Below are 47,979 nucleotides of genomic sequence, written 5' to 3'. Positions count from 1 at the left end.
GCGCAAAACGCACGAAACTGTTCGCGATGTCTTCGCACACCTGTTCGCGATGTCCCCAGTCCATACAGGGGGGAGATTGGACGGCACCCCGGCCTTCGCCAATCTCGGAAGACTCTTCTTGCGGCGTAGAACCGAACGAAACAGCCATGACGTCTACCTCGGCAGCGCTACGCGGCTCAAACCGCGGTCGGGCTGTTCGCCGAAATCGTTATGTCGAGGGTCACGTGCCCGGCGCCGGGGCCGAAGCGGCAGAAGGCTTCGGCGAGCGTGGCGAACACCGCGCCGGCGTCGCCGCGCAGCCTGGTGCAGAAATTCTTCGAGCGCTCGAAGACGCCGGAGTTTTTCAGGAAGTCGATGCAGCCATAGATCTCGTCCATGTGGTCGCCGGTGCCCATCACATAGAGCGAGAATTGCGCCGCCACCGGCTGGTCGGTCGAGAGCGTCGCCTCGACGGCGCGGAGCGCCGCGAGTTTGCGTTCGTCGAGCGGGATCGCCGGGCCGGCGATCTCATCGGAGCGGCAGATCGGGTCGTCCGGCTCGCCGGGGCAGCCGCGCGAGACGGCGGCCGACAGCACGCAGTGCTTGCCGCTCCTCGCCGCCGCGACGAACAGGTCGCGCATGGCGGGAAAAAGCACTTCGGGCGGCCCGACCAGCAGCGTCGAGATATCGTCGGTCTCGATCCTCAATCTGTCGCGGTAAGGATCGAGCGCGCCCAACGCGCCGAGGATCACGCCGACGAAATCGTCGGTCATGGGATAAAGGGAAATCTGTGCGCCGGAAAACATGGCCCGCCTCGCTCCGCTGGTATTATCCAGATCAGCTTTAGGGTCCGGAGGCTTGCCGCCGCCATCTCAGCCCCGACCATACGGAGCACCCCTGTGGATGGCCGCGTTAAAGCACTGTTCGAGCGAATGGGAAAGCGGTTTTTTTGCGCGGCCAATTGGGCCAAGAATCCCATCTCCCTAAGGGAGATGCCGGGTTATAAGATTTTCGCAGATTTCTTATAACCGCGGTATCGCAACCGCAGTATCGTTCAAATTGTACGAATCCCGCTTGATTGTTTTTCGTACGTAAAGTACGATCCTCCCCTTCCTTTGAGGGGATTTGCTTGAACACCACCAACCATGCCGCTTTCGCCGACCTCTCCCGCCCTTTGCTGTCGCCACTGCCGCTCGCCGAGCGCGAACGCCTCGCCGGCGCCTGGCGTATGGCCAGCCAGGACATCGCCGACGACATCCGTTTCATCCGGCAATATCTGAAGGTGATCGCCGAGAAGGACGAGCGGCTTTCGACCGGCACGCTGGTGCATGGCCGCGCCTATGTCGAAGCCTGCGCCGCCTGGGTGCCGGAGACTGTGGCGCGGTATCTGCGCAATCTCAGGCTGATCAGCGAATGCGAGAGCGCGATGATCGTAGCGGGGGTAAGGTTTGCCCGGTCGAGCGATGCATGGTGAGGTCACAGCCTGCCGGAGGTGACTTTGCAAGCTGGCGCGACGGAGCGCGGCTCGGGCGGGTTGTCGAACCGCATCGCTCCCTCAGCCTACAACCCTTGGGCCGCCTGTCGAAAAATGCATCGTTTCATACAATTGGCAATTGGTGGACGCGGATGAGCGGCGGGTGGTTAAATTCGTCTCAGGCGAAGGAGGGTAAAGCCGCGTACCAGGGAGGAACTCGTTTGATGGACCAGCGTATCGACATCGGCATGCAGCCCGACGACCAGCCTTACGAAGTCACGTCATTCGCCAGAAAGCATGGCCTGGCGATCCCCGTCGCGGACGCGGTGCTTTTCGCCAGGGGACCGTCGCCGTCGCGGACCGCCTGCGATACGGCGGCGCTGGCCCTCATTTGCGCGGTCGCGCAATACGCCGGAAAGCAAGGGAGGCGGTAGCCTCCCTTACCAGCTGAACTGCAGCCCCACATTGCCGCCGACCTGGCTGCCGGCGAAGGCGATGCCGAGCGTGCCGGTCAGCCGGCCGCCATGGTCGAAGCCCTCGCTCAGCACCGCGGCGCCCGTGATGCCGAAGGCATTGGCATAGCCGGCATTGCCCCAGTTGACGCGCACACCGAAATGCTCGCCCTGGACGAGATCGGGCGCGGCGAGCGCGGCCGAGATCGAGGCGTTCTCAAAGGCGCGCGTGATGCGGTTGTCGATGTCATCGACCTGGGCGGCCAACGCCGTCTTGCCGGTGACCGTTGTCTTCCCGCCATTGCCGTCGTCGACCTTCTTCTTGGTCACGCCAGTCTGGGCATTGATGCAGGTGTCCGTGCCCGGGCTATAGTAGTAATTGGCCCCATAGGTGGAACAGACCTTGAGATATGCGATCGCCGCCTGGGATGGCGCCGCAAGGAGCGTTGCCGCGCCGAGGATCGCCGGCGCAAGAAGATATCTGAACATTGATTGCCCCCCGGTCGCGCTTACCAGGTGAACTGCAGGCCGGCATTGCCGCCGACCGCCTTGCCGGAGAAGGCGACGCCCGCGGCGCCGGCCAGCCGACCGTTGCCGCCAGGCATGAAGCCCTCGCCGAGAACCGCCGCGCCAGTGACACCCATGGCGTTGGACTGGCCGGCATTGCCCCAGTTGACGCGCACGCCGAAATGCTCGCCCTGCACCAGGTCCGGTCCGGCCAGCGCCGAGGCCACCGACGCACCCTCGAAGGCGCGCTGGACGCGGCGGTCGATGTCGTCGACCTTGCTCGCCAACGCCGTCTTGCCGACCACGCCGCCCGCCGTCGCGCTGCGCGTCTCGCCCGTGTCGGCATTGATACAGGTGGTGGTGCCGGGACTGTAATAGTATTGCGCGCCATACGCCGTGCACACCCTGACGTACTCGACCGGCCCCTCCGCCTGGCAGGGCGCGGAGAGACCGCCCGCCGCGGCTAGAAACGCAAATGAAATGACACGGTTGACACCCCGCATGCCTGATCCCCGAAGTTGGATGTTGAGAGAAAGCCTCGCATGAAAAAGGCGCATGCGGGCGCGCGGAGTCAACTGCGCTTTCCGCTCAATGCCTGACTTTTACTGGGAGCATTTCATCTTTTTAACACATGTTGCAGCCAAGCTGCAGCAAACAGTTCAACCTGATCAGTAATTCCCCGATGATTTGGAGCCGTGACGTCGAGTCTTATTAACATTCTCTAATATCAAGCGATGCCAGGCGATCTGCTCGGCAGGCTCGCCGACATGGCCCGCGCAACTGGCGCAGGCCGCGGCTTTGCAGGTCGCCGTCGCGCCGCCGGTCGGTCAACTACGCGGCAGACGGTCTCACGACCGCCCGTAATCCCTTAGGACGCGATCAGCCCTTGGCTTTCGACTTGGGTGGCGCCTTGGGCGCCTTGGCAGGCTTCGCGGCCTTCGGCTTCTCGACCTTGGCGGCAGCGGCCTTCTTGGCGGCTTTCTTCGGCCTGCCCGCCTCATCGATCTCGGCCGTCGCCTGGTCCCAGTGCTCCATATGCGCGCCATCAGGCCGGCCGGCCTGCTCCCAAATCTCGTGCGCGCGCTGGCGAATGCGTTCGTGCCTGTCGTCCGTCACTTTGTCGCCTCCTAAGGTTTGGAACTGTTCCCCAGCCAAACATTAGCTGAATTTTCGCGTGCCGTCTTGGGTGTAGACGCGGCGCGCAAACGCATCTTGAAGCAATATCCGGTGATGGCTCACTTCTCGTCGGACAGCACCGCGATGCCGAGATACGCGGCCTTCTTGATGATCAGTCCGGCCAGGTCGGCGTCGGAACGATCGGTTCCGGTGCGCTCGCGCAGCAGCGTGACCGCCTGCTTGATCGACAGCAGCCCATCGCCGCGTTCGGCCAGCAGCTTGTCGACTTGGCGGGCAATGTCAGGTGATTCGACGTGTGGATGATGCATGGCAACGACTCCTTCCGCCTTCGTTGCCTCCCAAACCGCTGTTTATCTTAGGCCTTATGCCCGGATGCGAGAAGAGCCCGATCCTTCCCCGATGCTTCGGGAGAGGATCGGGCTCTTTCAGGACTAGATTTACTGGCAGGACTAAATCTACTGGATCACCTGAACAACGCGGCGCGTGCCGGGATCGATCAGCACGGTGCGGTCGTTGACGATCGCATAGCGATACTGCACGTCCGGAACCTGCTGCAGCTCGACGGTGTCAGGCACGGTGGAACCGATGCCGAGCTCGAGGCCGAGCACATTGACCGAGGCGACCGGATGCTTGTGGACATATTCCCTGACCACGGTCTGCTGCTCCGGCGTGACGATCACCTCGTCCGCGGCCGCGATGCCGATGCCGGCCATCAGAGCCAGGCCGGCGACAGCTGGAATGAGGGTGGTTTTCATCGTTTCTCTCCTGTTGCGTTGGTGAGCTCCGCCCGGCCTCCGCGGGGCGGAAACACGGGCAGGTCGAACATGGGAGCTCCCGGGGCAAACGCCACCGGCAAGGTGTTGTTCCGTCAGCGACGACTAATTGATTTGGCGGAACCTTCGCATCGGCTCCGCATTGGAAGGCATTGAAACTGCCCAAGTCTTTGAAATCAAAAGGATGCCGCAGTCATGCAAGAAGGCCCCATCAGAAGCGACATCGAACTTCGGGCCCCCGTGGCCATTGCCGTGGGCGCCGGCTTCAAGCGCGAGATCGCCACGCTCACCGGGATGCAGAACTTCCTCAAGGAATGGCCGCAGGCCACGCGGGGCGATAGCTACGCCAAGGCATTCCGCGCCTGCGAGGCGGCGCGGACCGGAGAGATCGATCTCGACAAGGCGCGACAGGCGTTCCTGGTCTTCGCACGGAAGGCTGGGATCGAGTGGACCGGCGCCGATCCGGTCGCGGTGCTGCGCGAAGCAAAGATCAGGCGAAGCCGGATACGCGAAAGCCGGGCACAGAACCGACACGTGCCTGGATAGGTCCGGCCTCGGCGCGTTCAGACTGACGCCACACGCATCGGCCTTGCTGCAAGTTTTAGGAACCGCCTGGTGGTTCTGGAGCGAGCCGGACGCCGCGTGGCGTCCGTTTGCCTGCAGACCGCCGCCTTGCCGGCTGACGGTCGACTGGATCGATCGGGGATTTGGCTGGAGGCCGCTGTCAGCTCGGTGCCGATTCGCCCGGCGCCTCGGTAACGAAGGACGCGGCGATCAGATCGTCCGCGTCTATGCGTAGGGAGCCCTCGCCGCCCCCCATGATGGCAGCGACCTTCTGGAAGGTCTTCATCTCATGCTCGGTGATCCGGGCGTCCCGCATCCTGGCTTTGAGATCGGCGACCCGCATCCCGAGCGAACGGGATGTTCCGATTTCTCGTTTCGACATGTCGGTTAGCTCCTCCCCCAACCCGTGCCTGTTTCGCCGCCGCCCGAATCCTCATCCTGCGCATGCTTGTGTTCTCTGTGAGGCAAATGCGAACACAGGGGCGGCAACGCGTGCCTGGGGCGAAAGGTTCCGTTAGCCTCGGGTAACGAATTAATACTGGTTAACGGCCCGCCGCCACCGCGGCAGGCTGTCATTCAGCGGCGAATGGATCCTACTCGATGATCTTGACGATCTTGCGCGTGCCGGGATCGACGACGACCGTCTGGTTGTCGACGACAACGTAACGGTACTTGACGTTCGGCACTTCGTGCAGCTCGACGGTGTCGGGAAGGACGCTGCCGATGCTGAGCTTGACGCCGGGAACCTCGACCGAGGCCAGCGGCTGCTTGTGCACATATTCGCGGATGACCGTTTCCTGCTCGGGCTGGATAACGACGTCCTGAGCGGCAGCGGCGCCGATGCCGGTCAGAAGCAGCAGGCCCGCGGCAGCGGTTGTGAGATGCATTTTCATCGATGTTCTCCTTGATTGGATAGTTTGCCTCTCACGCTGCGCCTGCGATTTCACAGCTGTTAGGCATTGTGCGTAACGCCGGCCGACAGGCCTTGTTCCTGCAAAAAATTCGCCGATACCATTTTCGGGGGAACGTCACAGGCGTGTTCGAAGAACGTCACCGGCGCGCGGCGCGACAATTTCGGAACAATGCTTTTCGGACCGGGTTTTCCCAGTGAAGGGACCGAATTTTCCGAGGAGAAATCCCATGAAACATCTGCTTATCACGAGCATGATCGCGGTTGGCGTCGGTTGCGGCGCCGCCATGGCCCAGACCGAGTCCGCACAGCCGAGCGGCGGCGACAATTGCGCGGCCGGCACGGCCGATTGCCAGAAGGGCGGCAAGGCCGGCGGGCAGGCTCAGGGCGAGATGAAATCGAAGACGGAGATGAACGCCCAAGGCAAGGCCGGCGCCAACACCGAGGAGCAGGCCCAGGGCAAAGCCAAGATGAAGACCGATGAGCAGGCTCAGGGTCAGGCCGGCGCCAACACCGACCAGAATGCCCAGGACAACACGCAGCTGAAGAAGAAGCAGCAGGCGCAGGGCAAGGCCGGTACCGAGCAGAATGCTCAGGGCAACACCAAGATGCAGACCGAGCAGAACGCTCAGGGCAAGACCGGCACCAGCACCGGGCAGAATGCCCAGAACAAGACCAAGACCCAGACCGACCAGCAAGCTCAGGGCAAGGCCGGCACCACCAACGAGCAGAACGCTCAGGGCGGCAATACAAAGATGCAGACCGAGCAGAATGCGCAGGGCAAGACCGGCACTACCAACGAGCAGAACGCCCAGGGCAACACGAATGTCGAGACCGATCAGGGTAAGACGGCCTCGATCAACAACGTGACGGTGGAGCAGAAGACGCAGGTCACGCAGATCATCCACGAGACCAAGGTCGAGCCGGTTCGCGACGTCAACTTCGACATCTCTGTCGGCATTGAGGTTCCGCGGCACAAGGTGCGCCTGCACCGCCTGCCGGCGCGTATCGTCAAGATCGTGCCTGCCTACGAATCCTACGAGTATTTCGTACTGGCCGACGGACGCATCGTCATCGTCGACCCCGACACTTACAAGATCGTGCTGATCCTGACCTGATCCAGACAGCAGGACAGACAACGGCCCGCCATGCGGCGGGCCTTTTTTTCGTACAGAAACAACCAAACACACGGGCAATAGCCTGCGTGTGTTCATTAGGCACGCGTTGAATGTCGAGCCTCGGGAACGATTTGGCGCAATTCCCAGTTGTCACACCGGAAGTCCTGCGTCCCTGGTCCCTATCGGACCGGACAAAAGGGCGATGGGCCCGCCGGCAAATCGTTCAAGCTTGCGGTCCACCAGGAAAAGGTGCATGGGTCGAGATGGGTAGAGATATGGGCGAGATCGTCGATGACCGAATGTGGCCGCGGCGCTCGGATGGGCAGATGTATTTTCCGCAGTTTCTTGTGGGAATGGTGGCAACGCTTCTGGTGATCCTGGGTTGGACTTACGCCTCCACGGGATCTGTCTGGATGTCGATCGGCTGGACGTTCCTAGCGGCCGTGGTTCTGCAGGCCGGCTATTTCGTGGCCGTGCTCTGGCTCGTGCATGGCGAGACCCGCGTGACCGACGAACGCAAGGCGGACGCAAGCTCGGCACCGGCCAAGATACCCGGCCCATTCGAGCGCGACGGCATCGTCCACGCTCTCATCTTGTGGCTGTTCCCGAAACTGCTGCCTTAATCGCTTTGAGCGGCGTTTGCGGTCGGGCCGCGGACCGATCGTCTTTTCCTTTTCGAGAGGCCGACGCGCTGCAATAGCCCGCTCCGCATTCTCCGCTCGAACGCGGACACCGGGCTACGCCTCGGTGCTAAAGTTCCGAGGCGCCATCAATCAATTTGTATCGTCGCCGGCGGGCGCCTCTCACGACGTTAACGCGGCGCAATGCAAACGGCCGGCTTGCAGCTGTCGGAACCGTGGTCCGAGCCGGCTGCAATCCTGTGGTTCGCCGAGCTAACGCGCGGTGGCCGGAGAAGCCGAGCGCACCGTCTCCGAAGACGAGAAGACGACGAAGCCAAAGACCAGCACCGCAGCGGCGACGATCAGCGAGCCGATCGCCACGACCGGCTCGATCTCCGGATGGCCTGCCGCCAGCATCCAGTAGAGCGCCGGCAGCATGATCACGATGCCGACCGTATAGAGGCCATAATGGATCATGGCGATGCGGCGCTCGGCCTTGGCCGGGTTGAGCGCATAGTAGCCGCCGAAGATGGCGCTGGTGACCCAGCCAAGAAGGTTGATGTGGGCATGCGCCGGAAAGGCGCCGTGATCGCCCGAAATCGCCATCTGCAGCCCGGCGGCGACGCCCAGGATAAGAAAGACGATGGCCGTCTTGAAGAAAAGCTCCGATACCCGTGGCATTTTTTTGTCCTCCCAATGCCTCTGTAGACCCGACTCCGCGAAGTCTACATCCTGCAAGCCATATTAGCCATGGCGCACCTAAGTCGGTGCGGGCTTAGGGCGAAAGCCGTGAAGCGCCGGCGACCTTGCAAAAAAATGGCCCGCCTCTTTCGAGGCGAGCCAAAAAGGGGGCCGGGCTTGAGGTCGGCCCCCATCCAGGTTGCCACCTGAATTTCAAACGGAGCTAATGTAACAGAACCCGGAATTTATTCCACCGCAATAGCGGACTGACACGGTAAGGATTTCCGACCTTGGACAGCGCAAGCCTTTGCCGATCGGCCATCGGAACCAAGACACCGCCGGACAGGACGTCGCCCCTTTCCAGCCGGTGGGTGAAAGCATGGGCTTCAGCGTCCCATCGTTCGGCCAGAACCGATGGTGGAGCACGGCAAGGCGATGCGCCTTGCACGCCCGCAGCATTTGAGCAATGCTTGGCGACGGGAGTGGTTTCCGTAAAATCGGAAGCACGATTACATGTTCATTGACTACTACGAACTTCTGGAAATAAGCCCGAACGCCAATTCTGAGACCATCGAGCGGATTTTCCGCTACTTTGCCATGCGCTACCATCCCGACAATCGGGAAACAGGCAATCAATCGCGCTTCAGTGAGATCGTGGAAGCCCACAATACGTTGCGGGACCCAGTCAAACGGGCTCAGTACGACATCCTTTACCGGGAGCATCTTGGCCTTCGTCACGAACTCACGGAAAGCGCCCGCGACGGCGGCGGCATGGCGAGGGATAGCGTCATCCAGGCCAATCTGCTGTCGCTCCTCTATGTGAGGCGGCGGCGGGACGTCAACAATCCGGGCATCGGCGACGACGAGCTCGAGCGCCTGTCGGGCTGCCCTCGCGAGCACCTGGAATTCCACCTGTGGTACCTCAAGGCGAAGGGCTTCATCGGCAGGACCGAGAACGGGACATTCGCGATCACAGTGGAAGGCATCGATCACGCCGGGACCAAGCAGGGCCGTGATCGCCCCGACGCCACCCGCCTGCTCGATCACGCGGATTAAATTAGGCCGACCATCAAAAGCCCGCCGACTGGCGCCTGAACCAGTGGCGGGCTCGATGAAGGAACAGCTACATCCCTGAGGAATCGACTGTCGTCTTCTCAACTCCCCATATCTGGGCTCGGTTCGCCGGGGGCGGCGGAGTCTAAGCCATGCACCATGGCGGGCAAGACGAGGAGTACGCGATTACATTGGCGTCGCGTATTGCAGAATACAAGGCGACCGAGGTCTGACGTGCCAGCGTTTTTGGCCCAACTTGCCAGCATCCGACGGAGACGATCGTGGAGGCGCCCACCTTCAGAATTCGCGGCGATGACGGCGATCCTCCACGATGCGCGCCAGCACTTCGGTGGGATCGCGATCGATCGGCAGCGCCAGCATATTTTCGATGTCGAGGAATGGAGGACAAAAAAAGCCGCCGGGCGAGGCCCGGCGGCTTTTCGTTCACCCTCTGGTCGGTTCGGCCGGCCTTATGGGGTTGTTGTCGGCGCCGTGGCAGCGGCTTGCGCGTCGATCTTGCCCGCCAGCGTGTCCTTGGCCCAGGCGGTGACGTCGGCGTCCACCGGCTTGTTGGCCATGTCGGCAAGCGCCGTATCCAACGACGCATCGGTGGGAGGCGGCGTATTGCCAGCCGCGGTCGTGGCAGCGGTGAGCGCATCCTGCGCGGCGGTCAGCGCGACATTCGCGTCATCGAGCTGCTGCTGGGTCGGCGTCGGCGCGCCGGGAGCAGTCAGCGCGGCAAGCGCAGCCGTGGCGTCATCCACAGCCTTCTGGGCCGCGTCAACCGCGGCCTGCGCGTTCTGGGCCGCCGCCGCTTGCGTCACATAAGCCTGGATGCCGGCGAACTTCTTGCTCTTGGAATTCATGTAGGCGTTGATGTTGCGCTGCAGCGAGTTCAACCTGCCGAGCTTGGCGTGAAGGTTCTTCTCCTTCGGCGTGGCGGCGGTCGTCGTATTGTCGGTCGAGCTGTCGTCCGACGCGCTGTCGGTGCCCTTGTTGTGGCCCGGAGCGGAAGCCGACTTGCCGTGCGAGGCACCGCCGTTGCCGTTGCCGCCGGCATTGCCACCACCGTTTCCGTTGCCGCCGCCATGGCCGTTGCCGCCGCCATGGCCGTTGCCGCCGGCAAGCGCGGGGGCCGCCGCGAGCGCCAGAATGGCAAGAGATGCCAGAAGTGTCTTTCGCAATGTCATTTTGCTTCTCCGCAGATGAATCGTCGATGGCCCAACCGCTAGGCAGCCTCTTATGAGAATTTCCTAATGGCGTCGGATAAACTTTAAGCAATTGCGGTCGCGAAATGAGAGCTTGGCCGCCGCTGCCCGGCAACTTTCACGAAATATCGTATTAACACATTGAAATTTAACGAAAATACAAAGGACCGAGCGCGCTTGGGCCGTTTGGAACAATGAGGGCCCTTGTCCAGTCGGACCATGGTCCCAAGGACGTCCTGGCGGGGCGAAATCGTGCAAACCGGGAACCTCCGCCCAGCGCCAGAACCAGGCTCGTCGACCAGAAATGCGCCCGACGCGACGCGCTTTAAGGCTTTGTTTTGCTGCATGTCATTGTCCCAGAACCGCTGCACACTTCTGGGCGACATGCATTAAATGGAAGGATCCGAGGCTTGCGTGCCGCCTGCATCCCGATCCGTGGGTACCGCGGCGTCCGGCTCCTGGCCTTCACCTGAACCGGTCGAGGAAAGGACCGTCAGATCCATCCGAGCGATCCGGGACGCGGCTTTTCCTTGCGCGTTCGGCTCGCTGTCATCCGTCTCGGAAACCGAGGCCTTTGCAAGGTGGCCAACGCTTTCGGCACTCTTGCCCGGCAAGGCTTCCGGCGACGCGGAAGGTTTGCTCGGATTATGCACCAAGCCGGTGCCGTGCTGGCTTCCAACAACAGAGGTCATGGCTGCGCTCCCGATATGGATGACAGCAAATCTCTAGCATTCCGGGCTGGCGCCAACCTTACGCGATTAAGAGATCGCTAATGTTGCGGGTTGATACCGGGGCGGCGATCGACCTTCTAGCCGCCGACCAGCGGCACGGTCACCGAGGTGGTGTAGCTGATCGGATAATCGCTGAAATAAGGAAAGCTGATGACGAAGGCGTAGCTGGCGTTGACGTGCGCCATGCGGAATCCACCGCTCGCCGGGTCGGTGGTGATGGTGACGTTCACGTTCTGCAAGCCCAGCGCCTGCAGCTTCTGCGTCGCGACCGCCTGGATGTCGGCCTGCGTCAGCGTGTTGTTGAGCTGCAGGGAGCGCGCGGAGGCTTCGAGCGCGTAGCGCACGCTGGAGATGTTGTTCATCGACCAGCCGAAGGCGAAGATGCCGAACAGCAGCATGATGAGGAAGGGTGCAATCAGCGCGAATTCGAGACCGGCGCCGCCCGAGATGTCGCCGGCAAATGCCTGACGTCTTTGTTTAGCGGACACGGACCACCTGCAGATGGCCGATCGAGGTGTCGCGCGGGAAGACGCCGAAGGTGAAAGGTGGCTTCCAGGTGCCCGACGCCTGGATCTGGACGAAGACCGAGGGCACTTTCGGCCCGCTGCAGATGGTGGTCGAGGTGACCACGGTCGTTCCACACTTATAGGCGCGGCTCACCGTGACCGCCGCATCGTCCGGCTTCTGTTCCCAGCTCGTCAACACCGCGCCCTGGATGGCGCTGTCGTCTGTGCCGCCTGCCATGACAAGATTGGCGGCCGTCTTCACCCCAGCCCGCATCGCCAGCGAGCTGGTGACATAGGACCAGCCGTCCGCGACGCCGAGAAGAGCGGCGCACAGCACAGGCATCACCAGCGCGAGTTCCACCGCGGCGATGCCGGAGCGGTCCTTGCCAAAACGGATTACCGGTAGCCCCATGGCCGCTACTCGACGACCGCGACCGACTGCGCCGCCGGAATGTCCTTCATCCCAAGGCTGGAGCAGTCCTGGTTGATGGTCGAATTGCCCGACCACTGGATGGTGTCGGCAACAACCTGCGTACAGCCGTTCACGCCCGAGAAATTGCCAAGATAATTGACCTGCTGCCTGGGGAAGTAGATGGCACCCGTCAAGAGCGAGTTCGCGGTGCCGTTGAAGGTGCTCTGCGCTGCCGTTCCAGTCCTGTCGCCGTAGAACAGCACGCCGGAATAGGTGCCCGAGGTCGGCGCGCTCAGCGTGACCGTGGCGTTGCCGTTGATGCTGACTGTGCTGCTGCCGGACATGAAGATGGTGACGCCGGAGCAAGGTGTGGCGCAGGTCACGACCGCGCCGGCATTGATCTTCAAATTGCCCTGCACGACATAAGGGCCAGAAGAAAGTGCGATATTGCCGTTGAGATTCATGCCGCTGCAGTATGTGCCGGCCTGAAGCGTTTGCGTTGTTTTGTTGCCGTTGACGTTCCTGCACGGACTGGTGGCGGCCGGCGCCGGCAGGCTGGCGAAAGGATCGGACGCGGGCAGCGCCTGGGTGATCGGGGCCTTGCAGACCATCGTCGGCGGATTGTTCAGCACGACGCCGCCGACTGTGATCAGGCAGTCGGTCTGGACAGCCGCCGAGCCCTGGATCTTGATTGCGTCGGAGGCGTTCGAATTCGCCATGTCAACGCAGCCGATCTTCTTCGCGTTGGTGCTGCCGGAGAAGAGCAACGCCTGCGAAGCCGTGAGACTGAGAGCTATGTCGCAAGCTTTGGAGGCGTCGGTGATCAGCGCCACCGCCCTCGCCCGCTCCGGCACCTTTGTCTGGGTGAAGATGGAGGTGAATATCCGGTCGAGATCCTGGTTGAGGATGACCTCCACCGCCTTCTTGGCCGTGTTCGGTCCCGACGCCGGCGGGGTGTTGACGACGATGGTGCCGTCGCCCAGCCCGTTCGAGGCGGCCGATGTCGTTGCCGCGGCGGTGATGGTGGCCGTGTCGGAGCCTGCGATCTTCTCCAGCGCGCCGGCATAGGCAGAGGCATCCGCCGCAGCCTGCAGCCTCAGACTGGAATAGTACCAATAGGACGTCTCGACGCCGAGGCCGGCGCCGCCGACGACGATCGGCAGGGTCAGCGCGAAGATGGTCGCGACATTGCCGCCCTTGCCTTCGCAAAAGCGTCGAGAGACCAGTCGAGAAAAAAGATGTCTGATGAACCGACCTGAAAAGGCCATGGCCAAGCGCACCCAAGCTATCCCAGCCACGACGTCATCATTGCCATATGAACGAATGCCTAATTATTTCGCTCGACTTGCGATGGTAGGACCGCATCGGGCCGCCACCCCCACCTTGCGCCGCGCACCCTAAGACTTAAGGCCTAAAAACTCTCAGACTTAAGATGTAACTATCAGTAAAACCATATATTTTAGCATTTTCTGCATTTTATCTTTTTTGGAAATCGCCCGTAGAGACGGCGTGCCTATCACTCTCGCATATACGACGAGGGCGGACTTCCATGTTTGCACGTTTCTGGGCTTCGAGGCGCGGCAACTTCGCGGTCGCGACCGCGGTGGCCATGGTGCCGCTGATGCTTGCCCTGGCAGGGTCCATCAACCTGATCGGCACCAGCGACGACGCCGCGCAGTTGCAGAATTCGCTGGACGCGGCCGGCCTTGCAATCGGTACGAAATACCAGGCGGGCATGTCGGCGAGCGACGTGCAGCAATTCGGCCAGACCTTCTTCGCGGCCAATATGAGCACCGCCGACGCGCAGGAATATTCGGGCAGCGTCGCCGCCTTCCAGGCCGGGGCCAGCGGCGATCCGAGCGCCTACTTCATTTCGGTGTCGTCGAGCATCAGCCGACCGGCCTTCGTCCCCGGCATGCCGGCATGGCCGGCGACGCGCTCCGCCTCGGTCAAGATCAAGCCCGGCGCGCAGGCCTGCGTGCTCGCGCTCGACCAGCATGCCGACGGCGCGGTCAGCCTGCAGGGTTCCACCAATGTGGCGATGAACGGCTGCGTGATCGCGGCCAATTCGGACGCCGCCGATGCCGTCAGCCGGGGTGGCTCGGCGATCGTCAGCGCCGGCTGCGTCTCGACAGTCGGCGGCACGCAAGGGTTGACGCCGCCCAGCGCCACCCTTTCCTGCGGCGCGCCGCTGGAGAACCAGTATGCCTCGTTCGATCCGCTGGCCGACGTCGTTCCGCCCGCCTACACGCTCTGCCTGCCCGTGCCGAACGGCAAGACGATAACGCTTTCGCCGGGCACCTACTGCGACAAGACGCTGTCGGGAAAGATTACCCTCAATCCGGGCACCTACATCATGCGCAACGTCACCATAAAGCCGGGCGGCAACGGCAGCCTGAGCGGCCAGGGCGTGACGATCTTCCTGATGGAGAACTCGCAGCTCACCATCAACGCCAATGAGCAGGTGAACCTGTCGCCGCCGACCAGCGGCCCTTACACCGGCATCACAATCTACCAGGCGCCCGGCAACACACAGGCGCTGACGCTGAACGGCGGATCCGGCTCGGTGGTGAGCGGTTTCATCTACGCCCCGGACGCCGCCATCGCTTATGCCGGAAATTCGGATATGAACGCCCAGGGCAGTTGCCTGCGGCTGGTCGGCGACACTGTCGCGATGACGGGGAACTCCGCCGTAAAATCGGATTGCACGGCCGAGCTCGGGAACCGCGCGATGTATGCGGGACGGATTATCACCCTGGCGAAATGAGCGCCCAATCTCGTCATCCCTTTGAACGCAATTCCAGACGGAAGGTTACGGCGAAGGCGCCGAGCCTAAACCGCTCACACTTTTCCTGGAATTGCTTCTAGGGGAAGATCACAACTCGCCTATGATATCCGCGCCCGGCTGCTCGTCGAAGAGCACCGCGCAGCCGCGCTCGAGCGCGACCTGCGTCAAGGCGTTGGCCGCATCCGCATCCGACGAGACGAAATCGCCGGTCAGGACGCGAAATTCCTCGACGGCCTTCGACATCGGCACCACACGTCCGGCCAAACGGCCGCTCGCGCATGCGTCGATGACGCACAAAAGATCGATGAGTTCGAAATTATGCATGGCGGCCTCCGCCTGCGCCATCCCTTCGCTCAATCAACGGTATGAGGCGCGGACTGGTTCCCTCGCCTGCGTTCGTCGGGCGGCCTGACGGGCGCGAGCTTGAGATCGAAGCGAGCAGGCAGGCATGGCTCGACACAGGCCTTGCGCACCGATCCGATGGCCATCGTGTCGATTGGAAGAAGGACCACCATCTGGGCATGGCGTTGTGGCCAGAGCGGCCTGCCGAAGAGGAGGAAGATGCCGCCGATCAATCCCGCCAAAAGCAGCGCGGCAAACAGGTTCGCGATCACGTTGCCGGGTTGCACGGCCGCAACTCCAAGAGAGTTTCCAGAGCGAAAGGAGTGCCCGCCATATCGCAGGGATGGCGGGCACCCGTCGTCAACCGCCGATGAAGGGACTTTGTCCGGCGGCTTGCTAGCCAATGAAATGGAGCCTTTGTTGTTTCCTGGAATTCGGCGCCTCGGGCCTCTGCGTTCGGCGGGTGAGACTTCGGTCCGAACATGGCCCGGGACCGTTGCCCGAGGGCCTGGCATATCCGCCTTCCACGACGACGCGCCAAGCGCCCGGCCGAGCTCGCGGTCACCCCCGATTACATTAGCAATAACTCATAATAAGGCTTATAAAGAACATCGCGGTCGCCGATGATCGCAACGTCAGGCGCCGCTTCACGCATGGGAGGGATACCATGGCCGAAGTTGCAATGAACGTAACGAAACTCGAATCCAAATCGCACAACAATCCCGACGAGGTCCGCGCGCCCGCCAAGACGCGTGTCGAGATCGTCCGGCTGCCGGGCTACACGCTCGGGCGGATGAACATGCAGCCGGGCTGGAAATGGTCCGAATGCGTCAAGCCGGTGGTCAAGACCGACAGCTGCCAGGTCTCGCATGTCGGCTATGTCGTGTCCGGATCGATCACCGTGCGCATGACCGATGGCACGCAAAAGACCCTCGAGGCCGGCACTTCCTATACCATTCCGCCGGGCCATGACGCGTGGGTGGAAGGCAACCAGCCGTTCCAGTGCATCGAGGTGCTGAGCGCCGAAGAATACGCCAAGCCGGCATAGCGCAGACAGTCGCAATTTACGTCCAGAAGCGAAGGAGGATCGCCTCGCGAGGCGATCCTCCTCAGCCTGCGGTGGCGTCTCCCGTGCCAAGGTCACGCACACAACCGGCGTTCTATCTATGGCTGCGCCCCCAGCTGTGGAAACCTGCACGGCCAAGCGTGGCGGCTTGACAGAGAGCTTCTTTTGTTCTCTTTATGTTCCGTTAATTCCCCTTACAAAAGACGCAGCTAATGCTGCAATGCCACACAAATGGCCATGGGAGCGCGCGATGGCCGCCACGAACACCGCCGCGGCCGCCACCATCCTGCATGCCGATCTCGATGCCTTCTACGCCTCCGTCGAGCAGTTGCTCGATCCGTCATTGCGCGGCAAGCCGATCGCCGTCGGCGGCGGCGTGGTGCTGGCGGCTTCCTATGAGGCCAAGGTCTTCGGCGTGCGCGGCGGCATGCCCGGCCGCAAGGCGCGCGAACTCTGCCCGCAGCTCATTTTCGTCGGCGGTCATTTTTCCGAGTACCAGCGCCTCGGCGATGCGGCGATCAAGGTGCTCGACGATTTCACGCCGGTGGTCGAACGCATCTCGATCGACGAGGCCTTTGCCGATGTCGCCGGCTGCACGCATCTGTTTGGCCCTCCGCAAGAGATCGCGCGAAAAATCCGCGCGCGGGTGAAGGCCGAGCTCGGCCTGCCGATCTCGATCGGCGTGGCGCGGACAAAGCACCTCGCCAAGATAGCCTCGCAGGTCGCCAAGCCAGACGGATTGGTGGTGGTCGAGCCCGGCACCGAGCTCGCCTTCCTGCATGATTTGCCCGTCACGCTGATGTGGGGCGTCGGCCCCGCGACCAAGGCCAGGCTCGCGGAAATCGGCGTCGAGACGATCGGGCAATTGGCGCGCACCCATAGCGGCGCGCTGGAGCGGCTGATCGGCCATGCCGCCGGCCAGAAGCTTGCCGCGCTTGCCTGGAACCGCGACCCGCGCAAGCTCGAGACGCATCGGCGCGCGCATTCGGCCGGCGCGCAATCGGCGCTGGGCAGGAAACCCGCGTTGCCGCGCGTCTTCGTGCCGACGCTGCTGCATCTGGCCGACCGCGTCGCCAGCCGGTTGCGCGCCAAGGACCGGCCCGGGCGCACGGTCACGGTGCGCGTGCGCTTCGCCGACATGCGCGCGGTGAGCCGCTCGATCACGCTAGACCAGCCGATCCAGGTGACCGCGATGCTGGCCGAGATCGCCGAGGAACTGGTGCGCGGCGTGCTCGCCGCCCATCCGGGCGAGCGCGACATCTCGCTGCTCGCCATCTCCGTCTCGCATCTGGATGAGAATGCCGAGCTGCAGCTCGAACTGCCGCTCGGCCTGGCGGATGAGAAGCGCAAACCCGGCAGCCGAAAAGGTCTCGCGCGCTTCGGCGCCGACCGGGCGGTGGACAAGATCCGCCAGCGCTTCGGCAAGGAGGCGGTCGGCTACGGCACGGTGGCGCTGGAAGGCCCGCGCTCGGTGCCGGACGGGTTCAGGGAACTGGCGGAGAAGGAGTTGTAGATGGGGGTGCGCCCACCTCTCCCCACTCCAGCCGCATCGTCACACTCATCGTCGCCCCATCATCGAGCACCGTCAGCCCCTGGCCATGATGCGCATCGACCGGGTGCGACACCGGCTCGAAGCAGAAGAAGCCGGCATCATGCGACGGGGAATAGAGGATGAACACGTCCAGCTCCGGCGAAGCTGCCAGCTCAAGCGCAATCCCCTGCGCCGGCTGGACGATGGTAGCGCGACGATCCCAGCCGACAAAGGCGTTGTTTACCCAACCCGCCGGCAAAAGCGAGAGCCGCGAGAAATCCCACCACGGATGCTCAGCAAGCGGCGCGACGCCTGTTGGCAGATAACGCTCATCCTCCAGCCAAACCCACGCTGCCTTCGCCTTCAGTGTGGTCTTGGCGCCGCGCGGAAACCAGGGATGGAAACCGAGGCCATAGGGCAAGCGCATGCCGGCCCGATTTTCCACAGTCAGCCGCGCCTCCAGCGTGCCGTCGCGTAGCGCATAGGTGGCTGTGGCCACGTAGCGGTAAGGACCGATCGCGCCGTCATCGAGCATCAGTTCCGCCTCGGTGTCGGTCTGGCGCACAAGCCGCCAGGGCTTCTGGAAACCGTCGCCGTGGATCGGAAAGGCTTCGCCAGGCACATTCGGCCCGATGGCATGGAAGCGGCCGTCGAAAGTGAAGCCGCCGCCGGAGATGCGGTTCGACCATGGCACGAGGAGCTGACAACCGGATGTGCCGGTGCCGTCCCCTGCCCTCAAAAGCGGAACTCGTGCGCTGCCGACAAGCGCATCATAACGGGCGATCGCGCCACCCTTGTCGGGCGCGAGCACGAGCCGCGCGCGGTCATCGAGAAGCTCAACCATGCCAGCCCTCACCAGCCACCGTCGACGGCGATGTTCTGGCCGCTGATCATGTCGGAGACAGGCGAGACGAGGAACAGCACGAGATCGGCGACGTTGCCCGGCTCGATGCGCTTCTTCAGGCTCTGGTTCGCAAGGATCCAGTCATTGTACTCCTTCAGCCGATCGCCGAAAACGCGCTCTTCCGCCTCCGAGACCACCGCGCCCGGCGATACGGCGTTCACCCTGATGCCATGCGGCCCAAGCTCGCGCGCCAGCGATTTGGTGAGGCCGAGCATGGCGCCCTTCGACGCGACATAGGGCACGTAGCCGTCCCACCGGCCGTTGAGCGTGATCGAGCAGAAGTTGACGATCTTGCCGTAGCCCTTGGCCTTCATGCCTGGAGCGCAGGCTCGCGCCAGCGCGAAGGCGGCCGAAGAGTTGACGCGGATCTGGTCCTCATACTCGGCGAGCGAGAATTCCTCGAACGGCCGGTTGATGATCAGCGCCGCGTTGTTGATCAGGATGTCGATGCCGCCTTCCTTCGCCGCCAGCGCGGCAGCCGCCGCCTCCGCCTCGGCCAGCCGGTTGAGATCGCAGCCTATGAAGGCAATGTCGCCCGCGGCCTCGCCGGCCAACCCGGCGACTATCTCCACCGCGCCCGTGGCATCAGGGCGATCGAGCAACAGCACGCGCGCGCCGGCCCGCGCCAGTGTCACCGCCTGGGCCCGGCCGAGCGAGCCCAGCCCACCCGTCAGAAGCACCTTACGACCAGCAAGCACCTTCATTGCCGAGTTCCCTAGAGCACGCCATGCACTTCGTCGATCGAGGTATCCTCGATGCGCTTGTCCAGCACCACCTCGCCGCGCGCCATCGCCACGATGCGGTCGCAGCAGTCGAAGACGTGGTGCATGTTGTGGCTGATGAAGACGCCTGTCACCCCCTGCTCCTTCAGGCCGCGCACAAAGCCGATCACCTTGTTCGTCTCCTTGACCGAGAGATGGTTGGTCGGCTCGTCGAGGATCATCACCTTCGACTTGAAATGCATGGCGCGCGCGATGGCGACGCCCTGCCGCTGGCCGCCGGACAGCTCGCCGACCAGCGCGTCGGGAGAGCGCAGATGCAGGTCGACATTGGCGATGGCGCGGATGCTTTCCTCGGCCATCTTCTTCTGGTCCAGGATGCCGACACCGAGCATCGAGAACCGGGTCGGCTCGCGGCCGATGAACAGGTTCCTGGCGATCGACATGGTTGGGACCATGGAGTTGTACTGGTAGATGGTCTCGATGCCGAGATCCATCGCGTCGCGCGGCGTGGCGATGCTGACCGCCCTGCCCTCGACCCGGATTTCGCCCTGGTCGGCGCGATGGACGCCGGACAGGATGTTGATCAGCGTGGACTTGCCGGCGCCGTTGTCGCCGACCAGGCCGAGCGCCTCGCCGCGCTTGAAGTCGAGCGAGACGCCCTTCAGCGCATGCACGCCGGAATACCATTTGTGCAGGTCGCGCACCGAGATGATCGCGTCGCCCACGGCTCAGCCCTCCATCTTGATGGCCTTGGCGCGCTTGCGCATCCAGGCATTGGCGACGACGGCGAAGATGGTGAGGAAGCCGATGGCGAACTTGAACCAATTGGCGTCGACGTGGCTGAGCACAAGCCCGTTGTCGATGACGCGGATCAGCGTCGTGCCGATGATGCCGCCCATCACCGTGCCGATGCCGCCGGTGAGCGAGGCGCCGCCGATGACCGCGGCGGCGACCGCCTGCAGTTCCAGCCCCTCGCCGATCGAGGGCAGCGGCGAGCCCAGCCGCAGCACCTGCAGCATGCCGGCGAAGCCGGACAGCACGGAGCACAGCATGAAGCAGACGATCTTGACCCTGGCGGTCGGGATGCCCATCGAGGCGGCGGCCGGCAGGAAGCCGCCGGTGGCCTTGATCCAGTTGCCGAAATTGGTGCGCGACAGCATCAGCGAAGTCAGCACCGCGACCGCCACGAACCACAGGAAGGACATGCGGAACATGTTGCCCGGTCCGACGAAGGAGGTGAACAGCCAGTTGGGCAGGTCGGCGGGCAGGAGCGGCGGGAAACCGCCCGAGACCACGACCGTGAGTGAGCGCGCCATGAACAGCATGCCGAGCGTGGTGATGAAGCTGGGGATGGCGAAGCGGATGGTGATGTAGCCGTTGATGAAGCCGATCGCCGCCGCGGCCAGCAGTCCGGCGAGCAGCGCCAGCGGGAACGGCCAGCCATGCACCATCAGCACCGCCATCGACATCGGCATCAGCGCGAACACCGACCCGACCGAGAGGTCGAACTCACCGCTGATCATCAGGATGGTGACGCCGATGGCGACGAGGCCCGCCTCCGGCAGGATGCCGAGGATGCCGCGCAGATTGTCGGCGTTCAGGAACACGCCGTGCGAGCGCACCTGGAACAGGACGATGAGCAGCACCAGAAGGATCAGCCCGGCCAGCTCCGGTTTTTCGAGATAGGTCTTGAACAGGCGCTTCAACGAAAGGCTCCGGGGTTCGGGATTAAGACGCATCGGCGACGGCTGGCGTCGCCGATGCGGGTCTCGCTGTTTGGAGAGCTTATCTCAGTCCTTGGGCGGACAGCGCCATGATGCTGTCGGCCTCCTTCGGCCGCACGATGCCCTGGCCGGTGTCGATGTCCGAAGGAGCAAGGCCGATCTTCTTGTTGAGATAGGCCTCCATCACCGGCATGAAGCCCTGCATGTAGGGCTGCTGGTCGACCAGCGCCTGGACATAGCCCTTCTGCATCTGCTGCAGCACTTCCGGAACGAGGTCGAAGCCGCCGAGCAGCACCTTGCCGGGCGCCACGCCGCGATCGGCCAGCACGCGCGCCACGCCGGCGCACCAGAAGCCGGTGTCGAAATAGGCCGTGGTGTCGGGATGGGCGTTCAGATAGGCGCCGACGCGGTCGGAAGTGATGGCGAGATCAGTGCCGCTGTCGATGCGCTCCCAGGACACGTCGCGGTCTTTATGCGCGGCCTTGTACTCATCGAGGAACTGCATGATGCCGGCGCCACGGCTTTCCGACCAGTTCTGGCCGGGCGCCGAAATGCCGACCAGCACCTTGATCGGGCCGTCCTTCGGGAAGCTCTCGGAAATCGCCTTGGCGAGCGAATAGCCGGCCGGCTTGAAACCCTGGCCGACGAAGGCCTGCCGGGCATTGCCCTTGGCGCCCTCGGTGTCGTCGACATTGACGGCGATCACCAGCACGCCCGCGTCGCGCGCCTCCTTGATGACGTCGTCCAAGGCGTGGTCGTCGACGATGGAGGTCAAAAGCGCATCGGGCTTGGCGGCAAGTGCCGCGCGCATGTTCGCGACCTGCTGCTCGACCGAGCCCTCGGTCTGGGTGAAGACCATGTTGCAGTTCGCCTCGACCTTGGCGCAGGCATCGTCGAAGCCTTTCTTTACCGCCTGCCAGAACGTGTTCGAGGCCGACGAATGGTGGGTGAAGACGATGTTGAGCCCGTCGGCGCGGGCCACGGTTTGGCCGCCGATCAGGGCGACGCCGAGCAATAGCATTGCGGTGAGTTTCTTCATGTCTGTTCCTCCCTTTGGATTTTTCAGATGCTTGTCCCGTCGCTGACGCGACGATGGACGGTGTAGGCGCGGCCAAGGTCCGGATTGAGCGCCATCCCCAGCCCCGGCCCGGGCGGCACGGTGATCATGCCGTCCTTCACTTCCGGCAGCGCGGTGACCAGATCGCGGTACCAGGTGCGGTAGAAAGCGCGCACGCTTTCCTGGACGAGCGCGTTGGGCGCGTTGAGCGAAAGATGCGTCGAGGCGGCAAGCACGACCGGACCGGTGCAGTCATGCGGGGCGACCGGCAGCCGCCAGGCCTCGGCCATCGAGGCGATCTTGCGCGCTTCCGACAGGCCGCCGCACCAGGAGATGTCGAGCATGACGATGCCGGCCGCTCCCGTCTGCAACAGGTCGCGAAAAGCCCAGCGGCTGCCCAGCGTCTCCGAGGCCGAGATCGGCGCCGGGCTGGCGGCGGCGTAGCGCTTGAGGTCGCCGAGGCTGTCCATGCGGATCGGGTCCTCATGCCAGTAGGTGGCGTAGGGTTTCAGCGCCTGCGCGATCTTCATCGCCGGCAGGAGCTGCCACATGGAGTGGAACTCGACCATGATGTCGATCTTGTCGCCGACGGCTTTGCGAATCTTTTCAAAAGGTTCAAGCGCGGCCTTCAGGTCGGCGGCCGAAATGTCGTTGCCGCGCGTCTTTTCGGCGGCGTGGTCGAACGGCCAGATCTTCATGGCGGTGATGCCGTCTTCCAGCAGTTCCCCAGCGAGGTCGCCGGCTCGCGTGAGGAAGGCGTTCAGGTCGTCATAGTCGCGCCCGGCGCCGATGCCGTAATTGGCCGTCGTCTGGCCCTTGGCGTCCTTGATGTATTCGGTGCCGGCGCAGGTGTTGTAGGTGCGGATCGAGCGGCGGCTGAAGCCGCCGAGCAATTGCGCGACCGGCTGGCCGGTGGCCTTGCCGAAAATGTCCCATAGCGCGATGTCGAAGGCCGAGTTGCCGCGCACCTCGGCGCCGCTGGAACGGAAGCCGAGATAGCCGACGAGGTCGGCGGCCAGGAGATCGATCTGCAGCGGGTCGCGGCCGATCACCCTTGGCGCGACATATTCGTGCAGATATTCCTCGACGGTGCGCGACAGGAAGAAGGTCTCGCCAAGGCCGGTGATGCCCTCGTCGGTATGAACCTCCACCCAGAGCAAATTGGGCCGCTCCTCGATGCGGACGGTTTCGATGGCGCGGATCTTCATCAGGCGATCCCCGCGTCGAGCAGCGCCTTGACGCTCTTGTCGAAATGCTCGGCCATGTGCTCGGCCGCCAGCCGCGGATCGCCCTTGAGGATGGCGTCGGCGATGTCCTCATGACCCTTGATCATCTTGAGCTGGGCCTCGTCGGAGGAGCGGGTCCGCCAGCCGATCACCCATGTGCGGCGCGTGACGCCGCTGAAGGCGGTGACGATCAGCGAAAAGACCGGATTGTGCGAGGCCGCCGCGATCGCCTCGTGGAAGGCGATGTCATGCTCCATGACGGCTTCCGGGTTCGTGAAATTCTCGCGCATCAGCCGTGCCGACCGGGCAATCGCCTCGGCCTCCTGGTCGGTACGGCGCAATGCGGCAAGCGCAACCGTGCGCATCTCGATGGTGCGCCTGACGTCATAGACCTGCTGGACGCTGATCTGCTGGGTGGTGATGCCGTGCTCGATGACCATCGACATGGCGCCGGTATCGAGCTTGGCGACGGTGGCGCGGCGCCCGGCGCTCATGTCGATCAGCCGCATCGCCGACAGCGAGCGGAAGGCCTCGCGCACGACGGTGCGGGAGACGTTGAGCTGGCGCGTCATGGCGGCTTCGCTTGGCAGCGGATCGCCCGGCGCCAGCCCTTCCGAACGGATGTGCTGGGTGATCGCCTGGATCGCCGTGCTGACCAGTCCGGGATTCGGTTCGCCCGGTGGATCTGTCTGCTCCTGCATGCCGCTCCCTCAAAACCTGTATGACAGGTTGTTATTCAATTGCTCATATTTCATGCAAAAGATATATGTCAAGCCGATTTCTGGTACTCTGCCCTGGAGAAGCCTCATGCGCGAAACGGAAGCCGGCCTGATCTTCGACGCGCGCGACGTGGTCGGCGAGAGCCTGGTGTGGGATGACCGCCGCGGCAGGCTGGTCTGGGTCGATATCATCGGCCGCCGGATCTATAGGCTGGACCCGTCGACCGGAGCGCATGAGAACTGGCCGACGGACGACCTCGTCACCTCGGTCGGCCTGCGCGCCGATGGCGGCGCCGTCGTCGGATTGCGCAAGATGATTACGCTCTGGGATTTCGGCGGGCCGTTCCGGACACTCGCGACGATCGAGGCCGACCGGCCGAGCACAAGGCTGAACGAAGGCGTGGTGGCGCCGGACGGCTCGTTCTGGGTCGGCACGATGGCCAACAATATCGGACCGGACGACACTCCCTTGGCCATCGCAAGCGACGAGGGCCGGCTTTACCGGGTCGGCCCAGGCGGCGATGTGAGGCGCCTCAGCGAGGACCGCTTCGGCATCACCAACACGATGGCGTGGCTGCCGGACGGACGCTTCGTCACCGCCGACACGATGAAGAACGCGCTCTACAGCTATGAGTGGGACGAGAAGGCGGACCGGCTCGGCGAACGACTGCCCTTCTTCACCGGTTTCGAGCGCGGCCTGCCGGACGGCTCCTGTCTCGACGCCGAGGGTTACGTCTGGAACTGCCGGGTGGTGGGCGGGAGTTGCCTCGCCCGTATCGCGCCCGACGGCAGGCTGGATCGGATCGTCGAGCTGCCCTGCAGCTGGCCGACGAGCTGCGCCTTCGGCGGCGAAGGTCTCGACACGCTGTTCGTGACCTCCGCGCGTTTCACGATGACCACGGAGCATCTTGCCGCCAATCCCTCCGAAGGCGGCCTGTTCGCGCTGAGGCCCGGCGTGCGCGGCGTGCCGGCCAACCGCTTCGGATAGTCTCCCATCGGCCGGCAAGTGGCCCGATTTCCAATCTGTGAAGTTACGCGTTCCCCCACTTGCAAGAATGTCGGCGCTGGGTTGGATTGACCAAAGTCAAGCTCGAGGACGCCGTAGGCAGAGGGGGCCGCGATGGAGCCGATTGCGGCCGGATCAGCACCGGACGCGGGTGACGGCAAGGCCGAGCGCTACGATCTCGGCCTCTGCCTGTCGGGCGGCGGCTATCGCGCCATGCTGTTTCACGCGGGCGCGCTCTGCCGTCTCAATGAAGCGGGCCTGCTCCAGAAACTCGACATGGTAAGCTCGGTCTCGGGCGGCTCGATCGCCGCCGGGCTGCTGGCGGTGCTTTGGCCGCGCTTCACCTTCGCCAACGGCGTCGCCACCAATTTCGATATCTATCTCGACAGGACACTGGAGTTCTCGCAGGTCTTCCTCGACGCGCCGTCGATCTTCAAGGGCCTGTTCAACCCGTTTTCCAGCGCCGCGCGCGAAGTCGCCGCCTGCTACGAGAAATATCTATTCGCCGGATCGAGGCCGATGCTGAAGAGCCTGCCGGAAAAACCCTGGTTCGTGTTCTGCTCCAGCAATCTCGGCACCGGCTCGCTGTTTAGGCTGTCGCGGCGCTACATCGCCGATTACCGCATCGGCGTCGCCTACCAGGCCGACCTGCCGGTGGCTCTCGCGGTTGCCGCCTCCTCGGCCTTCCCGCCTTTCCTGTCGCCGCTGCGGCTCGACCTCACGCCCTTCGCGTGGAAGAACGACAAGCTCGACCCGAGCGTCGGCGCGCCGGTGCCGCCTTCCCGCGCCCTGCTCACCGATGGCGGCGTCTACGACAATCACGGCATCGAGCCGGCGCTGAAGCGCTGCCGCTGGCTGCTGGTGAGCGATGCCGGCGCGCCCTGGCAGGCTTCGAACGCCGGCTACTGGAACTGGTTCTCGCAGTTGAAACGCGTCGCCGACACCACCGACAACCAGGTGCGCTCGCTGCGGCGCCGAGATCTGGTGGCGCGCTTCCAGGCAGCCAAGGACGCCGACGATCGCGGCCTGGCCAATGACGCGACGCGCCCCGACTATGCGGCGGCGCGCGGCGTCTTCTGGTCGATCGCCAGCAAGCCGGACGCGACCGAGCCGAATTTCGTGCAGACCGCCGCCACCGCGCCTGCCGATATCGGCACCTCGCTGCATTTCCTGGGCAGCGAAGAGACCGTCGATCTCGTGAACTGGGGCTATTGCGCCGCCGACCAGGCGCTGCGCGGCTGGTACGAGCCGGCGGTGGCAGCCGGCAAGGGCGTGCCCTTGAAGCCGGGCGACGTGAAGCCCGACCGCTACGCGCGCGCGTCGAAGACGGTGATGAGCACTTTTAGGGTGTGAGCCGGCGCGCGAGCTGCGAATCCCCGAAAATATCGATTGCCGGGCGCCGCGAGGCGCGCGAAGCATTCATGTCAACCATGAGGCAGCCCATGCGAACCGCATCCTGTGCCTGCGGGCAACTGAAGATCTCCTGTGACGGCGAGCCGCGGCTGGTCGCGCTGTGCCATTGCTTCGAGTGCCAGAGGCGGACCGGCAGCACTTACGGCATTGCCGCATTCTTCGCGCGCTCGGCGGTCACGGCCGAAGGGACCGCCAGCACCTACAGGCGCCTGTCCGACGGCGGCCATGCGGTCACGTTCCATTTCTGCCCGGAGTGCGGCTCCAGCGTCTTCTGGGAGCCGGAGCGCAAGCCGGACGCGATCGCGGTGGCGGTGGGCTGCTTCGCGGATCCGGCGTTTCCGGAGCCGACGCGCATTGCATGGGAGGAGAGAAGGCATGCGTGGGTAGGCAGGGAGGCGACGACGGAACCGCCAATCTCCCCCCTTGTGGGGGAGATGTCCGGCAGGACAGAGGGGGGCGCGAAGGAATGAGACCTTTGAGCGTCGTCATTCTAGGGCGGAGCAAAGAGTTGCGCCCTTCGGCAACGGTCACGGTATGATCCTCGGTCAAGCCGGTCAATCCCAAGGATGACGAAGCGGCCGGGGCATCGAGAAACCACGTGCTGATACGCCGGCGGGACAGCGCCCCCCTCTGCCCTGCCGGGCATCTCCCCCACAAGGGGGGAGATTAGGCGCTTCGCCGCTTTCGCCAATCACCAACGCCTTGGCGCAACCCAATCCGGTTCGTGCCCCGCACTGCTTCGTGCTAACAGAGCGCTTTCAGCAAGGAATGGATCAGGACATGGCGGCTGAAAAAGTAGCTCTGGTGACGGCGGGCGGCAGCGGCATGGGGGCTGCGGCGGCCAGGCGCCTGGCGGCGGACGGCTTCAAGGTCGGCGTGCTCTCCTCCTCCGGCAAGGGCGAGGCGCTGGGCAAGGAGTTCGGCGGCTTCGGCGTCACCGGCTCCAACCAGTCGAACGAAGACCTGAAGCGCCTTGCCGACGGCGCGCTGGAACGCTGGGGCCGCATCGACGTGCTGGTCAACAGCGCCGGCCACGGACCCCGCGCGCAGATCATCGAGATCAGCGACGAGGACTGGCACAAGGGCATCGACACTTATTTCCTCAACGCCGTGCGCCCGACCCGGCTGGTGACGCCGGTGATGCAGAAGCAGAAGGGTGGCGTCATCATCAACATCTCGACCGCCTGGGCGTTCGAGCCGAGCGCGATGTTCCCGACCTCGGCCGTGGCGCGCGCCGGGCTTGCCGCCTACACCAAGATCTTCGCCGACACCTATGCCGCGGACAACATCCGCATGAACAATGTGCTGCCCGGCTGGATCGACAGCCTGCCGACGACGAACGAGCGTCGCGACAGCGTGCCGATGAAGCGCTACGGCACGTCGGAAGAGATCGCCGCGACGATCTCGTTCCTGGCCTCGGAGGGGGCCGCCTACATCACCGGCCAGAACATCCGCGTCGACGGCGGCATCACAAGGGCAGTGTGAAAGGAGCGGTGTGAAGCAAAGAGGACGCGGCCTCAGATCATCCGGGCCTGCGGGAATTGAGCACCCACAAGAAGGCTATCGACGCCACCAGGACAATCGAATTGCCGACCACGATGTTCCAGAATCGAGTCGGATCGTCCGCGAGGGCGACCCAATGCAACTTGCCGCGGACTTCGCCAGTCTTGATGCCGCAGGCAATGTTGTAGATCGCGATGGCGGCGAGCGCGGCCATCAGGACAAACAGGTCGTTGTTCTTGTTGCGATCCATGGAAGCGGATTTTAACAGCGCTTGGTGAAATTTTGCTTACCTTGGGTAAGGCGGCGGCCGTTGCACCGGCCGCCGATGCCCTCAATTTTACTGGTTGATCTCCGGCTCGACGAGCTTGGCCAGGTTGCGCAGCGATTCCTGCCAGCCGAGATAGCAGGCCTCGGCGGGGATGGCGTCCGGGATGCCGGCCTGGGTGATGTTGATCTCGGTGCCGACCAACACTTTCTTCAAGGTCACCGTCACCTCGATCTGACCCGGCAGGTTGGGATCGTCGAAGCGGTCGGTGTAGCGCAGGCGCTCGCCCGGAACCAGTTCGACGAATTCGCCGCCGAAAGAGTGGCTGTCGCCGGTGGTGAAGTTGCGGAAGGACATCTTGTAGGCGCCGCCGACCTTGCCCTCGAACTCATGCACCGTGCAGGTGAAGCCATTCGGCGGCAGCCACTTGGCCAGCGCATCGGCCTCGATGAATGCGCGGTAGACTTTTTCCGGCTTGGTCGCCAGGACGCGATGCAGGTGGATGGTGCTCGGCATATCTCGATATCCTCTCTGGTTTCGTTGATCGATGCCCCAAGGACGGGCAGGCTACGGCCGATCCGACAGAGGCTGTCAAATTTTCTGGCCCGCGGCTACCGTGCCGCCTTCCAATGGAGGCAGGGACATGAGCGCTACGATCAGGCTTGGCATCGTCGGCGGCGCGGGCTTGCTGGGTGGCGCCGTCGCAAGCGCCGCGCTTCAGGCCGGCATCGTTCGCAAGGCAGGATCGTTTTGCAGGCGCGTTCTGGACCGACGCCGCACTCAGCCCCTTGGCGTTCGAAGAGTCGATCGCGATGGGCGAGGCGTGAGCGGACCCTCCAATCATAAAGGTCTAGACTAGATCGGCCACCACCTGTGGCTCCGCTGCGACAAATGCATCCATTCGCGGCTGTCTGCACAATCTTTTGGCAGAAAATCTTGCAAAATTAAGTAAAATTAAGAATAACTCACGCCATGATTGTATTAGATACAACTTATTCTATCTTCACAAAATATCGATAAAAATACTGGCAATTTTCTCTGTACTAATTGCTTGTTTTCGGGAACCATAGTCCACGTTGCAAATTGGTTCGAATTGGTCGTTTGAACCTGCAATGAACCTCCGGGCGGGGCAGCGCGGAAGGATTGTCCGATGAGCTTCGTCGTCAACGCGGTAGGCGTTCCTCTTTATTATAGCGGGGCTTCCAATCATTGGTTTTCGGCAACGTCCGGACCGACATTCAACGGCAGCAGCGGCAACGACTCCATCTGGGCCGCCAGCGGTGTCAACGTCACCATGTATGGCGGCGCCGGCGACGACATCTATTACCTCTATTCGGCGGGGAACAAGGTTTACGAGTACTCCGGACAAGGGATCGACACGATCAACACATGGATGAGCTACACGCTGCCGACCAATGTCGAGAACCTCGTCGTCACCAACGCCCATAACTATGCCTTCGGCAATGCGCTGGACAATATCATCACCGCCACGGGGGGCGGCCAGACGCTGGACGGCGGCGCGGGCAACGATGTCCTGATCGATGGCGGCGGCGGCGCCGATACTTTCATCATCGCAAAGGGTAATGGCAGCGACTCGATCGTCAATTTTGCCTCGAACGATACCGTGCGCCTCGATGGCTACGGGTTCACGTCGTTCGCTGCCATCCACGACAGCATGATCCAGGCGGGACCCAATGTGATGCTGAACCTCGGATCGGGAGAGATCCTCGAATTCAAGAACACCACGATCGACAAATTCCAGCCTAACCAGTTCGAGCTGCCGATCGACAAGTCGGGCATGACGCTGTCCTTCAGCGACGAATTCAACACCCTCAATCTTCATAATGCCCAGGGCGGCACCTGGGACACCAATTTCTGGTGGGGCGCGCCGAACGGCAGCACGCTCACCCGCAATGGCGAGCTGCAGTGGTACATCGACGCCAATTACGGCCCGACCAGCTCGGTGCATCCGTTCAGCGTGCAGAACGGGGTCCTCACCATCACCGCAGCGCAGGCGCCGGCCGACATCAAGCCGCTGATCAACAATTACGAATACACATCCGGCATCCTGACCACGCATGACACCTTCTCGCAGACCTACGGCTATTTCGAAATGAAGGCCGACCTGCCGGAAAACGCCGGCGCCTGGCCGGCCTTCTGGCTGCTGCCGGAAGACGGCTCCTGGCCGCCAGAACTCGACGTGATGGAAATGTATGGCCAGAAGCCGAATTCGCTGCTGATGACCGCGCATACCAACGAGACCGGCCAGCACACGACGGTGGGATCGACGGTGAACGTCATGGACACCGCCGGCTTCCATACCTATGGCCTGCTGTGGACGCCGGACAAGCTGGTGTGGACCTATGACGGGATGCAGGTGGCCGAAGCGGCGACGCCGTCCGACATGAACAAGCCGATGTACATGCTCGTCGACCTCGCGGTGGGTGGCCAGGCCGGCGTGCCGCCGGACCATCTCGTCACGCCGGCCCAGATGAAGATCGACTATATCCACGCCTATACGCTGGATGAGCTGCAGCAGAGCCATTTGAACGTTACGGGCGAGCACGCAGCCTAGGCGGTCGAGGCGATGTCGAGGGAGCGCGCCCCGGATGCGATCGGACAGGCCGGCCCGCGGCCGGTGCTTTTGCGCCGGGTGTTCCTGCGCGCCATCGCCGATGTCGGCCTGTTCTCGCTGCTGATCAACCTGTTGCTGCTGGTCATCCCGCTCTATCTGCTCCAGGTCTATGACCGGGTGCTGCCCTCCTCCAGCGTCGAGACGCTCGTCTATTTGTCTGTCATCGCGGTCGCCGCGCTTGGCTTCCTCGGTTTCCTCGATGCCATCCGTGCCGTCTACACGCAGCGCGTCGCAGCTACGGTCAATGAGAGGTTGGGCGCGACGGCTTTCGCCGCGTCGCTCGGCGCCAGAAGCGCGCTGTCGCCACTCAACGACCTCGCCTCGGTCTGCGCCTTCATCCGCTCGCGCGGTGTCTCGGTGCTGTTCGACCTGCCCTTCGCGCCGATCTTCCTGGCGCTGCTCTATCTCATCCATCCGGTGCTGTTCTGGGTGACGCTCGGCGGCGCGGTGCTGCTCGTCGTGCTGGTCGCGGCCAACCAGCTTGCCATCGGCAGGAACGACGCGCTTTCGGCGGAGCGTTCGGCCCTGGCCAGCAAGGCCGAGCAGGCCTTTGCCCGCAACGCCGAGACGCTGCGCGCCATGGGCATGGTGGAAAACGCCGCGCGCGCATGGGGCCGACATGTGGCGGCGGCGCTTGCCCTGCACGACCGTTCGGCCAGCGCCAACGCCGTCTTCAGCGGCGCATCGAGAGCGCTCCGCATGATGCTGCAGCTGGCGATCCTCGGCGCCGGCGCCTGGCTGGTGCTCAAGGGCGAGATGACGGCCGGCATGATCTTCGCCTCGTCGCTGGTGTCGTCGCGCGCGCTGCAACCGCTCGACCAGTTGATCGGTTCCTGGCGGCAGATCGTCGAGGCGAGGCGCGCATGGTCCCGGCTGGGAGAAGCGCTCGCGGCGCAGCCCGCACAGGCCAGCAAGCTCATCCTGCCCGACCCGAACGGCGCGATTGCCGCGCAGGATCTTTTCTTCATCGCGCCGAATGCGACGTTCGGCGCCGAGCCCATCCTGAAGCGGCTGAGCTTCGCGATTCAGCCCGGCGAAGCGGTGGCGATCGTCGGCCCGAGCGGCGCCGGCAAGTCCACGCTGGCGCGGCTGCTTGCCGGGGCCGCCCAGCCGAGCGGCGGCACGGTCAGGATCGACGGCGCGGAGCTCAGGACCTTGGACGAAAACCAGCTTGGACGGCATATCGGCTATCTGGCGCAGGAGGTGGAGCTTTTCCCGGGCTCCATCGCCGACAACATCGCCCGTTTCGACGCGGACGCGGACGACGCGGCAATCGTCGAGGCGGCAAAACGCGCCGAGGCGCATGAGCTGATCCTTTCGCTGCGCGACGGCTATCAGACGGTGATCGCCGGGACGCTGTCGGGCGGCGAGCGGCAGCGGGTGGGGCTGGCGCGCGCCTTCTACGGCAATCCGCGCATCCTGGTTCTGGACGAGCCGAGCACGCATCTCGACGGCGCCGGAGAGACAGCACTGGAAGCGGTGCTCGCGGCGGCTCGCGCCGCGGGCGTCACCACGATCGTGATCACGCATCGCCCTGCGATCGCCGCCGCCTGCGACCGCGTGATGGTTTTGCGCGGCGGCGTCATCGAGGCGTTCGGGCCGAGCGCCGAGGTGCTGCGCCAGTCAACTGTAGACAGGGGCAAGGGCACGCAGCGGAGCACAGTGGTGACCGGATCGTTCGCGCCGACCATCCGCGCCTCGCAGACCATCCGCCATGGATCCTAGACGATGACGCAGAGCCTCACATTCGAAGGCCGCCCGCGCACCGATTTCCGGCGCACGGCCTTCGCCGGCTACGCGGCGATCGCGCTGATGGTCGGCGGCTTCGGCTATTGGGCAGCGAGCGCGCGGCTGGCCGGCGCGGTGATCACGCAAGGCACGATCGCGGCGACCGGCGGCAACATCCTGATCCAGCACCGGGAGGGCGGCATCATCAGGCAGTTGCTGGTGCATGAAGGCGACCGCGTGCGCGAAGGCCAGGAGCTCATCCTGCTCGACCGGACCGCCGCGGAGGCCGACCTCAACCGGCTGACAAGGAAGTGGATCGCGCTCAAGGCCAGCGCGGCGCGGCTGGAGGCCGAGCGCGACGGCCTCGCCACGCTGGCGCCGATCGCCGAGCCAGCGCCGGCGCCGTTCCAGCAGGAATTCGAAAACCTCATCCGCGAACAGCGGAAGGAATTCGACGCCAGGCTTGCGCGGTTCCACTCGGAACAGTCGATCCTGGCCCAGCGCGTCGCCATGCATCATGAGTCGGTGAAGGGCTTGAACGCGCAGAAGGCTGCAATCGAACAGCAGGCCGAGGTGGTAAAAAAGGAACTCGGCATCAAGACCGACCTTCTCGACAAGGGCCTCACCAACCGCACCGAATATTCGCAGCTGCTGCGCTCGGAGGCCGACCTGGTCGGCCAGGCCGGTGCGCTGGAGGCGGATCTCGCCTCGGCCAACACGCAGATCGTCGAGGCCGAGGCGCAGACCGAGCGCGCCACGACGCAGCGCGTCGAGGAGGCGCTGACCAAGCTCGACGATGTGCGCACCAATCTCGCCGACATCGAGGAGCAGATGCGCGCCGCGCAAGCGGTGCTGCAGCGCACGACGATCACCGCGCCGGCGGCGGGCATCGTCGTGTCGTCGACCTACAACTCGCAAGGCAGCGTGGCGGCGCCCGGCGAGAAGATCATGGAGATCCTGCCCACGTCATCCGGCCTTGTGGTGGATGCCAGGCTGCGGCCGAAGGACATCGACCAGGTGCATATCGGCCAACAGGCGAAGCTCAGGCTCTCGGCGCTCAACGCCCGCCTGACGCCGGAAGTCCCGGCCACGGTGAGCGATATCTCCGCCGACCGGCTGATCGACGAGGCCACCCACGAACCCTATTTCCGCGCCAGGCTGAAGATCACTGAGGCCCTGCCCGCGGGCGTGAAGAGAGAACAGCTCTATCCCGGCACCCCAGTCGACACCTTCATCAGCACCGGCGACCGGACCTTCTTCGAGTATCTGGTGCGCCCTATGATGGACTCGTTCGCAAGGGCGTTCAGGGAAAGGTAGGCGGCTTTTTGCAGGTTCGCACGCGGCTTCGCAGCGCTATGCTCAGCTTGCCGCGGTAAGCTGGATTTCAACACGTATTTCGGGCAACGCGAAGCTCGCTCCGACCGTGGCACGGGCCGGTGGCTCGGCGCCGTCGAGCCACTCGACCCAGGCCTTGTTCATCGCGTCGAAATCCTCGACATCCTTCAACCAGATCTGCGCGGACAGCAGCCGCGATCGATCCGCGCCGACGCTGGTCAGAAGCGCATCGGCCTTTCTCAGTATCTGCCTGGTCTGGCCGATCGTGTCGGCTTCCTTGTCATCGGCAGTCAGGCCCGAAAGATAGATCGTTCCGTTGTGGACGACGATCCGGCTGAGCTTCTCGTTCTTCTGGTATCTTTCAATCTTCGCCATCGTGGGCCTGCGTTTGAAGAGGGATCATGCGTGCGCGGCGGCGGCGCGTGTTGCGCTGGCCTGGAAGAAGCGCTGCGGACGGAACGTCTCCATCTCGTCATGGATCTTGCCGCGTACGACCTCGTCGGCGACCACCCTGCCCAGTTGCGGACCGATGGTGACGCCGCTGTGCGTCACGGCCATGTAGTGGCCGGCGACGTCCGGCATCGCGCCGGCGCAGGTGTAGCCGTCCTCCGGGAAGGGTCGCACGGTGGTGCGGATGGCTTCCACACCCGCGGCGCGAAGTGAAGGCAGGACTTTGCCTGCTGCCTCCAGCAGCGTCTTCGCCTCCTCGCCGGCGGGGCTCAGCGGCTGCGGCTTCTTGAGGGTCAGATCCACCGAGACCTTGTGGATCATGATACGGCCCGCACCGTCCGGCCGTATGTCCAGATCGTCGGCATGCAACTGGCTGCGCAGCGTCAACGCCACCGGCGGGGTGAAGGCGAGCACGCCGATCGTCGAGGACAGCGGGATGCCCTGGGCATCGCCGAGCCTCTGGCTGGACCAGCCGCCGGTGCAATTCACCACGGCATCGGCGGCGTGGCGCTCGCCATCCGCCGTGCGAACCGCCCGGATGCGGCCGCCTTCGGTCTCGATCTCGGTCACACGCGCATTGACCCTCACCTTGGCGCCCCAGCGCTCCTTGGCCGCCCGCAAAAGCCAGGCCGAATAAAGGACCGGATCGACCCAGCCTTCCTCCGGATAATATGAGACCGGACAATCGCCAATGGCAGCGATATCGATGTCGGGCTCCATCTCGGCGACCAACTTCTTGTCGATCCACTCGACGCCGTAGCCCCACTCCTTCATCTGCCGGAAGTTCTCGAAATAATCATCCATCGACTCCGGCACCGTGCGCCAATCGAAACTGCCGGTTTGCGTGAACCAGGGAGCGGCGCCGAAGTCGCGCTTCAGTTCGAGATGGGCACGCATGCCGGCAACGTTGAGATCGAAATAGGGCCGCGGCCGCTTGGTTGTCGCGTTCGTCCAGGCAAAGCTTACCGCCGACGTGCCTCCCGCTATCCTCTCGGCCTCCAGCACGACAACCTCTGCTCCCGCCTTGGCGCATTCATAAGCAGCAGAGCTGCCGACGATGCCGGAACCGATGACCACGACGCGCATATTGATAACCTCCGATAGTCTTCTACTCTTCCTGCCAATCAATTATTTTAATATTGGCTAGGCATTTTATTCCACTCGATGGCCGAACTACCAACATCACGAGTGTATTTCTGTCTCTGATATTGCCTATTCGATCGATACTATTTTTCTGCGCTCCAGATGATTTGCCGCGGATATCCAGCGCAACATCTGAGTTTGCTGAAAAACATTGCAACGGGCGGGCAATCACGGTCAATTGAACTGGCCGCTGCCGTTGGTGGCCAAAAGTTATGAACCGACGCGTGCCGCGATCCGACGGGCGCATTCGCCGGCGCATGATGCCGCATGGGCAGCTTCTCGCACGAAGTTATGAAAGTCGTGGGCAAGAGCTTGCGAAGGCGGTGCTAGGCTCGGCGGAGCCTGGCGCACACGCTGGCATATATGGAGGTCGGTGGAATGGAAGAGACCGCAAGGTGAATGCCGGGACCGAATTCCTGCTGATCGACAGGAACGCGATCCGCCAGGCACTGACGCTTCCCCTGGCGCTTGAAGCGACCGAGGCGGCGCTGCTCAAGACCTCGAACGGCGCGGCCCGCCAGCAGATCAGGCGCACGCTCGACCTGCCCGGGGCGGCAGGCAGTTGCCTGTCGCTGATGTATGCCGCGCTTGACGACAGGCCGCTGTTCGGGGCGAAGGTGCTGTCGGTGTTTCCCGGCAATTTCGCCCACGGGCTCGCGTCGCACCGCGGCGTCGTCTTCCTGTTCGACAAGGATCACGGGCAGCCCGTCGCCTTGATCGACGGGGGAGAATTGACGGCGTGGCGAACCGCGGCCGCCAGCACGGTCGCCACGAGGGCGCTGTCGCGCCCGGGCAGTTCCATGCTGACCGTCCTCGGCTATGGCGAGCAGGCCCGCCGGCACGTCGAGGCCATCTCGCAGGTGAGGCCGATCCGGACGGTCCATGTCTGGGGCCGCGATCCCGCCAAGGCGCGGCGCTTCGCCGAGAGCCTGTCGGCAACCGGCTTCGAAGCCGAGGCGCATGGCGACGCTGCCGAAGCCGTTCGCGGAGCCGACATCATCTGCACGACGACATCGTCCGAGCAGCCGGTGCTGTTCGGCAGATGGCTGCCGCCCGGCGTCCACGTCAACGCGGTCGGCGCGAGCGTCGCCTCATGCCGCGAGATCGACGTCGAATGCGTGCGCCGGTCGAAGATCTGGGTCGATTACCTGCCCATGGCGCTGGTGGCCGCGGGCGAGCTGGTCGAGGCGATAGAAAGCGGCGAGATCGGCCGCGACCATATTCGCGGCGAGATCGGCGACGTGCTGGCTGGCATCAAGCCGGGCCGTGCCGGCGATGCCGACATCACCCTCTACCGGTCCCTCGGCGTTCCGGCCCAGGACATCGAGCTTGCCAATCTCGTCTATGCTCGCGCCCGCGAGGCCGGGCTGGGCACTTCGATCGATTTCAGGTTGTGACGCCATGTTGAGCTGCCAGCGCGATCTCTTTTCCATACCCCGCGAGACGGCCTATCTCGACGCCGCCTACATGTCTCCGATCCCGAATGCCGCGGTCGCGGCCGGAGAGGCAGGCGTCAGGGTGAAGGCCGAACCCTGGAAGATGACCATCGCATCCTACTACGACGATGTGGAACAGGCGCGGCAGCTCGCCGCCTCGATGGTCGGCGCCGACACAGACGACATCGCCATCGTCGCCGCCACCAGCTACGGCATGGCGATCGCGGCGGCCAACGTGGCGGCTCCGGCGGGTTCGGCGATCCTTCTCATGGAGAACGAGCACACCTCACACCGATATGTCTGGTACGATCTGGCGCAGCGCTCGGGTGCACTTGTCGACATCGTTGCGCAACCGGCCGACGGCGACTGGACCGGCGCGATCGTATCGGCAATCCGCAACTCGGGCCGTCCGATCGCGGTCGTCGCCGGTACCCTCGTCCACTGGTTCGAGGGGATGGCGATCGACCTCGAGGAGGTGGCGGAAGCCGCGCGGGCGGCAGGCGCCGCGCTTGTCGTCGACGGCACCCAATGGGTTGGCGCAGTACCCTTCGACGTTCGCCGGGTGCGGCCGGATTTCCTGGTCTTTGCCACCTACAAATTCCTGCTTGGTCCCTATCGCCTGGCCTTCCTCTACGCCGATCCGCGCTGGCACGAAGAGGGCCGCACGCTGGAGCATCATTCATGGAACCGCCTGGGCGGCGACCGGTCCGACTTCTACAAGGTGACGGTGGCGGAGTTTCTGCCGGGCGCGCGGCGGTTCGACATGGGCGAACGCTCCGATTTCGCGGTCCTGCCGGTGGCAATCGCCGCCATGACACTCATCCGCGAATGGACCGTCAGCCGGGTGTTCGAGCGCCTTCGCCACCTCAACGAGTGCGTCTGGGCCGAGGCGGAAAATCGGGGGCTCCCGGTCGCGCGGCCGCGCCACCCGACGCCGCATATCTCGATCCTCGATATCGGCGATCGACTGTCACCGGATGCGGCGCAGGAATTGAAGCGCGCCAATGTCCATGTCACGCTGCGCGGCACCAAGATGCGCGTGTCGCCGCATGTCTACAATGACGAAGCCGATATCGAGCGCCTGTTCCGCAGCCTGCCGCTCCGTTAGATCTCGATGCCGGCTAAGCCGACCTCGACCTCAAGGCGCTGATTCCGGCGTCCACGCCGTTCATGAAGCTTCGCGTGGTCTGGATGAGATGCTCGGTGAAGGCGTCCGCCGCCGTCGATGCGATGACGCCCCAGGGCCGGTAGACACTGAGATTCAAATCGAGATGCGGCCGGAAGTCCCTGATCTCGATCGGCAGGTCGCGCGCCAGCCAGGCGGAAAGCCGGTCGACGACCGTCACGCCCGCCCCGGCGGCGACGAGCGCGATGCAGGCGCTAGAAAGGCTCGCCTCCACCTTCAACAGGCGCTTGACGCCGCGTTCCTCGCACAAGGCATCGAGCTGCCGTCGCATCGGATCGGCGGAACCCATCGAGATGAAGTCGAGACCGTCGAGATCGTCGGCCTGGATGACGTCGAGCTCAGCCAAACGATTCCCCGCCGGCATGACGCATACGGGCGGCGTCGCGGTCAGCGCGCGCCTGACGATGGAAGGGTTCTCGTCCGACGCGGTGACGCCGATGCCGATGTCGAGCTGGTTGCGGCTTGCCCTCTGCACCACCGTCGCGGAGCTGCGGATATCGAGCGAAATGGATACGGACGGATGCTGCTTCGAGAAGCTCGTTATGATGGACGGCAGCAGCGTGGAACCGAAGGCCGGCAGCGCGCAGATGTTCAGCCTGCCGCTGCGCAGCTCGCGGATTTCCCTGGCGGCGCGGGAGATGCCGCGCGCGGATTCGAAAACCCGCTGCACCTCGGCATAGAGCATGTGTGCTTCGGGGGTCGGGATCAGCCGCTGGCGGCTTTTCCTGAACAGCTGGAAATCCGCCTTCTCGGTGAGCTGCTGAAGCATCTTGCTGACGGCGGGCTGGGTGATGTCCAGCGCGTCGGCCGCCTTCGTGGTCGTGCCATGCAGCATCACGGAAGCGAAAATCTCGATCTCGCGGGGCGTGAACTCCACGTCTTTCGCAATCGTGTCCTTTTCGGTGAACTTCATGGCCGCTGACCACCCGTCAATCGATACGCCGCCGAAGCAAACCACGGCGAGGCCGATGTTAACGAAGCATAGCCGTCGTTCCAATAGCCACACGAATGAAGTTTATTCCTGCAGGTTATGAACTTCAGCTGTTCGCGAGACGCCTGTCAGCTTCCGGTCAACGCCTCGACCAGATCGAGCAAGGCTGCATCGCGGCCGGGAAGAGCGGCAAGCTGCACTGATACCGGGAGGTCGCCCGGCACACCCAGGGGAATGGCCAAAGCCGGCATGGCGAGCATGTTCGCCCAGCGCCGAAACCGGCCGCCCGCCATGCCCCACGACACCATTTCCCCATTCACCTGCGTGAACTCGTCCGACAGCCGCGGCGCCGATCCGGGCGCGGTCGGGACGGCCAGCGCATCCAGGCCCGCCATCCTTGCCATGAACCGCCTGCGCGCTTCCTCGCGAACCTCTACGGCTCTGTCGCAGACGTCCGCGCCGATGCCGATGCCATCCTGCAGGAAAGCGCGCACCGCGTCGCCGACCAGCTCCGGGTTCCGCTCGATCGGCTCCCGGTAGATCTGTGCGAATTCATACTGCAGGATCATCAGGCCGGCGGCGACGAACTCCTCCCTGTCGTCGAAGGCGATTTCCACCGTGCGAACCAGCGGGCGGTCGAGTAACGCGGCCAAGGCGGTCTCGACTGCGCCGTCGACAGGAGCGCCTGTCAGTTCGGGGCAGATGCCGATCGTCATGACGGTCCTCGACGCGCTTCTCTTGCCCTCCTGCGGGCTAAGCCGCGTTCCCGCCAGCGCCTCGGTCACCAGGCGAACATCCCTCGCCGAGCGCGCCAGCACGCCGACGCAGTCCAGCGAAGGCGCGATGCCCATCACGCCGCTCGTATCGATCAGGCCGTTGCTCGGCTTGAACCCAAACAGCCCCGTTGCGGCCGCCGGGGAACGGTTTGAGCCGCCAGTGTCGGTGCCAATCGCCGCCGCGCAGAAGCCGGCTGCGACCGCGGCCGCCGATCCGCTGCTGGTGCCGCCCGTCCCACGGCTTCTATCGAGCGGGTTGGCGACCTTGCCGAACCAAGGATTGTCATGACCGCCGGCGCACAGTTCGTGAAGGTTGGCCTTGCCGATGACGATCGCGCCCGCCGCCTGAAGGTTGGCGACGCAGGCCGCGGTGTCCCGGGCGACCTTGTCACGGAACAACATCGATCCTCCCGTCGTCGGCCAGTGTTTCACATCGACAACGTCCTTGACCGCGATGGGCACGCCATGCAGCGGACCGCGCCGGCGGCCCGATCGGATCTCGCGCTCTGCCTGGAGCGCGGCGTCGAGGGCTTCGGTTTCGCTCACGAAGATCATCGCCCTGACCTGCCCATTCAGATCGTGGATCCTTTCCAGGCAACCTTCCACGATCTTCACCGGCGACAGGCCGGAGGCGATCTCTTCGCCCAGCTCCTCGATGGACCCGCAAGCGCTTTTCATTTGGCAAGCCTAAATCGCACGAGATCTCGCTACCGTCATTTCCGTCGCCATGGGAAGGAGCCGACCGACGATGCCACAATCGAGATTTGGCGGACAGGGCCGAGCCCATTTCCTTCGAAACGAGGCTAGCGGGGAAAACTTATGGTTGGACCCATCGCAGCACCCCGATGACGGTTTTTGATCGCGGTCCAGGCCTGGGCCTGACTGCACCATACAAAGCTCATCACTGTCATAACTATTGGTGATGAACCCAGCCGCAGAGGGCATTAGATCGCCTTGATTTGACCTGTTAGCGTTTTCGAACATCGCCTGAGAAATCATCATCGCGAAAAGATAATCCAACAGAGACAATAAAGGGGAACCATCATGAAAAAGCTTGCAGTCATCGCATCGCTGATAGCGGCGACCCTCGGCGCCGCCAGCGCTCCCTCGGCAGCCGACGACGTCATCCGTTTCGGCGTCGCGGCCGAGCCATACGCGCCTTTCTCGGTCAAGGACGCCAGCGGCAAATGGCAGGGCTGGGAAATCGACCTGATGAATGCCGTCTGCACGCAGATGAAGGCGAAATGCGAGATCGTCGATATCGCCTGGGACGGCATCATTCCCGCGCTGTTGGCCAAGAAATTCGACGTGATCTGGAGCTCCATGTCGATCACCGACAAACGCAAGGAGGTCATCGATTTCACCGACAAGTACTACTATTCGCCCAACGTGCTTGTCGGCGCCAAGGCCGACACCCGACAATTCGACGTAGCAAAGCCGGACACTTTCAAGGGCGTTGCCGTGGCGGCGCAGAGTGCGAGCCTGCAGGCGACTTACATGCAGGACAAGTTGAACGGCATCGGCGACGTAAAGATTTATCCAACACTCGACGATGAAATCGCCGACATGACAGCCGGTCGCGTGGACCTGATGGCGGCGGCGGGAATCCAGATCCAGGACTTCCTGAAAAAGCCGGAAGGCCAGGCCTATGAAATCAAGGTCACCCTGCCGCATGAGAAGATGTTCGGCTACGGAGACGGCGGCGGCTTGCGCAAGGAAGACACGGCGCTCAGGGACCGCCTCAACGCCGCGCTCAAGGCCGTGAAGGCCAGCGGCGAGTATGACACGATAACCAAGCGCTATTTCGATTTCGACATCTACGGCGATTGATCGGCGGATAAAGGACGCGGTGCCGGCGGTCCTGTTTCGGCCGGCACCGTCTTCATTGGAACTTGCTGCATGGAGTCGATCGTGTCTTGGCTGACCTTGCTCGGCTTTGGAGACAAGGGCTGGGGCGACGAATTGCTTCGCGGCGCTTTGCTAAGCGTCGAAATTTCGATCAGCGCCTATGTCGTCGGCCTGGCGCTTGGTCTTGCGGGCGCCTTGGCCAAGCTTTCGAAGCGCCGGACAGCCGTCTTCGTCGCCGTCGCCTACACGACGATCATCCGCTCCATCCCGGACATCCTCATCATCTTTCTCGTCTACTATACCGCGACCGATGCAGTGCGTTCGGTCGTGACCTTTACCGGGCTCGCTTCCGAGTTTCAGATCAACGGCTTCGTCGCGGCGACGCTGTCGCTCGGGATCGTTCAGGGCGGCTACAGCACGGAAGTCCTTCGCGGCGCGATCGCCGCCATCCCGCGAGGCCAGGCCGAGGCTGCCTATGCGCTTGGCCTGACCCGCCGCCAGACCTTCTTCCTGGTGACCCTTCCGCAGATGATCCCGCTGGCATTGCCGGGGCTCGGCAATCTGTGGCTGGTCGTCCTGAAGGAAAGCTCGCTGGTCAGCCTCATCGGTTTCACGGAGCTGGTTCTCGCCGGCAAGATGGCTGCCGGCGCGACGCGCGACTATTTCCTGTTCTATTGCGCGATCGCATTCGTGTTCCTGGTGATGTCGAGCCTGTCGGCGACGCTCTTCCACGCCCTGGAAACATCCACCGCCAATACTGGGAGGCACAGATAGTGTGACAGAGTTCGGGCAATGCCTTGCCAGCCAGCTCTTGGCCGGCATCCAGACCACCGTCATCCTGTTCGTCGGCTGCGCCCTGGTCGGCAATCTGCTGGCCATTCCGGTAGCGCTTGCCCGCTTGTCGGCCAAGGCATGGCTTCGCTATCCGGCGGTCGCCTTCATCCTTGCCTTCCGGGGCACGCCGCTGCTTGTCCAGCTCTACCTTTGCTACTTCGGCGTCGGCCAGCTTCTCGCCGGCGTGCCTTCGATCCGCTACAGCCCATTGTGGCCCATGTTGCGGGGCGCCTATTGCTATGCGTTCCTCACCCTGTCGCTCAACACCGCTGCCTATTGCGGCGAGATATGGAGGGGCGCGATACAGTCGATACCGGACGGGCAGCACGAGGCCGGCCAGTCGCTCGGCCTGTCGAAAACGCGGATCATGATTTCCGTGCTTCTGCCCCAGGCTTTCCGGTTGGCGCTGCCGGCGATCGGCGGCCAGAACATCCTGCTCCTGAAGGGGACGGCGCTGGCCTCCACAATCACGGTCTTCGAACTCATGGGCGCGGCGAACCTCGTTCGCGCGCAGACCTTCCGCGTCTACGAGCCGTTGTTTGCCGCAGCGCTCGGATATTTCCTGCTGGCCGTATTGGTGACGACCGGCTTCGGCTTCTTCGAGCGACGGTTGGCTCGGCGGTATTGACCGGCGCCGATATGGCATCACCAGAGTCTTCGACAGCCTTGCCGGGCCGGAGATTTGCAACGTTCAGAACCTGTAGTTCAGGCCGGCCCGAACCAGGTGGAATGCGACGTCGTTCTCAAGAGGGATATCGGGGCTGACGGTCGATTTGCCGAAATCGGTGTAGAGATATTCAGACTTGAACGTCCAGTTCGCATCGAGCGCGTATTCGGCGCCTGCCCCTATCGTCCAGCCAAGCTTGGTCTTGGACGATCTGAACAGACCGTAGTCGAAGCCGGTCTGGACGTTGCCGTAGGCAAGGCCGCCGGTGCCATAGACCATAATGCGATCGACGGGCGTGTAGCCGGCGCGGACCCTGAGCGTGCCGAACCAGTCCACCTGCGTATCGATATAGGTGTTGGGCGCCGGCGCCCCCGCTATCGAGAAAGCGCCCTTGACGGTCGAGCCCTGGAAATCGGCTTCGAGGCCGTAGACCGTCTTGCCGGACTGCCAGTTGTAGCCGGCCTGGACACCCCCCACGAAGCCGCTCGCCGTGACATCGAAGCTCAGGCCATTGCTGTCGGGAACCGGGTGTTTGAACGTGCCGGAGCCGCCGCCGGCATTCACGCCGATGTAGCCGCCGGTCCAGTCGAAAGCTGAAGCAACCGGCATCGCCTCTTCCCGCGGCGCGGCGCCAGGCGTGTAGAATTTGTAGTTCAGCCCGATGCGAACGGTGTGAAACGCGATGTCGTTTCTGGCATCCGGCATGATCGTCGATCGGCCAAAATCGGTGTAGAGATATTCGGTCTTCACTGTCCAGTTCGCATCGAGCGCGTACTCGGCGCCCGCCCCTACCGTCCAGCCGGCCTTGGTTTTGGACGAGCCGGTGATGCCGTTGAAAAGGTCGGTTCTGATGTTGCCGTAGGCCAGGCCGGCGGTGCCGTAAACCAGGATGCGGTCGACAGGCGTGTAGCCGACGCGGACCCTCAGCGTGCCGAACCAGTCGACCCTGGTGTTTGCAAGGTTGAACTGCGTGTAAAAGCCCTCCACGGCCGAGCCCTGAAAATCGGCTTCCACGCCGTACACCGCCCTGCCCGACTGCCAGTTGTAGCCGGCCTGGACACCTCCCAGGAAACCGCCCGCGGTCTCGTCATAGCTCACGTTCAAGACCGGATGCTTGAACGTGCCCAGCCCGGCTCCGGCATTCACGCCTGCATAAGCCCCGGCCCAGTACCAGGAAGCGACGGGCGTTTCCCGCAGACTATCGGCCGCGTAGGCACTGCCGGTGGCAAGGACGAGCGCGGCGGTGAAAAGAAGCTGCTTCATTGGATGCTTTCGTTGCCCGGAAACCGGATGGCTGGAAGGAAGTCGCGGCTCAGAACCTGTAGTTCAACCCCATCCGCACGGTCTGGAACTTGACGGCGCCACCGGTCTGGTTCTGCAGAAAAGCACCGTTGCCGACCGGGTCCAGGTAGTAGTGAGATTTCGAACCGAGATCGGCGTAAAGATATTCGGCCTTGACGCTCCAGTTGCCGGCCAAGGCGAATTCGCCCCCGGCGCCGATCGACCAGCCTGAGCGGTTTTCCTTTTCGACATGCGTGCTCTGCCCAGCCAACCCCATGTCGGTGTTGATGAAATTGGTGTAGATGGTGGTTTTGGCCCTGACCATCGCCGGGCCGCCCGTGGCGTAGATCAGCGCCCGATCGGTCACTAGGTAACCGACGCGGGCGCGGATGGTGGCGAACCAATCGAGCTTGACATCGATCGTCTGTTCGCTCGGCGCCAAATCGAGGACCGCCGTTCCACGCGCATTCGATTTCTGCAGATCCGCCTCGATGCCAAGCACGATGCGGTCGACCTGCCAATTGGCGCCGACCTGGGCGCCGCCGGTCAGCCCGCCGCTATGTTCGCGCGCAAAATCCTCATCGCCGTACATAGGCTCGACCTGGACGAAGCTGTAGCCGGCGTTCACGCCGACATAGAAGCCCGACCAGTCATAAGTACCCGGTTTTACGAGATCGCCGGCCAAGGCGGCCGAGGTGAATGCAATGCCTGGCAAGAACGAAACCAAGCCCCAGAAAAGTCGTGTCACTGCAGGTGCCCCCTCACCGGTCGGACGGTGTTTAAAACCGCGCCAAGACCATCTTTTGGATATCATATTAGAAAGCGCTTACTACATTCCTCGGAACCGCCATGACGACCGAGGACGTCTCACGCCCGCCCCGCGCACCGGATCACCATGCATAGCGCAGCACGCCCTTGCCGGAATAGGACTGGGTGACGTCGGAGAACTCGCCCTCGAAGCTTGCCGCCGCAGACCAGCCGCTCAACCATTTCTTCTCGACCGCCGCCGTCACCAGCGCGGAATCCTTCGCCATCGCCGCACCGTTGACGACGAAGCTTGCGCCGGGCAGCGCCTGGAAGGTCGCGGTCAGGTTCCGGTCGGGGTTGAAGTCATGCGCCCATGCCAGGCGTCCGCGCAGCGTGACCTCGCCATCGGCCATGGCAAAGGATTTGTCCATGCGCAGGCCGAGCTCGGCACGGGTGTCGGTCAGGTTCCTGGCGTTGTAGGCCAGCGCGAAGGTGTCGGCGCTGCCGCCGACCGCCTGCTCGGCATAGGAAGGCATGTCGAAGGCGGTGAACTCAGCCGCCGCGTAAGGCGTGAAGCCGATGCCGCCGGTGGCAAGGCGATAGCCGCCTTCGAGGCGGCCGGACCAGGCATTGGCATCGAATTCGCCGCGCAGGTGGTCGGTGCCGGACACGGTCACGAACCGGTCCGTGGTGAAGTCCTGCCAGCCATAGGCGAGCGCGCCGGTCAGGTAGGCGGCGCCTTCATTGTGGCGGAAGAAGGCGCCGGCCTGGAACAGGTCGGAGCGGCCGCTGCCTTGGCCATCGACGCTGAAGCGAGTGCCGCCGCCGGCCAGCGCGAAGCCGGCGACCGTATCGGGCGACAGATGATAGTCGGCGCCGACGGCGAAGCCGTAGAGATTGGTCCTGGTATCGTTCGATCCGACACTTGTGTTGCCGTCGGTCAGCTGCGAGCCGCCATAGCCGGCCGCCCAGGCGCGCCAGCGCTGTTCGACAGGCTGATTGGGCGAAGCTTCATTGGACAAAGCCGCATAGGCGTCGTGCTTGGCCGGGGCATCGCCTTCCTCGGCATAGGCCAGGCCGCCCGCGGCGTGCTTGTCGCGGTCGCTGCCGACCGGAGCGCCGCGCCCGGTGACGAAGGGATCGGTGATCAGCCCCAGGAACTGGTCCATGGCATAGAATGTCGTCTGCTGCGCTCCGGTGCCGATCTCGCCGGAAAGCTGCGTCAGTCCGCTCGTGGTCAGGCCGCCGAACACCATCGGGATGCTGCCATTGGTGTCGAAGAAATTGACGATGGCGTCGGCGACGTTCTGCTGATTGCCGGAAAGCCCAGCGCCCGGCGGCGGAACGAAGTTCAGCTCCAGGTCGAGATAGGCATGGGTGTCGTCATAGCTGAGCGCGGTGTGGAAACCGGACGGCAGGTTGCCGTTGAACGTCGTGGGATCGAACGCGCCGGTGATGCTGCCGGCGGTCAGGATCGTGTACTGCTTGGAGACATAGCTGCCGGTGGCAAAAAGCGGGAAGACGGTGGCGCCGCCGAGCGAGGCGTTGCCGGTGACATTGGCGTAAGACGAAGAAGCGGGATCGACGACCACGCCATAATAGGCGCCCGACTGCATCGTAAGGCTGGAGAGGGTGATCGACGTTCCCGGCGTGCCGTCACCCGCGACGAGGATCCCCCCTGTATTGACGGCAGTGGCGCCGACAGCCCCGGTGCCGGCAAGAGTGGCGCCGTTTTCAACCGTGGTGAGCGATGACGCCGCGATGGAACCGGTCACGCCGAGCGTGCCTGTGCTTACCGTGGTCGGGCCAGTGTAGGTGTTTGTCCCTGACAGGATCAGGGTGGCGGTGCCGGCTTTCGTCACCGATCCGCTGCCGGTGATGGACTGGTCGAGGGTCGCGAATGTCGACTGATTGAAGGTGAGCGAGCCGGTGACCGAGATAGCGCCGGTGAGGCCGGACGTCGGGTTGGCGAAGGTGAGGAAATTGTCGCCGCCGGTGAAGACGATGCTGTCGGCGCGTGTCACGCCGTCACCGCTCAGCCCTCCCGAGATGGTCCCGGCATTGGTGATGGTCAAATTGCCGCCGACGAGGCCGGCGCCGCCCGCGCCGGGTGATCCACCGGTCCCGCCATTGCCTCCGGAGACAGCGCTGGCGATCGCGACCTGGATCCCGCCGAGATTGGTGAATAGCAGTCCGATGCCGCCACTGCCGCCATTGCCGCTGTTGAGGCCGGCACCGCCCGCACCGCCGTTGCCGCCGGTTACCGCCACGCCAAGCGCGGGAAAAGTGCCGGCGCCGGTGACAACCGCGCCATAGCCGCCAGCGCCACCTCCGCCGCCGCCGCTGACCCCCGCCGCGCCGTTGCCGCCATTGCCGCCGTTGCCGCCGGTCGAGGCGGTCTGGGGAAGCGCTGCACCGACAAACCCGTGTGCTCCGCCGCCGCCACCGCCGCCGGAGGCGTTGAAAAATTGACCGTTCTCGGCATTTTTGCCATCCGCCCCGGCGGTCTGTCCGCCGATGCCGCCGGCGCCGCCCACCCGGCTGCCGATCCCTCCGGTGCCGCCTGTGACGCCGGCGGCATCGGCGGACAG

At 63.8% G+C, this 47,979-nt stretch carries 53 protein-coding genes and 1 riboswitch; of the genes, 21 read left to right on the top strand and 32 right to left on the bottom strand.

Features of this window, described 5'->3' with window-relative positions:
* Positions 1 to 176 precede the first annotated feature (176 nt).
* Complete coding sequence (locus FJ956_RS27120) at positions 177 to 785, bottom strand: YkoF family thiamine/hydroxymethylpyrimidine-binding protein (RefSeq protein ID WP_140682837.1); 609 nt, start codon at positions 783 to 785, stop codon at positions 177 to 179.
* A riboswitch (TPP riboswitch) is annotated at positions 776 to 888 on the bottom strand. (Overlaps the previous gene by 10 nt.)
* Before the next feature lie 220 nt (positions 889 to 1,108).
* On the opposite strand from FJ956_RS27120, the gene FJ956_RS27115 reads away from it, so the two are divergent.
* A complete protein-coding gene (locus FJ956_RS27115) occupies positions 1,109 to 1,453 on the top strand; it encodes a hypothetical protein (protein WP_140682834.1) in 345 nt (114 codons plus the stop codon).
* Positions 1,454 to 1,677: 224 nt separating this feature from the next.
* Entirely contained in the window at positions 1,678 to 1,887 is a 210-nt protein-coding gene (locus FJ956_RS27110; protein WP_140682832.1) for a hypothetical protein, read from the top strand.
* Positions 1,888 to 1,893: 6 nt separating this feature from the next.
* Here FJ956_RS27110 and FJ956_RS27105 read toward each other — a convergent pair whose 3' ends face one another.
* From FJ956_RS27105 to FJ956_RS27085, 5 genes are all read right to left on the bottom strand, one after another.
* A complete protein-coding gene (locus FJ956_RS27105; protein WP_140682829.1) occupies positions 1,894 to 2,394 on the bottom strand; it encodes a porin in 501 nt (166 codons plus the stop codon).
* A gap of 20 nt (positions 2,395 to 2,414) precedes the next feature.
* Positions 2,415 to 2,915, bottom strand: a complete 501-nt coding sequence (locus FJ956_RS27100; protein WP_181170349.1) for a porin — start codon at positions 2,913 to 2,915, stop codon at positions 2,415 to 2,417.
* Between the two features lie 376 nt (positions 2,916 to 3,291).
* A complete protein-coding gene (locus FJ956_RS27095) occupies positions 3,292 to 3,528 on the bottom strand; it encodes a DUF2934 domain-containing protein (protein WP_140682823.1) in 237 nt (78 codons plus the stop codon).
* Between the two features lie 119 nt (positions 3,529 to 3,647).
* Positions 3,648 to 3,857, bottom strand: a complete 210-nt coding sequence (locus FJ956_RS27090) for a hypothetical protein (protein WP_140682821.1) — start codon at positions 3,855 to 3,857, stop codon at positions 3,648 to 3,650.
* 147 nt (positions 3,858 to 4,004) lie between these two features.
* The gene (locus FJ956_RS27085) at positions 4,005 to 4,304 is read right to left on the bottom strand and encodes a DUF1236 domain-containing protein (RefSeq protein ID WP_140682818.1); all 300 of its coding nucleotides are present in this window, start codon (positions 4,302 to 4,304) and stop codon (positions 4,005 to 4,007) included.
* Between the two features lie 213 nt (positions 4,305 to 4,517).
* Here FJ956_RS27085 and FJ956_RS27080 point away from each other — a divergent pair, with 213 nt between their 5' ends.
* Positions 4,518 to 4,868: a DUF982 domain-containing protein gene (locus tag FJ956_RS27080; RefSeq protein WP_140682815.1), complete on the top strand. Its 351-nt coding sequence runs from the start codon at positions 4,518 to 4,520 to the stop codon at positions 4,866 to 4,868.
* Positions 4,869 to 5,046: 178 nt separating this feature from the next.
* On the opposite strand, the gene FJ956_RS27075 is transcribed toward FJ956_RS27080, so the two are convergent.
* Positions 5,047 to 5,268, bottom strand: coding sequence for a hypothetical protein (locus FJ956_RS27075; RefSeq protein WP_140652209.1), 222 nt, complete (start codon positions 5,266 to 5,268; stop codon positions 5,047 to 5,049).
* Between the two features lie 211 nt (positions 5,269 to 5,479).
* Entirely contained in the window at positions 5,480 to 5,779 is a 300-nt protein-coding gene (locus tag FJ956_RS27070) for a DUF1236 domain-containing protein (RefSeq protein WP_140682812.1), read from the bottom strand.
* Between the two features lie 247 nt (positions 5,780 to 6,026).
* Between FJ956_RS27070 and FJ956_RS27065 the strand changes: the two genes are divergently transcribed.
* Entirely contained in the window at positions 6,027 to 6,914 is an 888-nt protein-coding gene (locus FJ956_RS27065) for a DUF1236 domain-containing protein (RefSeq protein ID WP_140682809.1), read from the top strand.
* Between the two features lie 275 nt (positions 6,915 to 7,189).
* On the top strand, positions 7,190 to 7,537 hold the full coding sequence (locus tag FJ956_RS27060; RefSeq protein WP_246672198.1) for an exopolysaccharide production repressor protein: 348 nt from the start codon (positions 7,190 to 7,192) through the stop codon (positions 7,535 to 7,537).
* 270 nt (positions 7,538 to 7,807) lie between these two features.
* On the opposite strand, the gene FJ956_RS27055 is transcribed toward FJ956_RS27060, so the two are convergent.
* Positions 7,808 to 8,215, bottom strand: coding sequence for a hypothetical protein (locus tag FJ956_RS27055; RefSeq protein ID WP_140682806.1), 408 nt, complete (start codon positions 8,213 to 8,215; stop codon positions 7,808 to 7,810).
* 513 nt (positions 8,216 to 8,728) lie between these two features.
* Here FJ956_RS27055 and FJ956_RS27050 point away from each other — a divergent pair.
* A complete protein-coding gene (locus FJ956_RS27050) occupies positions 8,729 to 9,271 on the top strand; it encodes a J domain-containing protein (RefSeq protein ID WP_140682803.1) in 543 nt (180 codons plus the stop codon).
* A 467-nt stretch (positions 9,272 to 9,738) separates the two neighbouring features.
* Here the strand turns inward: FJ956_RS27050 and FJ956_RS30665 are convergent, their stop codons facing one another.
* The 5 genes from FJ956_RS30665 to FJ956_RS27015 form a co-directional block, all read right to left on the bottom strand.
* Positions 9,739 to 10,458, bottom strand: a complete 720-nt coding sequence (locus tag FJ956_RS30665; RefSeq protein WP_181170348.1) for a hypothetical protein — start codon at positions 10,456 to 10,458, stop codon at positions 9,739 to 9,741.
* Positions 10,459 to 10,865: 407 nt separating this feature from the next.
* Positions 10,866 to 11,168, bottom strand: a complete 303-nt coding sequence (locus FJ956_RS27030; protein WP_140682758.1) for a hypothetical protein — start codon at positions 11,166 to 11,168, stop codon at positions 10,866 to 10,868.
* Positions 11,169 to 11,284: 116 nt separating this feature from the next.
* A complete protein-coding gene (locus FJ956_RS27025) occupies positions 11,285 to 11,695 on the bottom strand; it encodes a TadE/TadG family type IV pilus assembly protein (protein ID WP_140682755.1) in 411 nt (136 codons plus the stop codon).
* The gene (locus tag FJ956_RS27020; protein WP_140682752.1) at positions 11,685 to 12,125 is read right to left on the bottom strand and encodes a TadE/TadG family type IV pilus assembly protein; all 441 of its coding nucleotides are present in this window, start codon (positions 12,123 to 12,125) and stop codon (positions 11,685 to 11,687) included. The genes FJ956_RS27025 and FJ956_RS27020 overlap by 11 nt, the downstream gene beginning before the upstream one ends.
* 5 nt (positions 12,126 to 12,130) lie before the next feature.
* Positions 12,131 to 13,393, bottom strand: coding sequence for a pilus assembly protein TadG-related protein (locus FJ956_RS27015; RefSeq protein WP_140682749.1), 1,263 nt, complete (start codon positions 13,391 to 13,393; stop codon positions 12,131 to 12,133).
* Between the two features lie 281 nt (positions 13,394 to 13,674).
* Here FJ956_RS27015 and FJ956_RS27010 point away from each other — a divergent pair, with 281 nt between their 5' ends.
* Positions 13,675 to 14,892, top strand: coding sequence for a TadE/TadG family type IV pilus assembly protein (locus FJ956_RS27010; protein ID WP_140682746.1), 1,218 nt, complete (start codon positions 13,675 to 13,677; stop codon positions 14,890 to 14,892).
* Between the two features lie 108 nt (positions 14,893 to 15,000).
* Here FJ956_RS27010 and FJ956_RS27005 read toward each other — a convergent pair whose 3' ends face one another.
* Complete coding sequence (locus tag FJ956_RS27005; RefSeq protein WP_140682743.1) at positions 15,001 to 15,237, bottom strand: hypothetical protein; 237 nt, start codon at positions 15,235 to 15,237, stop codon at positions 15,001 to 15,003.
* 29 nt (positions 15,238 to 15,266) lie between these two features.
* Entirely contained in the window at positions 15,267 to 15,542 is a 276-nt protein-coding gene (locus FJ956_RS27000) for a hypothetical protein (protein WP_140682740.1), read from the bottom strand.
* A gap of 380 nt (positions 15,543 to 15,922) precedes the next feature.
* On the opposite strand from FJ956_RS27000, the gene FJ956_RS26995 reads away from it, so the two are divergent.
* Together FJ956_RS26995 and dinB are read left to right on the top strand one after the other, a co-directional pair.
* The gene (locus tag FJ956_RS26995; protein WP_140682737.1) at positions 15,923 to 16,303 is read left to right on the top strand and encodes a cupin domain-containing protein; all 381 of its coding nucleotides are present in this window, start codon (positions 15,923 to 15,925) and stop codon (positions 16,301 to 16,303) included.
* Positions 16,304 to 16,571: 268 nt separating this feature from the next.
* Positions 16,572 to 17,834: a DNA polymerase IV gene (gene dinB, locus FJ956_RS26990; RefSeq protein ID WP_140682735.1), complete on the top strand. Its 1,263-nt coding sequence runs from the start codon at positions 16,572 to 16,574 to the stop codon at positions 17,832 to 17,834.
* Here dinB and FJ956_RS26985 read toward each other — a convergent pair.
* The 7 genes from FJ956_RS26985 to FJ956_RS26955 form a co-directional block, all read right to left on the bottom strand.
* The gene (locus FJ956_RS26985; RefSeq protein WP_140682732.1) at positions 17,806 to 18,696 is read right to left on the bottom strand and encodes an aldose 1-epimerase; all 891 of its coding nucleotides are present in this window, start codon (positions 18,694 to 18,696) and stop codon (positions 17,806 to 17,808) included. The genes dinB and FJ956_RS26985 overlap by 29 nt on opposite strands.
* An 8-nt stretch (positions 18,697 to 18,704) precedes the next feature.
* Positions 18,705 to 19,460, bottom strand: a complete 756-nt coding sequence (locus FJ956_RS26980) for an SDR family oxidoreductase (protein ID WP_140682729.1) — start codon at positions 19,458 to 19,460, stop codon at positions 18,705 to 18,707.
* Between the two features lie 11 nt (positions 19,461 to 19,471).
* Complete coding sequence (locus FJ956_RS26975; RefSeq protein ID WP_140682726.1) at positions 19,472 to 20,203, bottom strand: ATP-binding cassette domain-containing protein; 732 nt, start codon at positions 20,201 to 20,203, stop codon at positions 19,472 to 19,474.
* A gap of 3 nt (positions 20,204 to 20,206) precedes the next feature.
* Positions 20,207 to 21,184, bottom strand: coding sequence for an ABC transporter permease (locus FJ956_RS26970; RefSeq protein WP_140682723.1), 978 nt, complete (start codon positions 21,182 to 21,184; stop codon positions 20,207 to 20,209).
* 79 nt (positions 21,185 to 21,263) lie between these two features.
* Positions 21,264 to 22,241 (bottom strand): sugar ABC transporter substrate-binding protein, encoded by a 978-nt coding sequence (locus FJ956_RS26965; protein ID WP_140644862.1) that lies wholly within the window; start codon positions 22,239 to 22,241, stop codon positions 21,264 to 21,266.
* Positions 22,242 to 22,264: 23 nt separating this feature from the next.
* Positions 22,265 to 23,467: a mandelate racemase/muconate lactonizing enzyme family protein gene (locus FJ956_RS26960; RefSeq protein ID WP_140682720.1), complete on the bottom strand. Its 1,203-nt coding sequence runs from the start codon at positions 23,465 to 23,467 to the stop codon at positions 22,265 to 22,267.
* Positions 23,467 to 24,186, bottom strand: a complete 720-nt coding sequence (locus FJ956_RS26955) for a FadR/GntR family transcriptional regulator (RefSeq protein ID WP_140682717.1) — start codon at positions 24,184 to 24,186, stop codon at positions 23,467 to 23,469. Before FJ956_RS26955 ends, FJ956_RS26960 begins: the two co-directional genes overlap by 1 nt.
* A 106-nt stretch (positions 24,187 to 24,292) precedes the next feature.
* Here FJ956_RS26955 and FJ956_RS26950 point away from each other — a divergent pair, with 106 nt between their 5' ends.
* The 4 genes from FJ956_RS26950 to FJ956_RS26935 all read left to right on the top strand — a co-directional run bounded on the left by FJ956_RS26950 (position 24,293) and on the right by FJ956_RS26935 (position 28,108).
* Complete coding sequence (locus tag FJ956_RS26950; protein ID WP_140682714.1) at positions 24,293 to 25,192, top strand: SMP-30/gluconolactonase/LRE family protein; 900 nt, start codon at positions 24,293 to 24,295, stop codon at positions 25,190 to 25,192.
* A gap of 132 nt (positions 25,193 to 25,324) precedes the next feature.
* Positions 25,325 to 26,563 (top strand): patatin-like phospholipase family protein, encoded by a 1,239-nt coding sequence (locus tag FJ956_RS26945; protein ID WP_140682711.1) that lies wholly within the window; start codon positions 25,325 to 25,327, stop codon positions 26,561 to 26,563.
* A gap of 89 nt (positions 26,564 to 26,652) precedes the next feature.
* Positions 26,653 to 27,093 carry a GFA family protein gene (locus FJ956_RS26940; RefSeq protein ID WP_140682708.1) on the top strand — a complete coding sequence of 147 codons (441 nt, stop codon included), beginning with the start codon at positions 26,653 to 26,655 and terminating at the stop codon, positions 27,091 to 27,093.
* Between the two features lie 310 nt (positions 27,094 to 27,403).
* Positions 27,404 to 28,108, top strand: coding sequence for an SDR family oxidoreductase (locus FJ956_RS26935; protein WP_140682705.1), 705 nt, complete (start codon positions 27,404 to 27,406; stop codon positions 28,106 to 28,108).
* A 37-nt stretch (positions 28,109 to 28,145) separates the two neighbouring features.
* Here FJ956_RS26935 and FJ956_RS26930 read toward each other — a convergent pair whose 3' ends face one another.
* Both FJ956_RS26930 and FJ956_RS26925 read right to left on the bottom strand, forming a co-directional pair.
* Positions 28,146 to 28,376, bottom strand: coding sequence for a hypothetical protein (locus tag FJ956_RS26930; protein ID WP_140541677.1), 231 nt, complete (start codon positions 28,374 to 28,376; stop codon positions 28,146 to 28,148).
* Positions 28,377 to 28,463: 87 nt separating this feature from the next.
* The gene (locus FJ956_RS26925; RefSeq protein ID WP_140682702.1) at positions 28,464 to 28,907 is read right to left on the bottom strand and encodes an SRPBCC family protein; all 444 of its coding nucleotides are present in this window, start codon (positions 28,905 to 28,907) and stop codon (positions 28,464 to 28,466) included.
* 634 nt (positions 28,908 to 29,541) lie between these two features.
* Here FJ956_RS26925 and FJ956_RS26920 point away from each other — a divergent pair.
* Genes FJ956_RS26920 through FJ956_RS26910 form a run of 3 tightly spaced genes read left to right on the top strand, consistent with a single transcriptional unit; the run spans position 29,542 to position 34,071 of the window.
* The gene (locus tag FJ956_RS26920; protein WP_140682699.1) at positions 29,542 to 30,966 is read left to right on the top strand and encodes a family 16 glycosylhydrolase; all 1,425 of its coding nucleotides are present in this window, start codon (positions 29,542 to 29,544) and stop codon (positions 30,964 to 30,966) included.
* Positions 30,967 to 30,978: 12 nt separating this feature from the next.
* Positions 30,979 to 32,751 carry a type I secretion system permease/ATPase gene (locus tag FJ956_RS26915; RefSeq protein ID WP_140682696.1) on the top strand — a complete coding sequence of 591 codons (1,773 nt, stop codon included), beginning with the start codon at positions 30,979 to 30,981 and terminating at the stop codon, positions 32,749 to 32,751.
* Between the two features lie 3 nt (positions 32,752 to 32,754).
* Positions 32,755 to 34,071, top strand: coding sequence for an HlyD family type I secretion periplasmic adaptor subunit (locus FJ956_RS26910; protein ID WP_140682693.1), 1,317 nt, complete (start codon positions 32,755 to 32,757; stop codon positions 34,069 to 34,071).
* Positions 34,072 to 34,113: 42 nt separating this feature from the next.
* On the opposite strand, the gene FJ956_RS26905 is transcribed toward FJ956_RS26910, so the two are convergent.
* Entirely contained in the window at positions 34,114 to 34,464 is a 351-nt protein-coding gene (locus tag FJ956_RS26905) for a RidA family protein (protein ID WP_140682690.1), read from the bottom strand.
* A 24-nt stretch (positions 34,465 to 34,488) separates the two neighbouring features.
* Positions 34,489 to 35,625 (bottom strand): FAD-dependent oxidoreductase, encoded by a 1,137-nt coding sequence (locus tag FJ956_RS26900; protein WP_140682687.1) that lies wholly within the window; start codon positions 35,623 to 35,625, stop codon positions 34,489 to 34,491.
* Positions 35,626 to 36,077: 452 nt separating this feature from the next.
* Between FJ956_RS26900 and FJ956_RS26895 the strand changes: the two genes are divergently transcribed.
* Together FJ956_RS26895 and FJ956_RS26890 are read left to right on the top strand one after the other, a co-directional pair.
* Positions 36,078 to 37,079 carry an ornithine cyclodeaminase family protein gene (locus FJ956_RS26895; RefSeq protein ID WP_181170347.1) on the top strand — a complete coding sequence of 334 codons (1,002 nt, stop codon included), beginning with the start codon at positions 36,078 to 36,080 and terminating at the stop codon, positions 37,077 to 37,079.
* A gap of 4 nt (positions 37,080 to 37,083) precedes the next feature.
* Positions 37,084 to 38,226 (top strand): aminotransferase class V-fold PLP-dependent enzyme, encoded by a 1,143-nt coding sequence (locus FJ956_RS26890; protein WP_140682681.1) that lies wholly within the window; start codon positions 37,084 to 37,086, stop codon positions 38,224 to 38,226.
* Positions 38,227 to 38,239: 13 nt separating this feature from the next.
* Here FJ956_RS26890 and FJ956_RS26885 read toward each other — a convergent pair whose 3' ends face one another.
* Together FJ956_RS26885 and FJ956_RS26880 are read right to left on the bottom strand one after the other, a co-directional pair.
* Entirely contained in the window at positions 38,240 to 39,217 is a 978-nt protein-coding gene (locus FJ956_RS26885) for a LysR substrate-binding domain-containing protein (protein ID WP_140682678.1), read from the bottom strand.
* 146 nt (positions 39,218 to 39,363) lie between these two features.
* Complete coding sequence (locus FJ956_RS26880; RefSeq protein WP_140682675.1) at positions 39,364 to 40,689, bottom strand: amidase; 1,326 nt, start codon at positions 40,687 to 40,689, stop codon at positions 39,364 to 39,366.
* Positions 40,690 to 41,055: 366 nt separating this feature from the next.
* Between FJ956_RS26880 and FJ956_RS26875 the strand changes: the two genes are divergently transcribed.
* The 3 genes from FJ956_RS26875 (at position 41,056) to FJ956_RS26865 (ending at position 43,321) form a co-directional block, all read left to right on the top strand.
* Entirely contained in the window at positions 41,056 to 41,841 is a 786-nt protein-coding gene (locus FJ956_RS26875) for a transporter substrate-binding domain-containing protein (RefSeq protein ID WP_140682672.1), read from the top strand.
* Positions 41,842 to 41,910: 69 nt separating this feature from the next.
* Positions 41,911 to 42,633, top strand: coding sequence for an ABC transporter permease subunit (locus FJ956_RS26870; protein WP_140682669.1), 723 nt, complete (start codon positions 41,911 to 41,913; stop codon positions 42,631 to 42,633).
* 1 nt (position 42,634) lies between these two features.
* Complete coding sequence (locus tag FJ956_RS26865) at positions 42,635 to 43,321, top strand: ABC transporter permease subunit (RefSeq protein WP_140682666.1); 687 nt, start codon at positions 42,635 to 42,637, stop codon at positions 43,319 to 43,321.
* A gap of 63 nt (positions 43,322 to 43,384) precedes the next feature.
* Here the strand turns inward: FJ956_RS26865 and FJ956_RS30935 are convergent, their stop codons facing one another.
* From FJ956_RS30935 to FJ956_RS26845, 3 genes are all read right to left on the bottom strand, one after another.
* The gene (locus FJ956_RS30935) at positions 43,385 to 44,623 is read right to left on the bottom strand and encodes an outer membrane protein (protein WP_246672197.1); all 1,239 of its coding nucleotides are present in this window, start codon (positions 44,621 to 44,623) and stop codon (positions 43,385 to 43,387) included.
* 49 nt (positions 44,624 to 44,672) lie between these two features.
* Positions 44,673 to 45,356 (bottom strand): outer membrane protein, encoded by a 684-nt coding sequence (locus FJ956_RS26850; protein ID WP_246672196.1) that lies wholly within the window; start codon positions 45,354 to 45,356, stop codon positions 44,673 to 44,675.
* A gap of 175 nt (positions 45,357 to 45,531) precedes the next feature.
* A partial coding sequence (locus tag FJ956_RS26845) for an autotransporter domain-containing protein (protein ID WP_140782002.1) occupies positions 45,532 to 47,979 on the bottom strand: 2,448 nt, incomplete at its 5' end.

Source organism: Mesorhizobium sp. B2-4-3 (genome assembly GCF_006442815.1).
In the GTDB taxonomy this organism is placed as follows: Bacteria; Pseudomonadota; Alphaproteobacteria; order Rhizobiales; family Rhizobiaceae; genus Mesorhizobium.
This window is presented reverse-complemented; position numbering and strand designations above follow the sequence as displayed.

Bases quoted from the DNA above. Each gene is read 5' to 3' on its own strand.
- FJ956_RS26900 (WP_140682687.1), bottom strand. From the start codon at position 35,625: ATGCGCGTCGTGGTCATCGGTTCCGGCATCGTCGGCAGCTCTGCTGCT.
- FJ956_RS26930 (WP_140541677.1), bottom strand. From the start codon at position 28,376: ATGGATCGCAACAAGAACAACGACCTGTTTGTCCTGATGGCCGCGCTC.
- FJ956_RS26915 (WP_140682696.1), top strand. From the start codon at position 30,979: ATGTCGAGGGAGCGCGCCCCGGATGCGATCGGACAGGCCGGCCCGCGG.
- FJ956_RS27055 (WP_140682806.1), bottom strand. From the start codon at position 8,215: ATGCCACGGGTATCGGAGCTTTTCTTCAAGACGGCCATCGTCTTTCTT.
- FJ956_RS26875 (WP_140682672.1), top strand. From the start codon at position 41,056: ATGAAAAAGCTTGCAGTCATCGCATCGCTGATAGCGGCGACCCTCGGC.
- FJ956_RS27060 (WP_246672198.1), top strand. From the start codon at position 7,190: ATGGGCGAGATCGTCGATGACCGAATGTGGCCGCGGCGCTCGGATGGG.
- FJ956_RS26870 (WP_140682669.1), top strand. From the start codon at position 41,911: ATGGAGTCGATCGTGTCTTGGCTGACCTTGCTCGGCTTTGGAGACAAG.
- FJ956_RS27015 (WP_140682749.1), bottom strand. From the start codon at position 13,393: ATGGCCTTTTCAGGTCGGTTCATCAGACATCTTTTTTCTCGACTGGTC.
- FJ956_RS30665 (WP_181170348.1), bottom strand. From the start codon at position 10,458: ATGACATTGCGAAAGACACTTCTGGCATCTCTTGCCATTCTGGCGCTC.
- FJ956_RS27090 (WP_140682821.1), bottom strand. From the start codon at position 3,857: ATGCATCATCCACACGTCGAATCACCTGACATTGCCCGCCAAGTCGAC.
- FJ956_RS27100 (WP_181170349.1), bottom strand. From the start codon at position 2,915: ATGCGGGGTGTCAACCGTGTCATTTCATTTGCGTTTCTAGCCGCGGCG.
- FJ956_RS30935 (WP_246672197.1), bottom strand. From the start codon at position 44,623: ATGAAGCAGCTTCTTTTCACCGCCGCGCTCGTCCTTGCCACCGGCAGT.
- FJ956_RS26965 (WP_140644862.1), bottom strand. From the start codon at position 22,241: ATGAAGAAACTCACCGCAATGCTATTGCTCGGCGTCGCCCTGATCGGC.
- FJ956_RS26885 (WP_140682678.1), bottom strand. From the start codon at position 39,217: ATGAAGTTCACCGAAAAGGACACGATTGCGAAAGACGTGGAGTTCACG.
- FJ956_RS27050 (WP_140682803.1), top strand. From the start codon at position 8,729: ATGTTCATTGACTACTACGAACTTCTGGAAATAAGCCCGAACGCCAAT.
- FJ956_RS26960 (WP_140682720.1), bottom strand. From the start codon at position 23,467: ATGAAGATCCGCGCCATCGAAACCGTCCGCATCGAGGAGCGGCCCAAT.
- FJ956_RS26935 (WP_140682705.1), top strand. From the start codon at position 27,404: ATGGCGGCTGAAAAAGTAGCTCTGGTGACGGCGGGCGGCAGCGGCATG.
- FJ956_RS27105 (WP_140682829.1), bottom strand. From the start codon at position 2,394: ATGTTCAGATATCTTCTTGCGCCGGCGATCCTCGGCGCGGCAACGCTC.
- FJ956_RS26905 (WP_140682690.1), bottom strand. From the start codon at position 34,464: ATGGCGAAGATTGAAAGATACCAGAAGAACGAGAAGCTCAGCCGGATC.
- FJ956_RS27080 (WP_140682815.1), top strand. From the start codon at position 4,518: ATGCAAGAAGGCCCCATCAGAAGCGACATCGAACTTCGGGCCCCCGTG.
- FJ956_RS27005 (WP_140682743.1), bottom strand. From the start codon at position 15,237: ATGCATAATTTCGAACTCATCGATCTTTTGTGCGTCATCGACGCATGC.
- FJ956_RS26945 (WP_140682711.1), top strand. From the start codon at position 25,325: ATGGAGCCGATTGCGGCCGGATCAGCACCGGACGCGGGTGACGGCAAG.
- FJ956_RS27085 (WP_140682818.1), bottom strand. From the start codon at position 4,304: ATGAAAACCACCCTCATTCCAGCTGTCGCCGGCCTGGCTCTGATGGCC.
- FJ956_RS27030 (WP_140682758.1), bottom strand. From the start codon at position 11,168: ATGACCTCTGTTGTTGGAAGCCAGCACGGCACCGGCTTGGTGCATAAT.
- FJ956_RS27010 (WP_140682746.1), top strand. From the start codon at position 13,675: ATGTTTGCACGTTTCTGGGCTTCGAGGCGCGGCAACTTCGCGGTCGCG.
- FJ956_RS26910 (WP_140682693.1), top strand. From the start codon at position 32,755: ATGACGCAGAGCCTCACATTCGAAGGCCGCCCGCGCACCGATTTCCGG.
- FJ956_RS26955 (WP_140682717.1), bottom strand. From the start codon at position 24,186: ATGCAGGAGCAGACAGATCCACCGGGCGAACCGAATCCCGGACTGGTC.
- FJ956_RS26890 (WP_140682681.1), top strand. From the start codon at position 37,084: ATGTTGAGCTGCCAGCGCGATCTCTTTTCCATACCCCGCGAGACGGCC.
- dinB (WP_140682735.1), top strand. From the start codon at position 16,572: ATGGCCGCCACGAACACCGCCGCGGCCGCCACCATCCTGCATGCCGAT.
- FJ956_RS27120 (WP_140682837.1), bottom strand. From the start codon at position 785: ATGTTTTCCGGCGCACAGATTTCCCTTTATCCCATGACCGACGATTTC.
- FJ956_RS26940 (WP_140682708.1), top strand. From the start codon at position 26,653: ATGCGAACCGCATCCTGTGCCTGCGGGCAACTGAAGATCTCCTGTGAC.
- FJ956_RS27075 (WP_140652209.1), bottom strand. From the start codon at position 5,268: ATGTCGAAACGAGAAATCGGAACATCCCGTTCGCTCGGGATGCGGGTC.
- FJ956_RS27070 (WP_140682812.1), bottom strand. From the start codon at position 5,779: ATGAAAATGCATCTCACAACCGCTGCCGCGGGCCTGCTGCTTCTGACC.
- FJ956_RS26880 (WP_140682675.1), bottom strand. From the start codon at position 40,689: ATGAAAAGCGCTTGCGGGTCCATCGAGGAGCTGGGCGAAGAGATCGCC.
- FJ956_RS27110 (WP_140682832.1), top strand. From the start codon at position 1,678: ATGGACCAGCGTATCGACATCGGCATGCAGCCCGACGACCAGCCTTAC.
- FJ956_RS26950 (WP_140682714.1), top strand. From the start codon at position 24,293: ATGCGCGAAACGGAAGCCGGCCTGATCTTCGACGCGCGCGACGTGGTC.
- FJ956_RS27020 (WP_140682752.1), bottom strand. From the start codon at position 12,125: ATGGGGCTACCGGTAATCCGTTTTGGCAAGGACCGCTCCGGCATCGCC.
- FJ956_RS26980 (WP_140682729.1), bottom strand. From the start codon at position 19,460: ATGAAGGTGCTTGCTGGTCGTAAGGTGCTTCTGACGGGTGGGCTGGGC.
- FJ956_RS26985 (WP_140682732.1), bottom strand. From the start codon at position 18,696: ATGGTTGAGCTTCTCGATGACCGCGCGCGGCTCGTGCTCGCGCCCGAC.
- FJ956_RS27065 (WP_140682809.1), top strand. From the start codon at position 6,027: ATGAAACATCTGCTTATCACGAGCATGATCGCGGTTGGCGTCGGTTGC.
- FJ956_RS26920 (WP_140682699.1), top strand. From the start codon at position 29,542: ATGAGCTTCGTCGTCAACGCGGTAGGCGTTCCTCTTTATTATAGCGGG.
- FJ956_RS26925 (WP_140682702.1), bottom strand. From the start codon at position 28,907: ATGCCGAGCACCATCCACCTGCATCGCGTCCTGGCGACCAAGCCGGAA.
- FJ956_RS26995 (WP_140682737.1), top strand. From the start codon at position 15,923: ATGGCCGAAGTTGCAATGAACGTAACGAAACTCGAATCCAAATCGCAC.